Origin of the sequence: Sphingobacterium sp. UBA6320, from assembly GCF_002440335.1 — a bacterium.
GTDB lineage: Bacteria > Bacteroidota > Bacteroidia > Sphingobacteriales > Sphingobacteriaceae > Sphingobacterium.
Window position 1 is genome coordinate 20,024 of the sequence record NZ_DJTA01000013.1, and the last position, 57,671, is coordinate 77,694.

The 57,671-nt window shown below is 34.8% G+C and carries 46 protein-coding genes and 1 riboswitch (1 of these 47 cut by a window edge); of the genes, 24 read left to right on the forward strand and 22 right to left on the reverse strand.

All coding sequences use genetic code 11. From position 1 onward, the window contains the following. Positions 1 to 18: 18 nt before the first annotated feature. Positions 19 to 735 (reverse strand): pyridoxine 5'-phosphate synthase, encoded by a 717-nt coding sequence (locus B3P23_RS07800; RefSeq protein ID WP_045755792.1) that lies wholly within the window; start codon positions 733 to 735, stop codon positions 19 to 21. Between the two features lie 117 nt (positions 736 to 852). Between B3P23_RS07800 and cdaA the strand changes: the two genes are divergently transcribed. Then, entirely contained in the window at positions 853 to 1,647 is a 795-nt protein-coding gene (cdaA, locus tag B3P23_RS07805) for a diadenylate cyclase CdaA (protein ID WP_045755791.1), read from the forward strand. A gap of 40 nt (positions 1,648 to 1,687) precedes the next feature. Here the strand turns inward: cdaA and B3P23_RS07810 are convergent, their stop codons facing one another. From B3P23_RS07810 to B3P23_RS07835, 6 genes are all read right to left on the reverse strand, one after another. Further along, positions 1,688 to 2,536: a DUF2911 domain-containing protein gene (locus B3P23_RS07810; RefSeq protein WP_293925301.1), complete on the reverse strand. Its 849-nt coding sequence runs from the start codon at positions 2,534 to 2,536 to the stop codon at positions 1,688 to 1,690. Positions 2,537 to 2,648: 112 nt separating this feature from the next. Next, on the reverse strand, positions 2,649 to 4,376 hold the full coding sequence (locus tag B3P23_RS07815) for a DUF4091 domain-containing protein (RefSeq protein WP_293925302.1): 1,728 nt from the start codon (positions 4,374 to 4,376) through the stop codon (positions 2,649 to 2,651). A gap of 68 nt (positions 4,377 to 4,444) precedes the next feature. Beyond that, complete coding sequence (locus B3P23_RS07820; RefSeq protein ID WP_248755511.1) at positions 4,445 to 5,740, reverse strand: sugar MFS transporter; 1,296 nt, start codon at positions 5,738 to 5,740, stop codon at positions 4,445 to 4,447. Between the two features lie 329 nt (positions 5,741 to 6,069). Further along, on the reverse strand, positions 6,070 to 6,489 hold the full coding sequence (locus B3P23_RS07825) for a hotdog fold thioesterase (RefSeq protein ID WP_045752895.1): 420 nt from the start codon (positions 6,487 to 6,489) through the stop codon (positions 6,070 to 6,072). Continuing rightward, on the reverse strand, positions 6,461 to 7,009 hold the full coding sequence (locus B3P23_RS07830; RefSeq protein ID WP_045752896.1) for a DinB family protein: 549 nt from the start codon (positions 7,007 to 7,009) through the stop codon (positions 6,461 to 6,463). The genes B3P23_RS07825 and B3P23_RS07830 overlap by 29 nt, the downstream gene beginning before the upstream one ends. Continuing rightward, positions 6,990 to 8,219 (reverse strand): sensor histidine kinase, encoded by a 1,230-nt coding sequence (locus B3P23_RS07835; protein WP_045752897.1) that lies wholly within the window; start codon positions 8,217 to 8,219, stop codon positions 6,990 to 6,992. The genes B3P23_RS07830 and B3P23_RS07835 overlap by 20 nt, the downstream gene beginning before the upstream one ends. Positions 8,220 to 8,381: 162 nt before the next feature. Here B3P23_RS07835 and gltX point away from each other — a divergent pair, with 162 nt between their 5' ends. Then, positions 8,382 to 9,908 (forward strand): glutamate--tRNA ligase, encoded by a 1,527-nt coding sequence (gene gltX / locus B3P23_RS07840; protein ID WP_094773188.1) that lies wholly within the window; start codon positions 8,382 to 8,384, stop codon positions 9,906 to 9,908. 64 nt (positions 9,909 to 9,972) lie between these two features. Here the strand turns inward: gltX and B3P23_RS07845 are convergent, their stop codons facing one another. After that, the gene (locus B3P23_RS07845) at positions 9,973 to 12,858 is read right to left on the reverse strand and encodes a DEAD/DEAH box helicase (RefSeq protein WP_293925303.1); all 2,886 of its coding nucleotides are present in this window, start codon (positions 12,856 to 12,858) and stop codon (positions 9,973 to 9,975) included. 164 nt (positions 12,859 to 13,022) lie between these two features. Then, a complete protein-coding gene (gene dapF / locus B3P23_RS07850; RefSeq protein ID WP_094773320.1) occupies positions 13,023 to 13,805 on the reverse strand; it encodes a diaminopimelate epimerase in 783 nt (260 codons plus the stop codon). Positions 13,806 to 14,047: 242 nt separating this feature from the next. On the opposite strand from dapF, the gene B3P23_RS07855 reads away from it, so the two are divergent. The 5 genes from B3P23_RS07855 (at position 14,048) to B3P23_RS07875 (ending at position 18,214) form a co-directional block, all read left to right on the forward strand. After that, a complete protein-coding gene (locus B3P23_RS07855) occupies positions 14,048 to 15,595 on the forward strand; it encodes a Do family serine endopeptidase (protein WP_260948111.1) in 1,548 nt (515 codons plus the stop codon). Between the two features lie 98 nt (positions 15,596 to 15,693). Then, a complete protein-coding gene (locus B3P23_RS07860) occupies positions 15,694 to 16,128 on the forward strand; it encodes a low molecular weight protein-tyrosine-phosphatase (protein ID WP_094773190.1) in 435 nt (144 codons plus the stop codon). Between the two features lie 191 nt (positions 16,129 to 16,319). Then, positions 16,320 to 16,667 (forward strand): hypothetical protein, encoded by a 348-nt coding sequence (locus B3P23_RS07865; protein WP_045752903.1) that lies wholly within the window; start codon positions 16,320 to 16,322, stop codon positions 16,665 to 16,667. Positions 16,668 to 16,676: 9 nt separating this feature from the next. Then, the gene (locus B3P23_RS07870; RefSeq protein WP_293925304.1) at positions 16,677 to 17,429 is read left to right on the forward strand and encodes a peptidylprolyl isomerase; all 753 of its coding nucleotides are present in this window, start codon (positions 16,677 to 16,679) and stop codon (positions 17,427 to 17,429) included. 20 nt (positions 17,430 to 17,449) lie between these two features. Continuing rightward, complete coding sequence (locus B3P23_RS07875; protein WP_045752905.1) at positions 17,450 to 18,214, forward strand: exodeoxyribonuclease III; 765 nt, start codon at positions 17,450 to 17,452, stop codon at positions 18,212 to 18,214. Between the two features lie 108 nt (positions 18,215 to 18,322). Here B3P23_RS07875 and B3P23_RS07880 read toward each other — a convergent pair whose 3' ends face one another. After that, entirely contained in the window at positions 18,323 to 19,384 is a 1,062-nt protein-coding gene (locus B3P23_RS07880; RefSeq protein ID WP_293925305.1) for an Mrp/NBP35 family ATP-binding protein, read from the reverse strand. Positions 19,385 to 19,564: 180 nt separating this feature from the next. Here B3P23_RS07880 and B3P23_RS07885 point away from each other — a divergent pair, with 180 nt between their 5' ends. After that, the gene (locus tag B3P23_RS07885; protein ID WP_293925306.1) at positions 19,565 to 21,598 is read left to right on the forward strand and encodes a transglycosylase domain-containing protein; all 2,034 of its coding nucleotides are present in this window, start codon (positions 19,565 to 19,567) and stop codon (positions 21,596 to 21,598) included. Continuing rightward, positions 21,599 to 22,138 carry a hypoxanthine phosphoribosyltransferase gene (hpt, locus tag B3P23_RS07890; RefSeq protein WP_045752908.1) on the forward strand — a complete coding sequence of 180 codons (540 nt, stop codon included), beginning with the start codon at positions 21,599 to 21,601 and terminating at the stop codon, positions 22,136 to 22,138. Here the strand turns inward: hpt and B3P23_RS07895 are convergent. After that, positions 22,135 to 22,695, reverse strand: a complete 561-nt coding sequence (locus B3P23_RS07895; protein ID WP_260948120.1) for a DNA-3-methyladenine glycosylase I — start codon at positions 22,693 to 22,695, stop codon at positions 22,135 to 22,137. The two genes, hpt and B3P23_RS07895, sit on opposite strands and share 4 nt — an antisense overlap. Before the next feature lie 105 nt (positions 22,696 to 22,800). Between B3P23_RS07895 and B3P23_RS07900 the strand changes: the two genes are divergently transcribed. The 3 genes from B3P23_RS07900 (at position 22,801) to B3P23_RS07910 (ending at position 25,774) form a co-directional block, all read left to right on the forward strand. Continuing rightward, entirely contained in the window at positions 22,801 to 23,760 is a 960-nt protein-coding gene (locus B3P23_RS07900) for a DUF4271 domain-containing protein (RefSeq protein WP_084405282.1), read from the forward strand. A 12-nt stretch (positions 23,761 to 23,772) separates the two neighbouring features. Continuing rightward, positions 23,773 to 24,543, forward strand: a complete 771-nt coding sequence (locus B3P23_RS07905; RefSeq protein ID WP_045752911.1) for a uroporphyrinogen-III synthase — start codon at positions 23,773 to 23,775, stop codon at positions 24,541 to 24,543. A 364-nt stretch (positions 24,544 to 24,907) separates the two neighbouring features. Beyond that, positions 24,908 to 25,774, forward strand: a complete 867-nt coding sequence (locus B3P23_RS07910) for a cupin-like domain-containing protein (RefSeq protein WP_094773197.1) — start codon at positions 24,908 to 24,910, stop codon at positions 25,772 to 25,774. 61 nt (positions 25,775 to 25,835) lie between these two features. On the opposite strand, the gene B3P23_RS07915 is transcribed toward B3P23_RS07910, so the two are convergent. Both B3P23_RS07915 and B3P23_RS07920 read right to left on the reverse strand, forming a co-directional pair. Continuing rightward, positions 25,836 to 28,712, reverse strand: coding sequence for a PD-(D/E)XK nuclease family protein (locus tag B3P23_RS07915; RefSeq protein ID WP_052627497.1), 2,877 nt, complete (start codon positions 28,710 to 28,712; stop codon positions 25,836 to 25,838). 3 nt (positions 28,713 to 28,715) lie between these two features. After that, complete coding sequence (locus B3P23_RS07920) at positions 28,716 to 32,087, reverse strand: UvrD-helicase domain-containing protein (protein WP_293925307.1); 3,372 nt, start codon at positions 32,085 to 32,087, stop codon at positions 28,716 to 28,718. A gap of 338 nt (positions 32,088 to 32,425) precedes the next feature. Between B3P23_RS07920 and B3P23_RS07925 the strand changes: the two genes are divergently transcribed. From B3P23_RS07925 to B3P23_RS07940, 4 genes are all read left to right on the forward strand, one after another. Then, positions 32,426 to 32,947, forward strand: coding sequence for a 30S ribosomal protein S16 (locus B3P23_RS07925; RefSeq protein WP_094773200.1), 522 nt, complete (start codon positions 32,426 to 32,428; stop codon positions 32,945 to 32,947). Between the two features lie 137 nt (positions 32,948 to 33,084). Continuing rightward, a complete protein-coding gene (rimM, locus tag B3P23_RS07930) occupies positions 33,085 to 33,612 on the forward strand; it encodes a ribosome maturation factor RimM (protein WP_094773201.1) in 528 nt (175 codons plus the stop codon). Positions 33,613 to 33,777: 165 nt separating this feature from the next. Beyond that, positions 33,778 to 33,883, forward strand: a riboswitch (SAM riboswitch). 61 nt (positions 33,884 to 33,944) lie between these two features. Then, complete coding sequence (locus B3P23_RS07935) at positions 33,945 to 34,901, forward strand: methylenetetrahydrofolate reductase (protein WP_045752422.1); 957 nt, start codon at positions 33,945 to 33,947, stop codon at positions 34,899 to 34,901. A gap of 154 nt (positions 34,902 to 35,055) precedes the next feature. Then, complete coding sequence (locus B3P23_RS07940; RefSeq protein ID WP_293925308.1) at positions 35,056 to 38,070, forward strand: DUF2723 domain-containing protein; 3,015 nt, start codon at positions 35,056 to 35,058, stop codon at positions 38,068 to 38,070. Positions 38,071 to 38,170: 100 nt separating this feature from the next. On the opposite strand, the gene B3P23_RS07945 is transcribed toward B3P23_RS07940, so the two are convergent. The 5 genes from B3P23_RS07945 to B3P23_RS07965 form a co-directional block, all read right to left on the reverse strand. Next, complete coding sequence (locus tag B3P23_RS07945) at positions 38,171 to 38,842, reverse strand: OmpW/AlkL family protein (RefSeq protein WP_293925309.1); 672 nt, start codon at positions 38,840 to 38,842, stop codon at positions 38,171 to 38,173. Positions 38,843 to 39,038: 196 nt separating this feature from the next. Next, complete coding sequence (locus B3P23_RS07950) at positions 39,039 to 40,709, reverse strand: glutamine--tRNA ligase/YqeY domain fusion protein (RefSeq protein ID WP_045752420.1); 1,671 nt, start codon at positions 40,707 to 40,709, stop codon at positions 39,039 to 39,041. 172 nt (positions 40,710 to 40,881) lie between these two features. Continuing rightward, the gene (locus B3P23_RS07955) at positions 40,882 to 41,526 is read right to left on the reverse strand and encodes a carbonic anhydrase (RefSeq protein ID WP_045752419.1); all 645 of its coding nucleotides are present in this window, start codon (positions 41,524 to 41,526) and stop codon (positions 40,882 to 40,884) included. 94 nt (positions 41,527 to 41,620) lie between these two features. Continuing rightward, positions 41,621 to 43,159: a SulP family inorganic anion transporter gene (locus B3P23_RS07960; protein WP_045752418.1), complete on the reverse strand. Its 1,539-nt coding sequence runs from the start codon at positions 43,157 to 43,159 to the stop codon at positions 41,621 to 41,623. Between the two features lie 99 nt (positions 43,160 to 43,258). Next, a complete protein-coding gene (locus B3P23_RS07965; RefSeq protein ID WP_045755214.1) occupies positions 43,259 to 43,528 on the reverse strand; it encodes a hypothetical protein in 270 nt (89 codons plus the stop codon). A 282-nt stretch (positions 43,529 to 43,810) separates the two neighbouring features. Here B3P23_RS07965 and B3P23_RS07970 point away from each other — a divergent pair, with 282 nt between their 5' ends. The 3 genes from B3P23_RS07970 (at position 43,811) to B3P23_RS07980 (ending at position 47,106) form a co-directional block, all read left to right on the forward strand. Then, positions 43,811 to 45,352: a helicase HerA-like domain-containing protein gene (locus B3P23_RS07970; RefSeq protein ID WP_293925310.1), complete on the forward strand. Its 1,542-nt coding sequence runs from the start codon at positions 43,811 to 43,813 to the stop codon at positions 45,350 to 45,352. Positions 45,353 to 45,407: 55 nt separating this feature from the next. Continuing rightward, on the forward strand, positions 45,408 to 46,319 hold the full coding sequence (locus B3P23_RS07975; RefSeq protein ID WP_293925311.1) for a nucleotidyltransferase family protein: 912 nt from the start codon (positions 45,408 to 45,410) through the stop codon (positions 46,317 to 46,319). A 106-nt stretch (positions 46,320 to 46,425) separates the two neighbouring features. Further along, on the forward strand, positions 46,426 to 47,106 hold the full coding sequence (locus tag B3P23_RS07980) for a TIGR02117 family protein (RefSeq protein ID WP_045752416.1): 681 nt from the start codon (positions 46,426 to 46,428) through the stop codon (positions 47,104 to 47,106). A gap of 174 nt (positions 47,107 to 47,280) precedes the next feature. On the opposite strand, the gene dnaK is transcribed toward B3P23_RS07980, so the two are convergent. After that, positions 47,281 to 49,182 carry a molecular chaperone DnaK gene (gene dnaK, locus B3P23_RS07985; RefSeq protein ID WP_045752415.1) on the reverse strand — a complete coding sequence of 634 codons (1,902 nt, stop codon included), beginning with the start codon at positions 49,180 to 49,182 and terminating at the stop codon, positions 47,281 to 47,283. Positions 49,183 to 49,393: 211 nt separating this feature from the next. On the opposite strand from dnaK, the gene B3P23_RS07990 reads away from it, so the two are divergent. Beyond that, positions 49,394 to 49,945 carry a thioredoxin family protein gene (locus B3P23_RS07990; protein ID WP_293925312.1) on the forward strand — a complete coding sequence of 184 codons (552 nt, stop codon included), beginning with the start codon at positions 49,394 to 49,396 and terminating at the stop codon, positions 49,943 to 49,945. A 20-nt stretch (positions 49,946 to 49,965) separates the two neighbouring features. Here B3P23_RS07990 and B3P23_RS07995 read toward each other — a convergent pair whose 3' ends face one another. Further along, entirely contained in the window at positions 49,966 to 50,856 is an 891-nt protein-coding gene (locus B3P23_RS07995) for a GLPGLI family protein (protein WP_293925313.1), read from the reverse strand. Further along, positions 50,849 to 53,521 carry an outer membrane beta-barrel protein gene (locus B3P23_RS08000; RefSeq protein WP_293925314.1) on the reverse strand — a complete coding sequence of 891 codons (2,673 nt, stop codon included), beginning with the start codon at positions 53,519 to 53,521 and terminating at the stop codon, positions 50,849 to 50,851. Before B3P23_RS08000 ends, B3P23_RS07995 begins: the two co-directional genes overlap by 8 nt. Before the next feature lie 190 nt (positions 53,522 to 53,711). Here B3P23_RS08000 and B3P23_RS08005 point away from each other — a divergent pair, with 190 nt between their 5' ends. The 3 genes from B3P23_RS08005 to B3P23_RS08015 all read left to right on the forward strand — a co-directional run bounded on the left by B3P23_RS08005 (position 53,712) and on the right by B3P23_RS08015 (position 56,169). Next, entirely contained in the window at positions 53,712 to 54,065 is a 354-nt protein-coding gene (locus tag B3P23_RS08005) for an MmcQ/YjbR family DNA-binding protein (RefSeq protein WP_094773210.1), read from the forward strand. 155 nt (positions 54,066 to 54,220) lie between these two features. Then, positions 54,221 to 55,363, forward strand: coding sequence for a PCMD domain-containing protein (locus B3P23_RS08010; RefSeq protein ID WP_293925315.1), 1,143 nt, complete (start codon positions 54,221 to 54,223; stop codon positions 55,361 to 55,363). 29 nt (positions 55,364 to 55,392) lie between these two features. Continuing rightward, on the forward strand, positions 55,393 to 56,169 hold the full coding sequence (locus tag B3P23_RS08015; RefSeq protein WP_293925316.1) for a porin family protein: 777 nt from the start codon (positions 55,393 to 55,395) through the stop codon (positions 56,167 to 56,169). 162 nt (positions 56,170 to 56,331) lie between these two features. Here the strand turns inward: B3P23_RS08015 and B3P23_RS08020 are convergent, their stop codons facing one another. Beyond that, the gene (locus tag B3P23_RS08020) at positions 56,332 to 57,294 is read right to left on the reverse strand and encodes an isopenicillin N synthase family dioxygenase (RefSeq protein WP_293925317.1); all 963 of its coding nucleotides are present in this window, start codon (positions 57,292 to 57,294) and stop codon (positions 56,332 to 56,334) included. A gap of 288 nt (positions 57,295 to 57,582) precedes the next feature. On the opposite strand from B3P23_RS08020, the gene B3P23_RS08025 reads away from it, so the two are divergent. Next, positions 57,583 to 57,671: the beginning of a MarR family winged helix-turn-helix transcriptional regulator gene (locus B3P23_RS08025; protein ID WP_094773212.1), read on the forward strand. 361 nt of this gene lie beyond the right edge of the window; 89 of the gene's 450 nt are visible here — the first part of the coding sequence; the start codon lies at positions 57,583 to 57,585; the stop codon falls past the right edge of the window.

A 57,671-nucleotide genomic window follows, 5' to 3' on the forward strand; every position in this document is an offset into this window, starting at 1 on the left:
TGTAAAGCCCTTTCTTTTTTATTTCAATGCATTTAGGTATCTTTTTATAGTTTCCTCCAATCCAAGGTAAAGTGCGTCTGCGACAAGTGCATGCCCAATGCTAACTTCTAGTAATCCTGGAATATGCTGATTAAAATAGGTTAAATTGTTTAAATCAAGATCGTGTCCGGCGTTAATTCCTAATCCTACTTCTCTAGCTTTTAAAGCTGCATGAAAATAAGGTCTAATGGCTTCATCTCTTTCTTCTAAAAATGCTTGTGCGTACGATTCGGTATATAGTTCAATTCGATCTGTACCTGTTTCAGCAGCAGCCTCTACCATATCTTCATCTGGGTCAACAAATATGGATACTCGAATGCCCTGATCTTTAAAAAGTTTACACATATCACTTAAATAAGCCTTATGTTTAATCGTATCCCACCCATGATTTGAAGTAATCTGACCCTCTACATCTGGTACTAATGTCACTTGTGCGGGTTTGTTGGCTAGGACGAGGTCAATAAATTTCTGTTCTTGACAATTGCCTTCGATGTTTAATTCTGTTTGAATATTGGCTTTCAAATCAAAAACATCTGTATAACGAATATGACGTTCGTCCGGTCTTGGATGAACAGTGATTCCATTTGCACCAAAGCGTTCGCAGGCTAAAGCTGCAGCTAATACATTTGGGTTGTTTCCTCCCCGTGAATTACGGAGAGTAGCTATTTTATTGATGTTTACAGATAGTGCGGTCATGTTTATTCCAATCTTTTAAGTAAAAATACAAAACTATTTGAATGCATGCTTATATTAACACTAATTTGCTTGATAAAGAGCATATTCTTTATTTGATTTTTTTTAACTTGCATTAATATGGAAGGATTTGATTATAGTCTGTTTAGAGGTTTCCGTTTATTGGATGTCATCGATATTATTTTAGTAGCGATTATTATTTACTATGTGTACAGTTTAATCCGTGGCACCATCGCTGTTAACATTTTAATTGGTGTTGCTTTATTTTACGGTATCTATATTATTGTTAAGCAAATGCACATGCGTTTGTTGACCGAGATATTTGGTGGATTTATTTCTGTGGGATCAATCGCTTTGATTGTGGTCTTTCAACAAGAAATCCGGCGATTCTTATTGCATATCGGAAAGAATATCTCGATGAAACGAAAGAAAATTTTATGGTCATTTTTGGTAAGTAAACGCACTGTTGCGAAAGATAATTCTGAACATCTTAAACCTATTATTGAATCTTGTCGTAGTATGTCGAAGTCTCGTACAGGTGCTTTATTAGTCTTTTCAAAATACTTTGATGAGGAATATTACCAAAGCAGTGGTGAATATATTGATGCACATATCTCTAAGCGTTTAATAGAAAGTATTTTTAATAAAAATAGCCCTTTACATGATGGAGCTGTTGTTGTTGTAGATTTTAAAATTATGTCAGCTTCTTGTATTTTACCTTTATCAGATAGCGAAGATCTACCTTTGCAGTTTGGCTTGCGCCATCGCGCTGCTATTGGAGTAACAGAGGTTTCGGATGCTGTTGCTGTTATTGTATCGGAGGAAACAGGTGAAATATCATTTGCTAAAGATGGTAATGTCAATATGAATATTACGCATGAGGAATTGGCCGAATTACTTAAAGAAGAATTATAAATGCCCTTTTTCCAAAAAAAAGGGCATTTATAACTTAATCCTATTTACTGGCTTCTTGAATAACCTGTGTATTTAATTTAACGTATTCTGTGTTGTTTTCTTTTTGAGCAATTTCTAGTCCTTTTTTTGCAGTAGCAATAGCACCTTTTTTATCACCAGCTTTTAACTGGATCTTTGCCTTCCAATAACGAATGTAAGGAGCTTCAGGATTTCCCTTTTCAGCTTCATTAGCCCAAACCAATGCTTTATTGAGATCAAGATTGTTAGTTAGATAAAATTGTGCGGCTTGTAGATAAGGTTTTTTATCCCCTTTCATCGCTTCATCAATGTTTGCTAAGATTTCTTTAGTTTGATCTACTTTTATCGTAAACTTGGTATATGTATTTTCCCAAGCTAATGATAATGTCGCGGCATTAGTCGTTACATTCTCAAACTGCATGGTAAATGTTTCTACTTTGTTGGAAAGTTTTGTAGACTTAACATTAAAACGGAGAAAATCGTCTTTTTTATCGTATGTATAAGCTCCCCATTGATTACTATTTTTAGTGAGGATGATCGTCCATTCTCCTTGAGTAGGAATGGTTAAGATACCATATGTACCAGCAGGAACTTTATTTCCTTCTATTGTAACTTCTTCTTCGAATTTAATAACAGGAATGTTGTTTGCTCCAGTCCTCCAAACTTCATTATAAGGAACTAAACCACCAAATATAACACGTCCATTAATATTTGGTCTTTGATAAGAAAGTGATAGATTTTTAATTCCTAATCCTTGTGTGATGGAAGTGGTGCTACTAGCTTGTGGTAGTTTTACTTGAGCAAAAGAAGTCGAAGATAGACTAAATGTAAGTAACGTTGCTGCACACAGTGTTAAAATAGATTTTTTCATTCTGAAAATGTTTAATTTTCACTAAAATACTGGTAAATAATCAGAATAAAGAATTTTTGATTTTAAAAAACAAAGACCGATAAATCATTTCAACGGTCTTTGTTTCATCGTTCTATAAGCTGTTTAATACTGCTTTAGCTTCTTTAAGTTGCTTCGGAATTGCATTTTGAATAATATTTTTATTTGTAAATCCTGCAATTGCTTTATTTAACTTTTCTAATTGAGCAGGGGGCAATTGATCTCTTAAAATTCTTATTTTTTCAACGTCTTGAATACCTTCAATTAACTTTTCAAAACGAATAGATGTCATGTTGTTCGGATATACAAAATAAGTGTCGCCACCTAACCAGGTTCCATAACGAGTGTCTTGACTCGGATTTGTATTCCAACAATCAAATGCCCATCTTAGGTAGCCATCAAAGCCTCTTTGCAAACTGTGCCAAGCTAACCAAGTTGCTTCTTGATAACCAGAATTGGTAAATGTATTTGGGAAAATTTCAGAACAGCACGTATAGAAAGTTGTTTTGAATCCTTTTTCTTTGCGGGCTTTTAAGATTTGAGGAGACATATCTTCTCCTAAGGTAATACTATAATCTGCAAAATTATCTGAAATTTCAGGATGATATGCACCTGCAAGGGATGATTTGAACTGTGGATCAGCTTCTTTAATGATTGCTATTGCGCGTTTCATATCTTCAAGTGGTCTTTCATCCATTGCGATTGTAGTCCATTCAAAATATCCTTTTTGTTTTAGGTGCCTTGCAAAATCTTTTAATAAGGGTAACCAGTGTTCTCTATATTTTGGATCATCTGTTTTAACTTTGAGAATTTGGTATTTACCCGATGTTTCATCAAAATATTGAAAATTCATATTCCATGGAATCATACTATAACAATTGATATATTCTGAAATACCAATTTCACGCATGAAACTTACCCATTTATCAAAAATGCTATAATCGTATGACCAAGAGCCATCCCTCTTTTTTGTCCATTTGATCATAGCTTGGTATTTATCATAAGTTTGTCCATTCCAAGGGTCGTTGATGATACTTGCAGTGATGTTTTTTTGGCCAGCGTCCCGTAACCTTTCATAATATGGTTTCATAGCACTGAAGTGTGCTGAAGACCATAGCTCGACTTCATGTTGTCTCGCAATAGAGTAAGGGTTTTGCCAAAGATCTAAGTGATAAGCCCAATTTTTTGCTTCTGGCAGTACATGTGTCAATACTTCTACTGTGTAAGGAATAGTTGTATAATAATTTGTACCTTTTAGTGTAAGTGACCCTTTATAGATTCCCGCCTGCGCGTCACGGGGAACTTGTATACTTAACCAGAGGGGTCTGGTTGTATTTTTATCATATTCAAAAGTTGATTGATTAGTAATACGGTCTGCAACTAATGCCGAATCTAATACTTTACTGATACCACAACCATTTGTTAGATCTCCAGGGAGGTCTGTCATTACATAAGAAATATACCCAATGGCAATATCTTTTGTTCCGATTTCTTTTGCTTCACTATTTCTTAAAGATGAAGAACTCACTTCAATTTTATCATGATTTTGGTTGCTCCAAAATACCAATTGTGTATGTATTTTCTCGCCCTTCCAAGCTTTTGTATTCCATGATTTATTCCATGTTTCTGCTGTTGGCGGGTTTGTTTTAGAATAGCTGTAATCAGCTGTGCTAAAAGCGAAATTACTTTTCTCTTTTAAATTGTTCCACTTTTCAGTTGTTTGAGGAGCTTTAGGGTCTTTTAACTCATTTATTCTTTGGGAATAGCCCAGTTGGGCATAAATGAATAGACCAAATAGTAAACAATAAAACGATTTTTTCATATTTAGGGTATAAGAAAATAGCGATTATTTTCAAGAAATAATCGCTATTTGATTGTAATTAGTATTTTTTATTTCTGCCCGACTCTGTGACCTTTAGTTGCAAAGTATAAGATGTACAGATAAGCAGGAACCATGGCATAAAGAAATGCATGTTGAAAATCAACATGTAAATTGTCTTTTAAATAACCATATATTAAAGGCCAAATAGCTCCACCTGCAATACCCATAATCATAATCGCAGAACCTGTTTTAGTGAAACGACCTAGACCTTTAATACCAAGTGGAAAAATTGCTGGCCACATCAATGAATTGGCAATACCTAATAAGGCTACAAATATAAAGGATGTAATTCCTGTAGTAAATACGGAAATAACGGTAAATAAAATACCCACCATGGTACAGATACGTAGTGCTAATTGTTGGGAAACAAATTTTGGTATAGCAATAATACCAACAATATAACCTAACAGCATGCAGCCCAACGTAAATGTCGTCGCATAGGTAACTAATGCTCCATGAATATTCAATTCTCTCGCATAAACGCCAATAATATCACCCGCCATTACTTCTACTGCAACACAGAAAAATATAGCTAATGAACCTAGGAATAAATGTGGGAATTGGAATACGCTTGTTTTCTTCTCTTTGATAACAACAGCACCGTGTTCATCTGTATGTTCTTCTTCTGCGTTAACATCTACTTCTGGTAAATGTGTTATTTTAATAACGATAGCAAATAGAACAAATATGACTGCTAGTGTGATATAAGGGGTATGGACACGTTGTAGTAAAGAATCTAAGATGGCATTTTTTGCGTCCATATCAACCGCAGCTTCTAGTTTTGCTGTGACTGCAGAGGAATCTTTTAAGAATAGAGTTCCGAAAATTAAGGGAACAATGATACCTGCTGATTTGTTGAAGAAACCAGCAATTGATATTCTTTGCGCTGCACTATCAATTGGGCCAATGATACTTAAATAGGGGTTTACAGCAGTTTGAAGTAATGCCATTGCTGAACCTTGAACAAAAATACCTGTTAAGAATAGAATATAGCTTCTGCTATCAGCTGCTGGTATAAAAATTAGAGAGCCTACGCCAAGAAGAACTAAACTAAGAACAAGACCATTTTTGAAGCCAATTTTTTTCAAAATCCAAGAACTTGGGATTGCTAAAAAGAAGTAAGCGATGTAAGAAGCAAATGTTACAAAAAAGGCTTGTAAATCTGTTTCTAAATTACAGGCAATCTTTAAGAATGGGATAAGAGTTCCATTTGCCCAAGTGACAAATCCTAAAATGAAGAATAAGGCGCAACACATTGCCATGGGGCGAAATGCTGTTTTTCCTGAATTTGGTTGAGAATTCATTTTTTTAGTATCAATTAATTGTTTTTTTAGATTAAAAATTAGAAAATGTTGATTTTTTTTTGTCTCTATTCAAAATGTGCTTACACAATCGATTGATATTGGTTTATAATAAAAAATCAATTCTTTTCATTACAAGACTAATTAAATAAATTCAATATTGGAAATAAAAAAGGGGGATTTTGAGATTATTTAGTAATATTTTTAATAGAAAAAGGGAGTTTCATGCCTAGTACGAACCTCCCTTTTTTAAAACCATATTAGCAAACCAAATTCAGTTGGTTTTCTTTATACGAAGACAACTGAAGAAGCCATTTGTTTTTAAAATAAAATTATTTTGGTATAATGGCAACCGTTAATCTGGATATACAATTGAGATTTCCAGATTCATCTGAGATGCGAACATCCCAGATATGTGTTTGCTTTCCAATATGTACAGCAGTACAAACAGCTGTCACGAATCCTGTTGCTACAGGACGTAAATGATTGGCATTAATTTCGAGTCCAACTCCCTTTTGTACATTGGGGTCAAGAATTAGATTAGAAGCGATACTACCGATAGATTCTGCCAATACTACAGAAGCTCCTCCATGTAAAATTCCAAATGGTTGTCTTGTCTTATTATTGACAGGCATTGTTGCTGTAATTGAATTATCGTCAATCGCTACAGCCTTAATTTCAAGCAAGCCTGTCATATATTGATCAAGGATGCTATTTATTTGTTCAGTGCTGTAATTCTGAAACCAGATCATGGACATTGTTGGAATTAAAATAACGTTCTTGAATGATGATACGATGGTGATTCAAATGTCCTGCAATAACATATAATAAAGCTTTGACACTTGTTAGTCTTTCTGATGCCATTCCTTTTCTTTCCAATTCCGGTTCACTGAAATTTTCAAAAAGAAACATATTTGCTTTTCTGAGATGTACAAATTCTTTACTCAAGGAGGCTAATGTACGTTCGCCATATCTGGAGTTTTGGATAAAATACTCTTGATCATATCCTAAAAGTTCTTTCATATCATTTCGAGAAAACCTCAGAGCACGATAAGCCATGATCCGTTCGTTATCCAAAATATGTCCAATAACTTCTTTGATTGACCATTTATCTTCAGCATAACGATAATCGCCTTTTTCTTCGGGTATGGTATCGAGGAACGCTGGAAAAGATAAAATTTGCTCTTCCAGTACTTCCATGACATCGCCGACTACGGTCTCAATGTACGTGGAATACACCGCTGGGTATTCATCAGATTTCAGTGGGTTCATATGTTAGATTACTTTTTAATATTATTCTAAATGTTGTTCCTTTACCAATTTCAGAATCTTTTACAAAAATATGTCCTTGGTGATAATGTACCATTCTTTTGGTTAGACTCAGCCCCAATCCCCACCCACGTTTACGAGTAGTGAAACCTGGTTGAAATACCGTTTCAAAATTTGATCTTGGAATTCCTTTGCCGGTATCACTAATGTCAATAAAAATTTCCTCTTTCGCAATATTTTCGGATATTTTAACAGTTATTTTACCTTCTGATGCAATTGCATTAACTGCATTTTTTAATAAATTTTCAATAATCCAATCAAAAAGAGGAATATTGAGCTTTGCTTCGACATGTTTATCTCCTACAAGCTCGAAGATAATTTTGTCACTTGTTCTAACTTTAAAATACCGAATGTAGGATGCAATCACTTCATATACATTCGCATTGTGAAGAACAGGTGTTGACCCAATTTTAGAAAACCGATCTGCAACGATTTCGAGTCGCTTGATGTCATTTTCCATTTCGTTTAGGGTTTCATCGTTTTCCGCATCAAATTTTAATTTGATCAATTCTACCCAACCCATTAAGGAAGATATTGGAGTCCCTAATTGATGAGCGGCTTCTTTGGTTAATCCCACCCAAACGAGATTTTGTTCTGATTTTCGAATAGAATTGAATACAGTATAACCAATTATCAGAAAAATGGCTATTAACGATAGTTGAATATAAGGAAATACTCTGAGCTGTTGAAGAAACCACGAATCTTTGTAATACACCATCCATTTCGCTCCATTATCTAATTTTAAAATAATGGGAGCATGGCTTTTTTTCATAAAGTTCAATTGCTTCTCAAAATAGTGAGGATCATATTCCAAATGATGATTTGTACTGTCTTTGCTAGTGGTTTTAATGTTAGTTTTAGTGGAATCTAAATCTCTCCAGAAAACAATATTTTCTTTTTCATCTGTGATGATTGCTGGCACAGCCAGGCTATCTCTTACAGAATAGACAAACGTAATAAATTCATCGTCCACATCAGGCATTGTCATAATGCTTTTTGTACTCATAGCCCACACCTCTGCTTTTGTACGCTCTACTTTAGATAGATTTTTGACCAGATAATTGGTATACAAAAGAGAGGCTGCCGCAATAATTGCGGCGAATATAAGTAAGAAAAATTTCCAACGTTGTTGATTGTATTGATACGGATTCATATAAGCCAATGAGGAATCTTGTTTTTGCAAATTAAGGAATTAATTGAAATTAATCTTTGTCGACAACATATATCTAATGATAAACTGTTAGTTTTATTATTTTATTGTGGTTATCAATGTTATAGTTTCATTGAAATGAAAATTTTGTGGTAATTTTGTGTCATGAGTTCTGAAAGAAAAGTAAGGGTGCGCTTTGCACCAAGTCCTACAGGTGGGTTACACCTTGGAGGAGTTCGTACAGCTTTATTTAATTATTTGTACGCACGCAAACATCAAGGTGATTTTATTTTGCGTGTTGAAGATACAGACCAGACACGTTTTGTTGCTGGAGCAGAAGAATATATTAATGAGTGCTTAGCTTGGTGTGGTTTGACACCAGATGAGAGTCCATTAAAAGGAGGACCTTTTGGACCGTATCGTCAAAGTGAACGTAAACCTTCTTATCGTCAATTTGCTGAGCAATTAATCGAGAAAGGATATGCCTATTATGCCTTTGATACAGCAGCGGAGCTCGAGGAACAACGGAAAGATCAACCAAATTTTCGCTATAGCCAAGAGAATAGATTAAATTTAAGAAACTCATTAAGCCTATCGAACGAGGAAACTCAGGAGTTGCTATCAGCAGGTATTCCACATACTATTCGTATTAAAGTTCCTACGGATGAAACAGTTTCTTTTACAGATATGATTCGTGGTCAAGTGAGTTTTGATACAAATCTGATTGATGATAAGGTACTATTAAAAGCTGATGGTATGCCTACCTATCACTTAGCAGTTGTTGTTGATGATAAAGCAATGGAGATTTCCCATGTTTTTCGTGGCGAAGAATGGTTGCCTTCCGCTCCAATACATATTCTGCTTTGGGAATATTTAGGATGGAATGAATACATGCCCAAATGGGCACATTTACCCCTAATTTTAAAACCTGATGGAAATGGTAAATTGAGTAAACGCGATGGAGATCGATTAGGGTTCCCAGTGTATGCCATGAATTGGAAAGATGCTCAATCTGATACAGTGACAAAAGGATTTCGCGAAATGGGATTTTTACCAGAAGCTTTTGTCAATATGTTGGGAGTACTTGGATGGAACGATGGAACTGAGCAGGAACTTTTCTCATTAGAGGAATTGATTGAAAAGTTCTCGGTTGAGCGTATAAGCAAAGCTGGGGCTAAATTTGACTTTGAAAAAGCTAAATGGTTCAATCATGAATGGATTAAGAAAACATCAAATGAAGCTTTACTACCGCAGATTAAAGATGTATTGGCAACACATCAAGTTGAAAATGTTTCGGATCACTATATTTCCGAAGTTTTGAGCATCGTAAAAGAACGCTTAACCTTTATTTCTGATTTTTGGGAGCAAGCATCATTTTTCTTTGTACAGCCTGATAATTATGATTTAACAGCTGTCAAGCCGAAGTGGTCTGTGGAGAAAACGACTTTCTTTCAAGAAGTTAATGTCGAATTTTCTAAATTTGACTCTTGGGATGCTTCAGTTTTGGAGACATTCTTTAAAGGGGCAATTCAAGCTTCAGGGATGAAAATGGGGGAATTGATGATGCCTTTCCGGATTATGTTGGTAGGAGGTAAATTTGGACCAGATGTATTTCAAATTGTTTCATTGTTAGGAAAAGAAGAGGTTATTGCTCGTGTTGATAAAGCGCTAATAGCTTTTTCTGCAGAGTAATAGATCTTATATAAATTAAAAGCAGGGAGCCCTATGCATTGCATAGGGCTCCCTGCTTTAGATATTAGCCGAGAAGCTCTTGTATGTCTTCTGCGGATAGTGATTTGATAAAACTTTCTTCAGTCGTGATTAGACTTTGAGCAATAGAACGCTTTCTATTTTGCATCGCAAGTATTTTTTCTTCAACAGTATCTTTAGATATGAATTTATAGATAAAAACATTCTTGGTTTGTCCAATACGATGGGATCTATCTACAGCTTGTTGTTCAACAGCTGGGTTCCACCAAGGATCAAGAATAAATACATAATCGGCTTCAATAAGATTGAGACCAACACCACCTGCTTTGATTGATATTAAAAAGAGTTTGGTATCTTTATCTTCTCTAAATTGACTTACAGCTTCATCTCTATTTTTAGTACTTCCATCTAAATATGCGTAATTGATATTCTTTTTATCAAAATAGCTTTTGAAAATATTCAATTGTTTTACAAACTGAGAAAATATTAACACTTTATTGCCATTTTGCAACACTTTTTCCAGTGTTTCAATGACCGTGTCAAATTTTCCTGAATTGCCGGTATAATCTTGATCGACCATCTTAGGATGGTTGGCCAGTTGTCGTAATTTGATTAAACCTTGTAATAGCGCAATTTGATTAGATTTTGCTTTTCCTGTAAGTTGATTATCTAAAATTGCATTGCGATACTCGGATTTTATTTTTTCATAAAGTTCATGCTGTTTTTCAGACATTTCACAGTAGAGTACTTGCTCCGTTTTCGGCGGTAATTCTGTTGCAACCTGATCTTTAGTTCGACGTAAGATAAATGGTTTGACGATCGTTTGGAGTCTTTTTGCCTTCTCTTCATCTTTCTTTTTTTCGATAGGCTGAACAAATTCTTTTTGAAAATAATTGTAACTACCCAAAAGACCTGGATTTGTAAAATGCATCTGTGTCCATAGATCAGAAACGGAGTTTTCTACAGGAGTTCCGCTTAACGCGAGTTTATGTTGACTTTTTAAGCTTTTAATTGCCTTAAAAGATTTTGATGTTGGGTTTTTTATATTTTGACTTTCATCTAGAATGATGTAGTTAAAATAAAATTGACTTAAGAATTCCTCATCAATACGGGTAATGCCATAGGTGGTAATGACCAAATCATAAGAGGTGAGTAATTCTGGGTTTTTTATTCTATTATTACCAGTATGTAGATATATCTGTAAATCTGGAGCAAATTTGTTTGCCTCATTTTGCCAGTTATAAATAAGTGAGGTCGGTAAAATTAATAGTGAAGTTTTAACAGCATGTTCTGTTGTCAGGATTTCTTTTTGACGCTGTAATAGGGCTAATGTCTGAACAGTTTTCCCTAGACCCATATCATCTGCAAGACATCCCCCAAATTTATATTGTTGCAGAAAATTAAACCAATTGTATCCCGCTTGTTGATAAGGACGCAATTGCCCTAAGAAATTTTTGGGTAGAGGTGCATTCGCAATTTCTTCAAATTCAGCTAACTTTTTTAATTTGCGACTGAAGGTAAGTTCGGTATGCTCATTAATTTCCAATAAAAGACCAAGATGAATTTTATTTAATTTTAATTCATTTTTATCTTTAGAAAATTGAAACAAGTGATTGTATTGTGCAAACCACTCTTCGGGGATCATCGCTATTTCTCCGTTTGGTAAAGTAAATTCTTTAATATTATGAAGAATATGATGTCTCAATTGAATAAAAGGAATTTCAAAAGGACCAAATTTTGCAATTGCTTTAATATCAAACCAGTCGTTGTCTTCATTGATTGAAATATCAATAGAGGTCTGACCAATGAAAAACCTCTTTTCAGCTAGATCTTGTATAATTTCAAACCCTTTCTCTTTCAAAACCGTATCATTTTGACTTATCCAGTCAAAAATAGACGATCGCTTTCCCAGTATTTCTTTTGGTATTAAATCATTCGAATATTGGTGGGTTCTCTCTAGCCCAAGATCAGTTATAATCTGCGCTTGTTTTTCTTCCCAGACAACAGATCGCTTGATACGGTGAAAGGTATAAAGATCTTGTTCTTCATTGTACTCCATTCGTACATTGACTTTATTATCTTTACCTGAAGAAAATATATACGGACCATATTGAAATTGTAACTGTACATGATAATCACCTTCTTCATGATAATTTAACTTCAATATTGGATTGGCATTATGTTGATGGTTTTTTATTTCAAAACCCTCCGCGTAGACGTGATACTTTTCTATCAAGCTACAGACAAATGTTTCAAAATATTTTTTCTCTGTACTGCGTGATACGGATATGAATCTTTTGTTTAAAAATGGACTCAGTTTCTTTCCCTCTAATTGTTGATCGAAGTGGAATAGTGTATTGTTCAGTAGCATCCAAGCTTGTTCATTGACGATTACTTGGGCATTCTTGAACATGAACTCCATGCGATGGTCTTCATACTTAATGGTTGGAAAGTATCGTGTTTCTTCTTCAGTTCTTCTAAAATGAAAAAGAACTGAAGCAGGCTGCGAAGCAATCTGAACTTTTTGATCAGCAGGATAACCATCTTTACTCATTAAGAAGATCGGTTTTTCTCCTACAATTTCAAAAAATTGAATAAGTACCTGATCAATTTTTGTTCTCAAGACTTCATACAGATTTTTGTCAAATACCTTTGAGAAGAAATCAACGGGTCTAATAACTTTGTTATGATGCTTTTTGATGAGGCTAGTTTGCTCGATCTGGTCAAGTAAACGAATTAATTTATAGTCCAATTCCTCAACAGCTTGAGCATATTCATTTACCGTATTGCTAAATACGCGTTTATATCGAAGTGAATAAGATCCATTGGGATTTAACTTGACCGCATGCGGCTCAATTAAATAACCCAAATAGGGATGTTCACAGATGGAATAAACAATTCGGTATGATGAAGATAACTTTGTTTGTTGCATTAAATATATTCGTACCCTCTAAAAAGGTTTCTAATATACAGATTAATCTATATGATGTGGCTAATATTTGTTAATAATTTATACTGAATGGGCATAAACAGCGATTTTGTTTATGCCCATTCAGTGATATTGATTTTGATGCAGGTACAATTATAATCCTCGAATTAAATTGTTCCCTCAAAAACAAATGTTGCAGGGCCTTTTAAGTAAACTTCGGTAAAAGTGAAATCTTCTTTAAAAAATGAGATGTATAATTGTCCTCCTAACACGCGAATGGGTATGGTTATCTGTCCATTTCTATTTTCATGTAATGCTATTGTCATTGCTGCAGCTGTTGCTCCAGTACCACAAGCAAAAGTTTCATCTTCTACACCTCGTTCAAATGTACGTAAGAAATAACCCGATTCACCTTCTTTTTCAATAAAGTTCACATTAATGCCTTCATCTTTATAGGTGGTATTGTTCCGAATTTTATAACCAGCACTGAAAACATCTAAATCAGAAAGGTTATTTTCAAATATAATATAGTGAGGTGAGCCTGTATTGATGACATAAGCATCTCCATCACGATTTATCTCATGAACATCAATCATTTGAAGGTCAATTAATTTATCGTCTAAGTTCGCTTTGTGAATGCCGTCAACTGCCAAAAAGGCAGTGTTGTCACGAATGATTCCTAAATCTCTTGCATAAGCTACAATACAACGTCCTCCATTACCACACATTGTGCCTTGTCTTCCGTCGGCGTTATAATAAATCATCTCAAAATCAAAATTTTCTTTTTCTTGCAATAACATGAGACCATCTGCGCCAATACCAAATCTTCGGTCGCAAAGCTTATGGATTAAATCTTCATTTTTGCTATCGAAATGCAGATTTCTATTGTCGATTAGAATGAAGTCATTGCCAGCGCCTTGATATTTTGAAAATTTAATTTTTGATTCCATTTGAGTGATTCTATCTAGCAAAATTAACTTTTCTGTTACATATAACATAACGAAAGTTAAGTTTTGTTAAAACGATGTTTTAAAGACTCCAATTAACATTTTTTAACGTGCCTAATTAGCAGAGAAATTTGAAATGGTATTACATTTGAAAAGGAACTACTATATTTATGTAGAATAGTTTTTCGGGGTAAATATTGAGTTTAGAATATCATATTTAATAAAAATTTTAGAAGCTATAGTTTATGAACAAAGTAGGTTTAACTTTATTAACAGCAGTCTTCGGAGGAGCCGTAGCCCTTGGGGGGTATAAGCTTTTTGAAAGTAAAAAGTTTGAAGGAATGTCTATCGAAGACAAACAAAAGGTATATTTTGCGAACAACCCAACTGGAGTGATTTCTTCAACAGGAAATCCAGATTTTACACAAGCAGCTGCAATTGTGTCTCCAGGCGTTGTTCATATCAAGACAACATATACAAGACAAGCATCTCAAGGAGGAGGATCAGGTTCGCCGTTTGATATGTTTGAAGAGTTTTTTGGAACACCACAAGGACGTGGTCGTCAACAAAGACAAGCACAACCTGTACAGGCCTCAGGCTCTGGGGTAATCATAACGGAAGATGGATATATCGTAACCAATAACCACGTTGTGGAAGATGCAGATAAAATTGAGGTTGTTCTTACGGATAAACGTTCCTTTGAAGCTAAAGTAATTGGTCGTGATCCAAATACCGATTTAGCACTTTTAAAAGTAACCGCTAAGGGATTGCCTGTCGTAAAATTGGGTAATTCAGATAACGTCAATATTGGAGAATGGGTATTGGCAGTTGGATATCCTCTGGGCTTACAATCTACAGTAACTGCAGGTATTGTGAGTGCTAAAGGCCGTCAGATCGGTATATTAGGAGAAAGCCAACAACAACCTCGTGGTTATGGAGGTCAAGAACAGCCGGTCGCTAATTCTTCAATTGAATCATTTATTCAAACAGATGCCGTTATCAACAGAGGAAATAGTGGTGGTGCACTTGTAAACGCTCAAGGCGAATTAATAGGTATTAATTCTGCAATAGCTTCCCCAACGGGAGTGTATGCTGGATACGGGTTTGCAATACCAGTAAATCTAGTTAAAAAAATCGTTGACGATTTTAAAGAATTCGGAAATGTGAAACGTGGATATATTGGTATTACTTTTACAGAAATTAATCCTGAATTAGCAAAAGAAAAAGGCTTTACAGATGTCAATGGATTATATGTTCAGGATGTCGTTAAAGGCGGCGCAGCAGAATCTGCAGGAATTCAGAAGGCCGATCTAATTACAAAGATCAATGGTAGAGTAATCACTTCTTCTCCAGTTTTACAAGAAACTATTGGTCGATTACGTCCAGGAGATAAAGTAAAATTGACTTTCAAGCGTGATGGTAAAGAGCGAGAAGTAACGGTGACCTTAAAGGGAGAAGAGGTAAACAAAGCTGCAGAAGCAGGAAAGTCAAGTAAAAGTGCTACAGAAATCTATAATAAATTAGGAGCAAGTTTCCTACCTGCTTCTTCTGAAAAGAAAAAAGAACTGGGTGTTAATTCAGGCGTTGTCGTGACACAAGTTAATAAAGGTGGAGTTTTTGAATATTTTGGAGTAGAGAGAGGACTAGTAATTACTGAAGTGAATGGTGTACCTGTTAATAATGTTGACGAGATTGAGGCAGCATTAGCTAAAACAAAGCGTAATATTGTTAGCTTAAAAGGTGTTCCAGAACGAGGAAGTACAGTAGTGATCAATGTTCCTATCGAATATTAAAAATATTTAGGTTGGTTATGAAGGTGATTTCGATTTCGAAATCACCTTTTTTACTTTAATATGGGTGTGTACTCTCAATATTATCACTATTTTTAGGCATGAAAATTTTAATGGTTTGTTTAGGTAATATTTGTCGTTCGCCATTGGCACATGGTATTTTAAATCATTTAGCAGAAGAGGAAGGATTGGATTGGACAATTGAGTCTGCTGGTACCGGAGATTGGCATGTTGGTCAAAGTCCAGATCATAGATCTATTGCTGTTGCTCAAAAATACAAAGTAGATATTTCACAACAAAAAGCGATGCACTTTAAGCCTAGTCTATTTGAAATATATGATCATATCCTAGTAATGGATCATCAAAACTATAAAGATGTAGTGGCACAAGCATCGTCAAAAGAAGAAAAGGAGAAAGTATCCTTATTTTTAGTTGATGATATTGTACCAGATCCGTATTTTGACGAACGTTTATTTGAACCTGTCTACCAGATGATCGAAACCCGATGTAAAGAATTAATTCAAGAATGGAGGTAGTTTTTCAGATCTTTTAAAATCTCTCAGTACTATTTTCAAGTTAGTAGATAGATTACACACTTGAGAAGTGTCAGGTGTTGTACATGAAATTTAATAATCTGAATGTACTATGTTTCATATTCACTCTGGATATATTAGTATATAAAATACAATTTATCTAAGTTTGTGTCTATATCTATAGTTGTATTTATATGAATGCGTCAGAAGTAAATAAAAAATGGGTGATTTTGCAACATGAGATTGCTCAATCATTTGATATGGATTTACCCGATTTAAAAGTATTTTTATTTTTGATTGGTGTCCAGGAATTAGGGAAAGGTCCGCAGACTTTTTCGAAGAGAGAAAAAGAGGAATTGATGCATATCGCAAATTGCCGTCTTTTTAGCGCGATGGGCTTTTATGAACTTAAAGGATTGGATGAACAAGGTTGGCCACATTGGGAGCTAGTTAAACCAATTCCTAATTATACTTTATTAGAACAGGAGTTGATCATCAAGTCTTTGATCATAGATTATTTCCAAGAGCTAAACGTCATTTAATAGATTATAATGAAAAGGATTATTTTAAGTGTATTTTTTTGTGCTTTATCGATCGCACTATTTGCAGCGAAGCCTGCTTATAAATATGTGCGTATCCAAACGGGTAAAGGGACAGTTGTTTTGAAGCTTTATAATGAGACACCTAAACACCGGGACAATTTTATCAAATTGGTGAAGGAAAATTATTTTGATAGCTTGCTTTTTCATCGGGTGATACATAATTTTATGATTCAGGGGGGGGATCCTGATTCTAAAAATGCAAAGCCAGGTCAACAACTGGGAGAAGGTGGGCCAAGTTATACCATTCCTTCTGAAATTCAATCAGGATTATTTCATAAAAAAGGAACTCTAGGAGCTGCACGTGATGATAATCCTGCAAAAGCTTCTTCAGCATCACAATTCTATATTGTCCAAGGGAAAAAGTTTACAAATGCAGGTTTGGATAGTTTAGAAACTTTGCGAATGAAAGGTGTCAAATTTACGGAAGCACAACGTGCTGCCTATACAACAGTAGGGGGAACACCACACTTAGATGGCAATTATACTGTATTTGGCGAGTTGATCAATGGAATAGAAGTGATTGATGCGATTGCTGATGTGAAGACGGACAAAAATGATCGCCCTATAACGGACGAACGAATGTATGTTAAGTTATTGACGAAGAGAGAAGCAATTAATTTGGAACGTGAATTAAAAGGATTAAAACCTAAAAATGGTTTATTCACTAAGATTGCTGATATGTTTTCTTCTTCTGATTATTAATTTCCAAATAGATTTTTGCTTTGAAAATAGTTACATATAATGTGAATGGTCTGCGTGCAGCGATTAAAAAAGATTGGCTAGGTTGGTTAAAAGAAGTCAATGCAGATGTTGTCTGCTTGCAAGAAATAAAAGCTACTCCAGATCAGATCCCTGAAATAGCGTTATTAGAGCAGTTAGGATATGAACATTACTGGTATCCTGCTCAGAAAAAAGGATATAGTGGAACGGCTATATTTACTCGAATAACACCTAAACATGTTGAATACGGTTGTGGACATGAAGATTATGATTTTGAGGGACGAATCATTCGTGCCGATTTTGATGATTTATCTATTATGAGTACCTATTTTCCATCTGGCACTACTGGTGATACTCGTCAAGATTTTAAATATCGATTTTTAGCTGATTTTCAGAATTACTCCAATCAGCTTTTATTAGAGAGACCAAATTTGATTGTGTGCGGAGATTATAATATCTGTCACCGTCCTATTGATATTCACAATCCGAAGTCAAATGCTAACTCTTCAGGTTTTTTACCAGAAGAAAGAGAATGGATGGAAAATTTTATAAACTCAGGTTATATTGACTCTTTCCGTCACTTAAATCCAGATCCGCATCACTACAGCTGGTGGAGTTATCGCGCAGGAGCACGTGCTAGAAATTTGGGTTGGCGTATTGATTATAATATGGTATCAACTGCTTTAGCAGATAGAATTGAATCCGCTACAATATTAAATCAGGCGGTACATTCTGATCACTGTCCAGTTGTCCTTAACTTAAAATAATATCTAAGTTGAAGTGAAGTATTCGATTTTAACGATCGAATAAAGATCAAAAATAAAGGGTCTCATTATAGAATGAGACCCTTTATTTTTGATATGATGTCAACACAGCTATCTTACGGCTTGTATGATAGACAATTGTTGCGCTACTTTTTCAGCGATTGTAATAAATGCCCTTGTTGTTGGATCTGCTGCATCTATGGCAGTTGGAAAGCCATTATCACCCGCATCAGATATTCCTTTTAATAATGGAATTTCACCCAAGAAAGGTATTTTGTATTCTTCGGCCAATCGCATTCCACCACCTTTGCCAAAAATATAATATTTGTTTTCAGGTAATTCGGCAGGAGTAAAATATGCCATATTTTCAACAATACCTAATAATGGTATATTTATGGAATCCATCAAGAACATACCCATGCCCTTAATAGCATCTGCTAAAGCAACCTGTTGTGGTGTAGTTACAATAACCGCACCTGCTATAGGATAGTTTTGAGCAACAGTTATATGGATGTCCCCTGTGCCTGGGGGCATATCGATTACTAAATAGTCTAGATCTCCCCAGTCTGTATCATTTAACAATTGTTTGATAGCAGATGTCGCCATAGGCCCTCTCCATGGAATAGGTTGATTTGGATCCGTAAAAAATCCAATAGATAATAACTTGATTCCAAATTTTTCTATTGGCTGTATTTTGACAGTGCCATCTTCATGTTGCACTGACTGAGGTTTTTCACCCTCAAGCCCAAACATAATAGGAAGTGATGGCCCATAGATGTCTGCATCTAAAAGTCCAGTCTTTGCCCCTTTAGCATGTAATGATAAAGCAAGATTTGCTGCAACAGTAGATTTGCCCACACCACCCTTTCCAGAAGAAACGAGTATGATGTTTTTGATTCCTAAAAGTTGATTTCCCTCTTTACCCAGCACGCGTGATGTCATATGAACATCTACTGCAATGTTCTTGTCAATAAAATGTGCGATTGCATTTCGACAGGCATGTTCAATATGATCTTTAAGCGGGCATGCCGGTGTCGTTAAAACAACTTCAAAAGATACTTTTTGATCTTCAATTACAATATTTTGAATCATATTGAGTGTAACCAAATCTTTTTTCAAATCTGGTTCCTCTACATATGATAATGCTTCTAGTACTTGTTCTTTGGTTATCATCTGATATATGGATGCATGTATATTAAACCACAAATTTACTGAATGATAAATTAAAACTTGTCATAAAGATGTTTTTAATGATATTAAGATTTAATTTTTACATTTGGATATTCAAACCCGAGTGTCATACGTTTTTATAATATGTCCAATAATCTTAAGACTCTTCTTCGCTCCAAAAAAATGCGAATCTTGTACATCGTACTGGGAGTTATTTCTATATTTATAGTTGCAGGAGGTGTTTTTGCATACCAAAAAAGGGATGGCCTGTTGCTGTCTGCTATTAACAAGGCAAAGGAAAAGCTTGCAACTAAATATGATTTAGATCTCAAAATTCAATATTATTCTTTTAAGGGGCTATCTTCTGTACAATTCCAAAATATCATCTTACAACCTAAGGGAAAAGAACAATTAGCCCATATACAAGATCTGACGGTCTCTGTTCGTATATTTCCTTTATTATTTGGAGATGTTAAGTTAGGTCAAATAATAATGAATAATAGTGCTGTTACATTAATCAAAAAGGACTCTACGAGTAATTATGATTTTCTGTTTAAGAAAAAAAATAGGGATAGCACGACAAATGATAAAATCGAAACTAATTTTGCAGATTTGGCAGATCGTATGTTGAAAAGTATATTCTTTAAGATTCCAAAGAATATGGATATGCAAAATTTTGAACTTTCATATCAGGATGATAGCACTTCGCAACGGATTTCAATTCCTGAAGCTGAAATTTCTGGTGGAGATCTGAAAACAAAATTTTTACTAAATGAGCATGAAGCCGTGTGGAATTTAGAGGGTACTGTAGATCCCGATGGTAAAGAATTGTATGTCCGTTTATTCTCAGATGCTAAAGATGTCGAACTACCTTTACTAAGGCGTAAGTTTGGGTTAAAAGCAAGTTTTGATGCCATTTCCTTTCGTCTGAATAAGGTCAATCGTAAAAATAAAGAACTTTTATCCTTATCAGGTGAGTGGGGTTTTGAAAATTTAAAACTGAATCATTGGAGAATTTCTGATAAAGATGTTTTATTCCCTGAGGGGTTGATGAGTGGTACATTAAATATTGGGAAGAATTATCTGGAGGTAGATAAGGAAAGTAAAGTTAAAGTAAAAGAATTTGAGTTCAATCCATATGTAAAATATGTCCATAAACCCAGTAAACAATTGGCACTTGCTATACATACTGATCGTATTGAAGCTCAGAAATTTTTTGATGCGATTCCACAGGGTTTGTTTCATTCATTAGAAGGAATACACGTTTCTGGACACATGCAATACGATCTAAATTTTGCGTTGGATTTCAAAAAACCAAATGAAGTTGTCTTTACTTCAAAAATGGATGACAAAGATCTAAAAGTAGAAAAATGGGGTAATGCTAATATCCAAGAATTAAATACAGCTTTTACTTATACTGCTTATGAAAAGGGAGAACCCATGCGTACAATTATATTGGGGCCTCAAAACAAAGATTTTACACCGTTGGGACAGATTTCAAAGTATATGCAAATATCATTAATCAATACGGAGGATCCTTTCTTTTTTTCGCACAATGGTTTTCAAGAAGAAGCATTTCGTCTATCTATAGCAACAAATTTGAAAGAAAAAAAATTTAAGCGAGGAGCAAGCACAATCTCGATGCAACTGGTGAAGAATGTTTTTTTAAATCGTAATAAAACCGTTGTACGTAAAGTAGAAGAAATTATATTAGTCTGGTTGATGGAATCATCCAAACAAGTGAGCAAAAAGAGACTTTATGAAGTGTATCTGAATGTAATTGAGTGGGGTAATAATGTTTATGGTATTACGGAGGCTGCGCGCTATTACTTTGGTAAGAAACCCGCAGATTTAAATTTAGGAGAAAGTATCTTTTTATCAAGTATTGTTCCTAGACCTAAGACCGGGATATATTCCTTTGATTGGACAGGACATCTGAAGTCAAATATTCTTCGCTATTTTAATACCTATGGTCATATCATGGTCAAGACGAAGCAGATTAGCGTAGATTCCACAATGTCAAATTATGGTTTTTATCAAGTACAGTTAGTGCCACATCTGCGTTCTGCAAGACCTGCTTTTGTAGACTCATTGCAAGCTGACTCGTTAGATATAGGAGTAGGGGAAGACAGTTTTTTAGACTTGGACGAGACAACTGATGCGCACAAACGCTCTATTTTTGATAAATTGATAGGGCGAAATAAAGAAGAAAAATAAATGAAGCAGATAAAGATAGATCAGTTACATTTTGAATTGATGATTGATGACAATCAAATTCAGAAACGGATACGTTTGATCGGCGTTGATATTAATCATCGTTATGAGAATAAAAATCCGGTATTTATTGGAGTATTAAATGGTTGTTTCATGTTTATGAGCGATTTACTAAAGCAGGTTGTAATTCCATGTGAAATGTCTTTTGTAAAGCTGTCGTCTTACCATGGAACCAATCAGGGTGATATGCATGAACTCATCGGATTAGGTATAGATCTTAAAGGAAGAGATGTTATTATTGTCGAAGATATTGTTGACTCGGGGAACTCTTTAAAATATACAATCGCAGCTATTGAGAAAATGTTGCCCGCTAGCGTTGTTGTGTGCACTTTATTATTAAAACCTGAATGTTTACAATACGATTTTGAAAACATTCAGTATGTAGGTTTTGAAATTGAGAAGGAATTTGTCGTCGGTTACGGTATGGATTATAACGGCCTCGGACGTAATATTCCAGATATTTATAAAAACGTTCCTGCTTAATTCCTAAATGAACAAGAATTAAGGTGATCATTGACCATTCCTACAGCTTGCATATAGGCGTAACAAATGGTTGATCCGAAAAATTTGATACCTCTTTTTTTTAGATCTTTAGAAATTAAATCAGATTCTGCAGATGTAATCGCTACATCTTTTTGTGTGGCAATACTATGCTCTATAGGCTCCTGATTAGGCATAAAACTATAAAGATATTGGTAAAAGCTACCAAATTCCTCCTGTATCTTGATAAAAATCTGAGCATTCGTTATAGAAGTTTCAATTTTTCTTCTATGGCGAATGACTCCAGAATTTGTCAAGATATCTTCCACTTTTTCTGATGTGAATTTTGAAACTGCTTGTACATCAAAGTCGGCAAATGCTTCTTTGTATTGCTCTCTTCTTTTTAAAATAGTAATCCAGCTAAGTCCAGCCTGAGCAGATTCTAGAATCAAGAATTCAAAAAGAGTTTTATCATCTTTGACTTGTTTACCCCATTCTAAATCATGGTATTCCATATAAAGCGGATCATTCCCGCACCATAAACATCTCGTTGTTGACATTGGCTATCGTTTAATTTTTTGATGAAGTTAAGAAAAGCATTTGTAATGTTTTTTTTCTAAGCCAAATTTTATCCTAACTTTACAACTCTTAAGAATTTCAAATCAATGCAGGTGAGGTTAAGCTACGTTATTCAGTTTATTTTTTTCTTTTTTATGTTGTTTGTTCAACAGGCAAAAGGACAGGAGCTGACCGATTCAATGGCTGTGCTTTCGACTGATTCAACGGCAGTACAAGATACATTAGCTCAAGTTATGGTTCCAAAAGGGCAAGAATTGCTTCATCTTTCTGTTGCTAAACCTTATCGCATATTGGACATTGTTGGAGATGAGATTGTGCTTCATAATTTGAATTCTTATGCTGTAACACAGTATTTTATAACAAGTGACCTTCAGGGTAAGGATAAAGTGCATGTTGGAGTTTTAAAATATGAGCGTAAAAGATGGGTGCTATTTACCAGTTTATTTCTCTTCTTGGCATTTGCTATTGTTCGTTTTTTCTTTTCTTCAGATGTCAAATTAATAGTTTCCGCCTATTTTAACGAACGTATAATTGTACAGGTCAGTAAGGAAGATACCATTCTCACATCTTGGCCTTTTATTTTTTTATATCTTCTTTTCTCTTTAGCCCTTAGTCTTTTTGTCTGTATATTTTATGCTTATATCTTACAGCGGTTTGATTTCCTGTCATTTACCAATTATTTAAAAGTTTCAGCGATAATTGCAATTATATTTGCTTTGAAAATAGGGTTTATTCGATTTATCGCATTTGTTTTTGAAATACAGCGTTTGGTGAAAGAATATGTTACAATCTTATATTTAATTTACTTTAATTCATTGTTATTTTTACTGCCGATTGTACTTGTCGTAAGTCTTGTCCCACTCAGTTATCTGTCTTATATCTTTAGTTTCACTGTAATTGTAGGTATTTTATTGTTTTCATATCGCTTTTTACGGACAGCTCTGAATGTGGTATCTCAACAGCAGTTTTCAGTTTTTTATTTAATTTTGTATCTTTGCTGCCTAGAAATAGCACCTATTTTAATATTGGTACGACTACTAAGCTAATTAAATGATAATATGCAAACTTCCGACGTAGAAAGAGCAAAAAAGGTAAAAAGTATATTGGTAACCTTGCCAAAGCCTGAAAATGATAAGTCACCATATGCTGCATTAGCACTGAAGTATAATTTAAAACTTGATTTTAGAGGTTTCATCCACGTAGAGGGTGTTCCAGCTCGTGATGTTCGAAAAGATAAAGTAAATCTTGCTGATTTTACGGCTGTTATTTTTACAAGCAGAAATGCTGTAGATCATTTCTTTAGAGTCTGCGAAGAAATGCGATTTGAAGTATCCTCAGAATTGAAATATTTCTGTATTTCTGAGACGATAGCATTGTATCTTCAAAAGTATATTCAATATCGCAAGCGTAAAATTTTCTTTGGTAAACAAACGGCTAAAGATCTGGAAGATGTACTGAAGAAACATAAAGATGAAAACTTTTTATTCCCTTGTTCGGATGTTGCTAATGAAGAAACAAGTAATTGGTTAAAGATTAATGGTTATAAGTTTACACCTGCAGTTTTATTTAAAACAGTAGTGAGTGACTTATCTGATTTGAAAGATGTATTCTATGATATCATCGTTTTCTTTAGCCCTTCTAGTGTACAATCTCTTTATGAGAATTTTCCCGATTTTAAGCAAAACAAGACGAGAATTGCTGCATTTGGAGCAAGTACGCAACAAGCATTATTAGAACATGGATTAGTTTTAGATATTCCTGCACCGACACCCAAAGCCCCAAGTATGACAATGGCTGTCGAGGAGTATGTAAAGATGGTAAATAAGTAAAAATCTCTACATCTGAATTATTCCTTACGCGATTGATCGTCAGAATAATTCTCTGGTCTGTTTCATCTAGATGGATGTAAAACGCTGTAGGAAAGAAGGATTTTTAGATACGGTAAGATAGGTTAATAAATAGGCTTAAAAGGGACTGAACAGTCGTTGCTGTAGCATAAATATTATTTTGGATCACCATAAATAAAATATAAAATACGATATAATGACATGTGTCATTTAGTTATTTAGAATATTTCTACTAACTTATGTGCTAAATTAGTACTTTAGCGATAGTGATTGTTTTTAATCGCGGCATAAGTTTAAGTAGAAATATTTTTTTTAAGTTTGTAGTAGTTGTAAAAACAGATAGCTTGTGAAATTAAAACCAGTTGATAGTATCTCAGGAATAACTCCAAAAGAATTTGTGAAAGATTACTTAAAAAAAGGTCAGCCTGTAATTATTAAAGACTTTATAAGTAAGGAGAGTGCATGTTGGAATAAATGGAGTTACGATTATTTCAAGAAAATTGCGGGTCAAGAGCAAGTAGATGTATATGGACGTGAAGAAGATTCTCAAAATCATGCAGCGAGTCCTCCCGTTGGAAAAATGACTTTAGCAGAATACCTTGATAAAATAAGTGCAGAGCCGACTGAGTTGCGTTTATTCCTTTTTAATCTTCTTAAAATAAGGCCAGAACTTAAAAAGGATGTTACCTACAATGACGTTACCGGTGGTAAAGTGATACAATGGCTTCCCTACTTGTTTTTTGGAGGTGAGGGGTCATCAACTCGTAATCACTTTGATATTGACATGTCCCATGTATTTATATCACAATTTCAAGGCTCTAAGCGAATTTGGTTATTCCCAAATGATCAATCTGACTTATTATATAAATTGCCCTATAACTTTCATAGTATTGCCAATCCTAAAAAAAGTACTGAAGAAGAATATCCAGGATTGAAATATATTGAAGGTTATGAAGCTGTAATTAATCCAGGTGATACACTTTATATGCCAGCTGGATGGTGGCATTATATTCAATATGATACAGAAGGATACTCCATTTCTGTTCGAGCGCTGGCAAATACGTTCTCTGAAAAATTGAAAGGTGCACGTAATTTATTTATAACTCGTTACTTTGATGATGCGATGCGTAAAATATTTAAAAAGAAATGGCTAGATTATAAGATTGAGATGGCTAAAAAAAGAGCACAGCGAGCCATTAGAAAAATAAAATAATATCAATTTTAGTAGATATAGAAAAGCTCCGTCTGTTTTAACAGATGGAGCTTTTCATATGTTATTCTTCATTTTCTTCGTTGATCGCATTTTTGTAAAATAGGATGTAGGGATCAGAGTCGTATATTTTTGCATTCGGGTCATGTTTGAAAGGAATTTCTGGATTGAATATTTCCTCTAAAATGGTTTTCAAAAATGCTATAAATTCTTTTTTTACTTCATCTAAATATATGGACTCTAAGATTTCGGATTTCGCATAAAATAAAGTTCCTTCTTCTCTCATCTTTCGCGCAACATATAGATTTGGTTCAATACCGACTCGACCAGTAACCTGTTCATAGACATAGGTGTAAAATAAGGTTTGAACAAGTGCCTTGTTTTCTGTATTCTTGATGAATACTTTATCCAATCCTTTAAAATTTACTTCATCAGCTCCTGTTTTATAATCAACGATTCGAACTTTGACCGTTTTATCTTTTAAAAGAACCTCATCTACACGGTCAATTATGCCATATATGCAGACCTGTTCTTCTTTTCCCTGTACTTCAATTGGAAAATTCATCACATAATCTTTATCGTTCTCTAATTCTATAATTTTGATACCGATAAAATGATCGACATCATGTTGAATAAGTAGCCTCACATATTCGGAAGCAATTTTATGCATAATACGCTGAAGGCTGTTTAATGAGTTTAAACCTGTTCCTTCCAGTTGATACAATTCGATAATTTCAGAAACTATCAAATCATCAATTGTGATTAATGATTTCTCTAATTCCTGTATGGGTACAAACTGCTCAGCACCTTTAAATGGCAGGTAGACTTTTTCCATCACATTGTGTATAACAGTACCCAAATTATTCATTTCAAATTCTTGTGTAATACTGGGAGGTTCTTTGATTTCTGCTACGTATTTCAAAAAGAACTGTAATGGAGATTGTAAGTAAGTTGTGAGTGCTGTTGCAGAAATCTTCTTTTTCTTTTCGATAAAATCAACGTATAATTTATCCCATATTGCACCTCTCTTTTCCACTGTCAACTCTTCTAGATCTGGTAAAAACGTAATATTCTGCTGTTGATTATGTTTTAAAAATTTGAAATTACTTTCAAACTCCAACTGCTTGATAAAACGACTTTCTTCACCAGAGGAGCTTTCACTAACAATGCCGTTATAAAGAAGATGAATGCCTTCACTGTATTGAAAGTGACGATAAAATAAGTAAGCAGACAGAGCATCCTGATTTTCTAGAATTGGCAATCCGTAAGCTTGTCTTAATGAATTAGGAATAAATGTTGGGGAGCTTGAGGTTTTGGGTAATATGCCCTCATTGGCACCTAAGACATATACATGGTCAAAATTAAGACAGCGGCTCTCTAATAGACCCATGATCTGTAACCCTTCGAGCGGGTTTCCTTCAATAGCCGAATTGATATTGGCAATTGCTTTACTGATCAGTCCCAATTGAAAAGGTAAGCTCAGCGGTTGAAGCGATTCTAAGCCAAGATTGAGCTGGTTTAATGTCTTTCTTACCTCGATCAACAAGTTGCTGTCAATTTGTTTTATACGGTCTTCTTGAGCAAGATTAGCAAGTAAATTGTCAACGATATGAATGAGTATAGCAATAGTTTCTTCGATTCGGATAATCGGGTGGAAAAAATGTACCAAACTTGAACTTTTGAATACAAGTTCTTTAACTTCCACTTCAAAGAGCTGTTTATCAGAAATTAATTTTTGAATGGATTGTTTTTCCTCTTTTGAAATGTTAGTCAATGGATGATTAACGAATGTTTCAATAAGTGTATAAGGTATCTTTGTTTTTTTCTGATGGGTGATCAAGTGTTGGACTTCCATCCACAATTCAATAATGCCATAGATGGGCGATTGCGTTAAGGGAAAACCTGTTGTAATGTTTGGTTTTACATCAGGCAGACTTTGTAATAAAGAAACCAATAATGATTCGTCAGCAAGAAGAATGGCCGAAGATTTACCATCCTTTTCATTATTTTCTAAGATATCATGTAGTAGTTTTGTCTGGGATACATTACCCGTTGCTGAATATAGATGAACTTCGGATTGACGAGTACCAATTACATTGGAGCTATCGCCTAAGGCATTTATCAAACCGGTTTGATAAATATTCCGACGGATGAATAGACCCGCTTCCTGTTGTTGATCATCTAGATAATAGGCATCTGCATCAAAGTAGAAGAGCGCTAATCCCTCATCTTGCCATTTTTTAAATAGAGTAGCTTCTGTTTTGCTCAGAGCATTGAATCCAACAAATATGATCGTTTTATAATTTTTATGGAATTCTTGATTTTTTGCTTTCCCATCCACAATATCCCGATAGATTGTTGGCATATTTGTCATTCTCTTCGCTTTTAATTGTTCTTTAAAAGCGCGATATAAGACCGGAAGGCGTCGCCATAGTTTTAAAAACCTTTCTTGTACTGCAGAGTGTCCTGCGATGGAGAAAGATTGCCAAAATTGACGTATAAAGTCCTGTTGTTCTGAAGTAAAATGTTGAAATTGCAAATCAATCTGTGTATTGTCAAACAATTCCATAAAGATTTCATCAATATCAACTAAATCATAGTCAATTTGTGAGAAGTCACCTAATATAGTTTCTGCGATCGGATAAAATTCTTCTAAAGTCTCGGCTTCATGACCTTCCTTGGATAATAGGTCGTTATGCAAATGATAAAGAATGAAAAACTGTGCAATAGGAGTTGCTTCTGCCAAATGGGTTGACAAACGGAAAAATTCTTGTATTGTGAAAAATTGTGGTGACCAAATTGCTTGTCCATACACTTCAGCTAGATGTTGTTTAAGATAAGTGATCGGCCTTTTGTTGTTAAATATAATAGCAGTTTCGTGTAGATCCGCTCCGAAACGATTCTTTAAATCGATAGCGACGTCTTTTAAAAATGGATTCATTTTCTAATTTTTTGCATGTAATAAAACCTCTACTAAATCATTTGACTTGGCATAAAATAAGAATCCTTTTACATTCTTATAGCCTAATTCCTCCAGTGTTCTGACATATTGCTTCACCTGCTTTTGATGGGACATCGCTTCACTTTGGGTAAATTTAAAGTCGAGTACAATCGTCTCTTTTTCGCTAGTAAATACTTTGTCGGGGCGTAAGGTTTCACCTTTAGCAGTGATGATGGCCGATTCATTCCAAATTTTAAAATCACCAGTCAGCCACATATTGATTTGTTGGTGTTGCCATATTTGATTGACCTCATGAAGAATTGCAGATTTCTCAGCCGGTGTAAATATGCCTTCTGAAATATATTGATTAATGATGGTTTCAATTTCCTCTTGTGTAGTTACAATGGACATGATTTCATGCGCCATGACACCGTATTGCGAGGCTTTGTCAAGTAATAAGATGCTGTTAATGGTACGTTGTGAGGATTTATCAAAAGCCTTATCCAATTCTTTTGAAACGGGATAGTGTTCCAGAGCGATTTTTCCTATTTCAACCTGATCACTTTTTTGTCGAGCTATGATATGATCGATGTTTATTTCATTATTTACTAAAGTAAAGTCTCCTCTATGATTATCCAATACTTGATAGACGATATCACTGATTAAATCATTCTTTACGTCCACGCCTATAATTTCTCCTGTTTTTTTGTCGATGAGCTGTTTAAAAGCAGGTGCGGATATATAAAGATGTTCTATTGCTCGAGTGGTTGCAACATAGAACGTATTGAGTGCATCCATATAATTAAAAACCATCTCTTCATAGTACTTCTGATATAGGGTAGATTGTCCTAGAGAAGAAGTATACTTAATCGGTGCTTTCCCTATGGCTTCAAGAGCTGTTCCTTCGGTATCTATCCAGAAGTTGCCATTGACCATGCCATCTAAAGTCCAATTGCAAAATGGAATCATAACCACATCATAAGCTAATCCCTTTGATTTGTGTACTGTGGTCACTTCAATAGCATCTACTTTACCAGAAGAGGGTAATACCGATTTTATACCATCTTCTTCCCAAAAGATCAAAAATTGATTAATCCCGCGCTCTCCATTTGCCGAAAAATTAGCAATCATATCTTTAAAGGCCAATATATAAGGCAGATGGGCATTATGTAAAGAAGTCAATCCGTAAGCTTCTATCAACTTTTCAACCAGATGGACCAAAGGAAGTTTCTGCCAGTGCTCCCAGTTTTCCAGCAGTTCTTTTGGTAGCTCTCCTTGCAAACTATGAACATCATTTTCTTTAAATTTTAACCAGACATCTGCACTAAAACTTTTCCCTTTTTGAATAATATGATAAAGATGTGTGAGTTTTGCTTTATATAATACATGTTTATCACTATTGAATACAAAAGCCTTAAGTGTTTCAATCAGTAATTGTATCCCCTCATTTGCCTCTAATGCAAGTGCATCTCCAGATATAACTTCAAATTGTAGCTGTTTTTCATTTCTATAATTCATCAGTTCGTGGATGATCAATCTTGCCTGCTTATTTGATCGTACAAGAATTCCAATCTGATTTGCGCGATATCTGCCCGATGTAATCCACTCTTCAATTTGTTGACATAAGGAGCTCACAGCAAGTTCCTCCACCTGTGAGCTTCTTCTTACATTGTTTTCTACTTCCAGATATTTGACAGTAATAGAACCTTGTTGTAACTTATCTTGGAGTTTGGACTTTGGTACTTGTTGTGAAGCGCCTTCGTAAGCTTTTATAATCATATGGTTATAACCCATTTCATTCCACCAAGATTGTCCTTCATCGCTAAGATCAGCTGCAATATGCTCGTTTAATAGTTTTTGAATATGACTTGGGATAGTCTCAAATAAATAGTTGTTAAAATGGATAATATTGGGCAGACTTCTATAGTTGACATCCAAGGAGCCATTTTCTATCAATTCTTTTAGGTCTTCTTCATTTGAAATATGAAAGGCTTGGGCGACTTGTTTTTCTGCTTGTTCCAGTAAGATGCGCCAATCACCATTTCTCCAACGGTAGATACTTTGTTTGACATCTCCAACAATTAAATGCTCTGAAATATTTCCAGAAGCATTTCCAAGTGCGTTGATTAATAATGGGCTATAATTTTTCCACTGGATACGTGAAGTATCTTGAAACTCATCAAAAAGAAAATATTGGTAACGGTTTCCGATTTTTTCCCAAATAAAAGTAGGATCTCCATGTTGATCTAATCCCAGTTTATTCAATTGAATTTGAGCATCTGAAATTAATTGAGCATTGTTTTCCTTACGCCATTGTGCCAATAAGTCACTCATCTCTTTCATAAGACGGAGATAGTAAAAATTTTTTTGGAATGCTTCGTAAGTGATATAAGTACTGAATTTATCTTGTAATATTTTAAAGTTTTTTAGAAGTGGGAATAAGGCTTGCTTCAAAGCGTAATTGATTTCTTTCTTACCGTTTAAAAAAGCATCCTCCTTATCCATTAAATCAACATATTTAGTAATAATCTCCTGGAGTTTAGACGTACTTTGTTTGAACACATTGATCGTTGCATTGGATAACGAATAAATAGGATTTCTGCTTTTTCCCTTTAACTCCGCAGGATCAATGTTTAAGGATTTAAATGTGGTTGTAAAACTTTTGATCTCTTCGTTTAGGGCTTCTAAGAATACTTGAGTAAAATTTTCTATTTCCTTATTTAAGGTATTAAATACTTTATCCGAATTTTGTGATAAAAGATGTTTGTCAAATTCTTTGAAGTTTTCTGAAAAGATTTCATTTGCCAAGTTAGTTAATTCTCTACGGTAGTTCCAATTTTCATTATTTGATATCTTTTTTTCGGCAAATTCAATGATCCATTCCAGTAGATCCGGACGCTTATCCAAAAGTTGGTTTAACATGACAGTAAGCTCTTGTCGCACCCTACTGGTATTCATTTCTATTTTATATGCTGCATCCAAATTGAGCTCATATGTAAAACTTCGAATAACTTTTTGAGAAAATCCATCAATAGTACTAATGGTAAAGTGACTATAATCATGTAAAATCTTGCGATAGACCCGGTACGCCTTTTCTTGAATGAAGCTTGTATTCCATTGTGAAAATTGTGTCAACAATAAACTTCTATAATCCTGTATTTTTCTACTTTGATCACCCAAAGCCAAACCCTTCAATACGGATAAAATTCTTTCTTTCATCTCAGCCGTTGCTTTATTTGTAAAAGTGACAGCTAATATTTCTCGATAACTGTTTTCTTTTGAAAGTAATAGCGTTAGGTAATGTACAGTTAAGCTGAACGTTTTACCAGAACCTGCAGAGGCTTTTAATATTTTTAATGGAGCTATTAATGACATGAATTCAATTTGATTTGGAAGGATGAAAATACGCTTATTAATTTGAATAGACAAAACTGTATGTATGTCTATTATTTAACAATAGACGTAAAATTACAAATAAATTTCTCGAATTAAATTCCATTATTTTTCTGTTATGAAGCCAGATTATATTCTTTAAAACGGATGATTTTTAAATCATTCTACGGTTCAGAATGGATGCTAAGGTAGCATCTTTCTTATTACTTGGAAGTTGACTCTTATATTTAGCTTTTTACTTTCATAAATCCTTTGTATCTTTGCGTCCCCTCTTACATGAAGTACGGGGGATATGTTGAATACATAAATAACAAGAAAACATGGCAACTAAAATCAGATTGCAAAGACATGGTAAAAAAGGACGTCCTTTTTACCACTTAGTAGTAGCAGATGCACGTGCTCCACGTGATGGTAAATTCATCGACCGTATTGGTTCTTACAACCCGAACACAAATCCAGCGACTATCGTTTTGGATTTTGAAAAAGCTTTGGATTGGATGAATAAAGGTGCTCAACCTACTGACACAGCTCGTACTATCCTTTCGGATAAAGGTGTTTTATACAAAAAACACTTATTAGGCGGTGTTAAAAAAGGTGCATTTGATGAGGCTGCTGCTGATGCTAAATTTGTTGCTTGGACTGAAGCTAATGATGCAAGAATCGCTGGTAAGAAAGACGGTTTAGCTAATACAAAAGCTGAAACTAAGAAAATTGCATTAGCTGCTGAAGCTAAGAAAAAAGAAGAAAAAGCTGCTGCTATTGCTGCTAAAAATGCTCCAGTTGCAGAGGAAACTCCTGCAGAAGAAACTGAAGCTCCTGCTGCAGAAGAAACTGAAGGATAATTTTTCTTTCATACAGTATCAAGAAAGCCGGTTCGACATGATCCGGCTTTTTTTTTAAAAAGAAAATAACTCCTATTTCCAAAGTAGTACTGCAATTTTGTATTTATATTTTTAAATTTGCCCTTTCAAATTAGAACATGACCATAGAAGAAAGTTTTTACATCGGTTATATTAGTAAAACACGAGGATTAAAAGGAGAGCTGCAGCTTTTTTTCGAATTTGAAGATTATCAAGATCTAGATTTTGATGTCTTATTTGTTGAAGTCAATAAAAAATTAGTTCCTTATTTTGTTGCTAATATTAAATACCAAACCAATAGTACCGCTTATTTGAATTTGGAAGATGTAGATCATATCGATAAAGCACAGCCCTTAGTCCGTAAGAAGGTATATCTGCCTAATGATAAAATGCCTGAACGTGATCCTGATGATTTCAGATATACGGATTTAATTGGGTATCTAGTGATTGATGAGGTACATGGAGAACTTGGAGAAATTACACATGTGCAAGAAATGCCACAACAATTTATAGCCACCGTTGATTTCAATGGCAAGGAGCTTATGTTCCCATTAAATGATGATTTAATGCTCGGTATTGATTCAGAAGATCAAGTATTGGAGGTTGATTTGCCCGAAGGCTTAGTTGAGTTGTATAAAGAAATTTAACATCTTCACTATCGAACATGAAGAAATATAAGCCACTACACAAAGATGTGTAGTGGCTTATTTATTTTATCTGATCTTGTTTTTATAGCGCTATAAGCGTATAATTTTTTGAGCAAGTTTCTAATATTATTTTGATTATAAATTTCTATTACCGATATTAGCCGATGCTTATAGAGAAAGGCAGAGGGACTAGACCCAATGAAGCCTTAGCAACCTGTTATTTTATAAGGTGCTACATTCTACCCCAACTCAGAGATGGGAAAGATAAGTTGAAACAAGTTTACTTGTGCATTTCGATGTAAGCCAACCAAAATCATATTTAAAAAAAATTAATGAAAATCGTTGATCATATCAGTAATGCCAAAGGAAAAACTTTGTTTTCTTTTGAATTGTTGCCTCCAGCCAAGGGGCAAGGTATCCAGAGTATTTTTAAAACAATGGATGCACTAATGGAATTCAAGCCTCCCTTTATCGATGTGACTTATCATAGAGAAGACTATATGTATAAGAAACACGAAAGCGGTTTATTAGAGCGTGTGGCTTATCGTAAACGTCCAGGAACAGTTGCTATCTGTGCCGCTATTATGAATAAGTATAAAGTGGATGCTGTTCCTCATCTTATATGTGGAGGATTTACGAAAGAAGAAACGGAGAATGCATTAATTGATCTAAATTTCTTAGGTATTGATAATGTGCTGGTACTAAGGGGAGATGCACGAAAAGGTGATTCTGATTTTATTCCAACAGATGGTGGACATGCATTTGCAACGGATTTATTGCAACAGGTGGTTGATATGAATCAGGGACAATATCTCCATGAAGATATTGCTATATCTGAAAAAACAAACTTTTGTATTGGTGTAGCGGGTTATCCAGAGAAACATTTTGAAGCGCCAAACTTCAATACAGATTTCAAATGGTTAAAAAAGAAAGTAGAAATGGGAGCAGAATTTATCGTGACCCAAATGTTTTTTAATGTAGAAAAATACAAAGAGTTTGTTACAAAATGTAGAGAAAATGGTATTCATGTTCCTATAATACCCGGATTGAAACCGTTGACAACTAAAAAGCAATTGATTACCCTACCTAAGATTTTCCATTTGGATATTCCCGAAGAATTGAGTGAAGCGGTCTCCGCATGTAAAAGTAATGCTGATGTAAGACAAGTGGGAGAAGAATGGCTAGTACAGCAGTGTAAAGAATTAATCGATTTCGGGGCTCCCGTTTTACATTTTTACACCATGAGTAATCCCGGACCGACAAAAAGTATTGTAGAAAAGTTATTCTAAATCAACCTATTTAACGATCAGCCTGCCACGTAAATGTAGCGGGCTTTTTTTATAGGCTGTATTTTTTTGTTAAAAAAAGTTAATCTAGTTCAATTGAAATCTTCTTTCATTATATTTAATTGATTATATATCATCAATTAAACCTGGATCATTCATGAGCTATCAGAAAGTGAACAATATGTTAGGCTGGCTATGTGCCATCATAGCAACAGTAGTTTTTATTATTACGGCTGAGCGGACAACAAGCTGGTGGGACACCGGTGAGTTTATTGCTTCAGCTTATAAACTCCAGATTGTTCATCAGCCAGGAGCACCATTGTTTCTGATGGTACAGAATATCTTTTCAAATTTTGCATTAGGTAATGTGGCTCAGATTGCCTTTTGGATGAATATCGGATCTGCTGTATGCAGTGGTTTGACAGTATTATTTTTATTTTGGACCATTACAGCGTTAGGAAAAAAGATCAGTCATTCTGATGATAAACCAATTCATAAAAATCAAGTTATTAAAATTATGGGAGCAGGTCTTGTCGGTGCCTTAGCCTATAGTTTCTCCGATACATTTTGGTATTCAGCAGTAGAATCAGAGGTCTACGCGATGTCCTCCTTGTGTACTGCAGTAGTATTTTGGGCGATATTAAAGTGGGAAGCTCGCGCAAATAAACCACAAGCAGATCGATGGCTTATCGTTATCGCTTATATCATCGGACTATCAATTGGGGTTCATTTATTGAACTTATTGGTGATTCCAGCTATAGCTCTTATCATCTATTTCAAGAAAACAGACCGGACAACTTTATGGGGAATCAGTAAAGCAATGATAATTGGACTCGGAGTACTGGCATTAATTCTTTGGGGCGTGATTCAGTATCTCATTAAGTATGCCGCCAAATTTGATTTATTTTTTGTCAACACCCTCGGGCTGGCATTTGGGTCAGGGATATTGGTTTTTGTAGCGTTGATTCTATCAACATTAATTTATGGTATCTATTACTCCATAAGAAAGGGGAAAGTTGTGTTAAATACGGCATTACTAGCAACCTGCTTTATTCTTTTGGGATACAGTTCCTTTACCATGGTTCTGATTCGAGCGAATGCCAATCCTTCCCTAAACAATAATGACCCTAAAAATGTTTTTTCTTTCTTAGGTTATTTAAGTCGAGAACAGTACGAATCAGAACCATTGATAAAAGGTCCATATTTTGATGCAAATCCAACTGGAGTCAATGAACGTGTTGATTATAGAAAAGACAGTCATCAATATGCCGCAATAAAAAGGTCGTCCAGTTATCAATTTGATCGAGAAACCATATTTCCAAGGATTTATAGTCAGAAACCCTATCATCAATATTTTTATAAAGGCTATTTAGGAATTGAAGAAGGCCGAAAAGCCAATTTTGCTGATAATTTAAAATTCTTTTTTAATTATCAGATTGGACATATGTATGCGCGATATTTTCTATGGAATTTTGTTGGTCGGCAAAATGACCAACAAGGAAATGGTTCATTAACAGAAGGAAATTGGTTATCAGGTATTAGAGCTATTGACAATCTACATCTTGGAGGGCAATCCAAATTGTCTGATGAAATGATTCATAATCCAACTAGAAATACTTACTTTTTTCTTCCTTTATTGATAGGACTCGCTGGTGCATTTTGGCATTTTAAGAGGAATAAGAAGGATGCGATTGTCGTGGGACTATTATTTGTTTTTACAGGTTTGGCTATTGTTATATATTTAAATCAATCTCCATTACAACCACGTGAACGGGATTATGCTTATGCAGGATCATTTTATGCCTTTGCCATTTGGATTGGTTTAGGGGTATTTGCTATTTCAGAACTATTAAAAAAATATGCAAACGAAAGAAATACAGCCCTGTTTGCAACATCACTGTGTCTATTTGCTGCGCCATTAATACTTATTAATCAAAATTGGGATGATCATAATCGATCTGAAAAATCCTTAGCAAGGGATGTTGCAAAAAATTATTTAGAAACTTGTGCTCCCAATGCAATTTTATTTACTTATGGTGATCATGATACTTTTCCATTATGGTATTTGCAAGAAGTAGAGGGTGTACGTCGAGATGTCAGGATAGTGGTCATTAGTTATTTGACTTCTGATTGGTACTTTCGGCAGGTGAAAAATGCAACTTATCAAGCTGCCGGATTACCGATAACCATTCCAAATGAAAAGGTGGCAAAAGGTATTCGAGAATCTTTGCCTTATCATGACCTGAATTTAGTAGGATCTACAGATATTAAATTATTGTTAGATTTCTTACTATCCGACAGTAATGATCATAAACTACAAATGAGAGATGGACAATATGAAAACTTCTTGCCCACAAAACAACTTAGACTTGCTGTCAATAAATCTGAGGTAATCAAAAATCGAGTAGTGCCGCAGGAATGGGAAAATGAAATATCAAATCAATTGGAGTGGACTTTTGGAAATGATTATGTAACACGGGCAGACCTAGGGCTGATGTCAGTTCTTGCCAATAACAATTGGCAAAGACCAATTTATTTTTCAAGCATGGTGCCTAGTGAAAACCTCATGGGATTGGACAAATACATGGTCGATGAGGGATTTGCCAAACGTCTGATGCCTATTGATGCAAAACTTTCAGAAGGGGAATCCCTAATAAATATAGATAAATTATACAAAAATATTGTTGAAAAATATGCTTGGGGCAATATAAACCAAGCAACTTATATTGATACAGATTCCTTCAGATTTGCAGGTATGTATGCAGAAGAAATCTTTGGAAAAGCAGCAAGAACTTTGTTTGCACAGGGTAAAACAGAACAAGCAAGACAAGTTGCTGTAAAAGCATTTAATGAACTACCACAGCGTCTATACAGTATGGCTGATGTGACAAGTTATGTAGATGTTATTGATACTCTTTATAAAACTGGAGAAAGTAAATTTGCTAATCAACTTGTTGATCGTAATCTCAAATTTTTAACAGAACATATGGATTATTATCAACAATTGGCTACAGATAAACCCGAAACAGGACTAGAAGTTCAAAATATAAAAATTGCTCTTGACTCTGTTGATCGGTATGAACGGATACTCGCAAATACGAAAGAAAAAGATCGGTATGCTTATGTTGCTGATCTGAGCAGAAAATATAAAATGATCTATCTAAGAGATTGATTCATACAATGAATGAGACCAGTAATTATATCAAAGTACTGGTCTCTTTTCGTTTTAAAATATAAGGTAAACATTTCTTTACAAGGTCTGTCGACTCTTTCTAAAATCTTACCCCTAGACCAAAACCTAGAAGAAAGGGATTTATGCTCACCTTTGCAGGAATATTTAATCCAGTTGCAAGGTTACTTGCATCCACATTGACATCTGTTTTCAGAAAGATGTGTTTCACATCAAGATTTACAAAGAAATTTTTCGAAATGTTAATGTCAACACCCAACTGAGTTGCTAACCCAAAGGCATTATCATATTTTACGTTTTTAACTATATTTCCAGCATCTTCATTGTAAAATATAGTATAGTTAGCCCCAACACCGACATATGGTTTAATAGATGGACTAGGATAGAAATGATATTGAACAGTTAAAGTTGGTGGCAACAACCAAACACTCCCCAAGTCAATATTATTATTCGTGCTACCACCAATAGCCGATAAATCCGAATTTGTAGTGGATACTTTGTGTTTCGTGGTTCCTAGAATCAATTCTGCCGCGATGTTTTTGTTAAAAAAGTAAGTGAAATCCAGTTCAGGAATAAACTGACTTGAAATAGAAACATTTCCGTCGATCGTGGATACATCAGCATTTTCGATAGGGACAACTCCTACACCTCTAAGACGTATCTGCCATCTATCAAAGTCTTTAGTTTCTTGTGCCTGACTTATTCCTAATCCGAATAATAAACATACAGCAGTTGCAAATAATAACTTTTTCATATTTGAATGTGTTAATTGTGATTATTCAAATATAAAGAGGTCGCAGCTTTAAATATGTGACAAAAATCAAGAGTAGTTATGAAGGTAATTACTTTCTAGATCGAGTAAACTATCGATATTTATCATCAGTGATTCTATTTTTTTTGAAGAGGATGACGTAAAAAAAGGGAAGCTATTGCCTCCCTTTTTATTGTTATTATTGACCTTTTTTCACTTCTTTGGCCCAAGAATCTTTTAGCCCAACTGTACGGTTGAAGACCAAATGATCTGGTGACGAAGAGGTATCTAAAGTGAAATATCCCAATCGGATGAATTGATATCCTTTTCCCGGTATCGCATTTAACAAATCAGGTTCTATATATGCTTTGCTAATTTTTAAACTATCGGGATTAATCGATTCTTTAAAATTTTCAGATGCAGCAGGGTTTTCATCGTTAAATAAACGATCATATAATCTAATTTCAGTTTCCTTAGCATGTGGAACAGAAACCCAGTGAATGGTACCTTTTACCTTCATCCCGGAAGTATCTTCTCCAGATTTTGAATTAGGGACATAGGTACAATGAACCTCAATTACTTGACCATTTGCGTCTTTGACGAAGTCATGGCAGGTTACGATATAGGCATTTTTTAAACGTACAGATAGACCAGGGCCTAAACGGAAAAATTTCTTTGGAGCATCTTCCATAAAGTCATCACGTTCGATCCATAATTCATTTGAAAAAGGGATCATACGTGAACCTTCGCCACCTTCAACCTCAGGGTTATTTTCACCATGTAACTCTTCTATATGGTCGGTCGGGAGATTAGTAATCACTAATTTAATAGGATCCAAGACAGCCATTCTTCTCCATGCTGTTTTATTCAAATCCTCACGAATACAGAATTCTAACAAACTTACATCAATCATGTTTTCGCGTTTAGCGACACCGATTTTATCACAGAATGCACGAATACTCGCCGGTGTATAACCTCTTCTACGCAGACCAGAAATTGTCGGCATACGCGGATCGTCCCAACTTTCGACAAATTTATCATTGACCAATTGCAGTAGCTTACGCTTACTCATCACAGTATAAGTCATGTTAAGGCGAGCAAATTCATATTGTTTAGAAGGGTAAATCTCTAGTTTTTCAATACACCAATCATATAGCGCACGGTGTGGAATAAATTCCAGTGTACAAATGGAATGTGTGATTTTTTCAATGGAATCTGATTGTCCGTGAGCAAAATCATACATAGGATAGATGCACCATTTGTTACCAGTGCGGTGGTGATGTGCATGCTTGATGCGGTATAATAAAGGATCACGTAAGTGCATATTTGGATTTGCAAGATCTATTTTAGCACGCAATACTTTTTCACCATCTTGGTATTTACCATCTTTCATTTCTTGAAAAAGAACCAAGTTCTCTTCAATACTACGACTACGATTCGGGGTAGGAACTCCAGGCTCAGTTGGTGTACCTTTTGCTGCCGCAATTTCTTCGGCAGTACTATCATCTACATACGCCAGATCTTTTTTGATTAAGTCTACAGCATATTGATATAAAGTATCAAAATAATCCGAAGTATATAATTCCTGTGCCCAGCTAAAGCCAAGCCATTGAATGTCGTTTTTAATGCTTTCAACGTATTCTGTATCCTCTGTAACAGGGTTAGTGTCGTCAAAACGTAAGTTAGTCTTGCCATTGTATTTCTGACCTAAACCAAAGTTTAAGCAAATAGATTTAGCATGACCGATGTGAAGATAGCCGTTTGGCTCGGGAGGGAAACGTGTTAATACACGTCCATCATGTGCCCCATTACGAAGATCCTCTTCGATAATTTCTTCAATAAAATTTAATGATTTCTCCTCGTTTATCATAATACAAAGTTAAGTATTACTTCGAATTATCCGTAGTAGTTCTTACATTTTAAAGTAAGTTGTTTTAAGAGAAAAAATACTGTAATAAAGAGTGTAATAGTACTAACAGTATAAGGAAGGAAAATGAATTCTTTAAATAGTAAAAGGGTCGGTTGCCCGACCCTTTTATATCCTATCTATAAGAAAATACATCTCCAAGATCTTCATTACTAGTAAAAGTACAATTAAGATCTGTCAATGCTCCGGTACCGATATTAATGACCATTCCATGTACAGCCAGATCATTTCTATCTTTCCAAGCATTTTGGATAATGGAAGTTGTACACAAATTGAATACCTGCTCTTGTACATTTAGCTCAATTAATCTGTCTACTTTTTTCTCATGGTCCTCTATAGCGTCTATTTCAGCCGCATGTAAACGATATACATCTTTGATATGGCACAACCAGTTATCAATAATACCAAATTGATTACGACTCAATGATGCAGCAACACCACCACATCCATAGTGACCAGCGATTATGATTTGTTTTACTTTTAAAACATTGACCGCATAATCCAGTACAGATAGCATACTCATGTCTGAATGCACACACATGTTTGCAATATTACGGTGTACAAATACTTCTCCAGGTTTAGTACCTGTGATTTCATTTGCTGGCACACGACTATCTGCACAACCAATCCATAAAATTTCTGGATTTTGACCTTTTGCTAATTGTTGAAAACGACCTGATGTATCATTCTTAACAAAGTCCATCCATTCACGATTTCCGTCTAAAATTTTTTTAAATCCTAATTCTAAATCTTTTTCCATTTTATATATATATTAATACAGTTCATATGTAATTGAGCTGCATGTTTTATCCCTGATAGGATACAAATCTCGTTAATTAATTGTTTTTATTTTATTATTTTTTCTTGTATTCAACATCTGTCAGTTCAATACGCTTTCCTTTGGTCAATGCATTTTGTTGAAAATCTTTAATGACCTCAATGACATCCTTATCAATGAATTTACTTGCTGTACCATTGATAACAATCAAACCAACAGATTTAGGTAAGCTATAAAGCTTTTGCTGTATAGGTGCTTTATTTAAAAAAGATACCTCCTCTGCCAACGTGATGACAGCTTTATCGTAGTCATCTTGTTTTACAATATCAAATTTAAAAGCATTTTGCATATTCGCTTTTAAAATATAAAAAGTAGCTACCACAAGTCCAATACCCACACCCATGAGTAAGTCTGTCAATACAATGGCTACAATTGTTGCAAAGAAAGGAATGAATTGATCAAGTCCTTTTTTATACATGGAAGTAAATAAAGCGGGTTTGGCTAATTTAAATCCAGTTTGCAATAAAATAGCCGCTAGACAGGATAATGGAATAAAGTTTAAAACATTAGGGATGATTAGAATTGCTAATAGTAACCAAATACCATGAAGTAATGCCGATTGTCTAGTTCTTCCGCCAGCGTTCACATTGGCTGATGAGCGTACAATAACTGACGTCATTGGTAAACCTCCCAATAAACCACTTGTTATATTGCCGACACCCTGAGCGATAAGTTCACGATTAGTGGGTGTATTTCTTTTGAATGGATCAATTTTATCAACCGCCTCGATACTTAATAGAGTCTCTAAACTGGCAATAATTGCAATGGTGAAAGCGACTATCCAGACCTCTTTATTGATGATTTGCGTGAAATCTGGAAGTGTAAATAGCCCTGTGAATTCAGCAAAGGAATTGACAATAGGTACAAGTACAAATTGTGACTCTGCTAATTGAAAACGTGTACCATTAAAAGCAAACGATAAGCCTATTCCAAGAGCAACTACAATTAATGGAGCTGGGATCTTGTTTAGCTTTGGAATTTTAGACCAATAGATTAAGACAATCAATGAAAGTATACAAATTATCAAAGCACCGGGGCCAATTGAAGACATCAATGTGTCTGTAAATGCGCCGATTCCATGGCCATTATCAAGCTCAAAAGCATGAGTTTCCATCATACCAAGTGCCAACGGAATTTGCTTCAATATGATGGTGATCCCAATTGCAGCAAGCATTCCGACGATAACAGAAGAAGGGAAATAATTTCCTATCATGCCGGCTTTAACGACTCCAAGAATCAATTGGATAACACCTGCAATAACTACAGCTAATAAAAAAGTTTCATAGGCACCTAGGCTCTGAATAGCGCCCAAAACAATGACCGTAAGACCAGCTGCAGGGCCACTGACGCTCAAAGGTGATTTACTGATAGAAGAGACGACGACACCGCCAATCACTCCTGTTAACAATCCTGCAAACAATGGCGCACCAGAGGCCATTGCAATGCCCAAACATAGTGGGAGTGCTACTAAAAACACCACAACACTAGCGGGTACATCATATTTTAAGTCTCTTTTCGATAGTTTTAGAAAAGCAGACATACGAGTTCCAAACATTAGTTTTTGTCTAAAATTTTACCTGATATTTTACAATATTTTGCTCTAATCAGACGTGATTAAAGTTTATTTCATGCACGAAGGCACAGAAAGGGAAAATTAACAGTTAGGAGGCGGCGTAGGAACAGAAGGGTGGAATGCGCGAATACTTTTTTCATTTTTCAAGTAATGCTTTTGATTCCCATGATTATCAGTAATGATGGCTAAGAAATAGGATTCTTCCGTTTTAGCATTAAAAAACTTTGAACCAGATTCATTACTATCACTGTGTGCACCATTGTTGTTTTCAATTTCTAATTGGAGCACAATTTGAAGAATTGTGTTTTGATCTAATAAAGAAGAAAATATAGGCGTTATCGATATGCTCATCTTTACGAAAAAGATTAAAGCACATAATAGAGCTGCGATATTTCTAATTTTTTTATTAAACATTTTTTTTCAAAGCTGTATCTGTTCCTTTTTTAGAGTACGTAAAAATACATTTTTCATGTTAAAAAATTATTAATTTTTTGAAAAAAAGTCCTTGCTGACAAAAAAATTACAAAGACTCAATATTTCGTTCTATATTTAATCTAAGAAATATAATTTGTAAAAGGTGGAGGTATTTTTAAGATAAGGACTGGTTCCTTTATAAAACTAGTATATTAAAGAATGGAAGATCAAGCATTATTTATTGAAAAAGTAAAAGCATCCTATAATCCTAAAGGTGCCTACATTTATTTAGGAGCCGGTATTTTAGAGGGAAATATCCTTGCTGATGCTCAAGTTAATTTAGCTTTAAAAATGATGAACCGCCATGGTTTGATTGCTGGGGCAACGGGTACAGGTAAAACGCGAACCTTACAATTGATTGCTGAACAGTTGTCCGACAGTGGTGTTCCTGTTTTCATGTTGGATGTCAAAGGTGACTTGTCAGGTCTAGCTCTAGAGGGCCAAACCAATCAAGCACTTATCGATAGAGGTAATGCCGTTGGTGTTCCATTTCAGCCCGCTAGTTTTCCTGTTGAATTGTTTTCATTGACTGGGAATAAGGGAACCACTATGCGGATTAAAGTATCCGATGTTGGTCCGATTCTATTAGCACGAATTTTGGAATTGAATGATACGCAAACTGGAGTTTTAGCCGCAATATTTAAATATGCGCAAGATCACAATATGCCTTTAGTCGATTTTAATGATGTTAAAAAATTATTAAGTTATCTGGCCGATGGTCCAGGCAGTGAAGAGATTAAAGATGATTATGGTAAAATAAGTACATCAAGTTCTGGAACTATTTTACGTAAAATAGTGGCTATAGAGCAACAAGGAGTCGCGCATATATTTGGCGAGAAGGAATTTGATATCCGAGATTTGTTTCAAAAAGTAGATGGTAAGGGAGTTATAAGTTTATTGAATATTTCGGATGTTCAAGACCAACCAGTGCTATTTTCAACTTTTTTATTAAGTATTTTAGCACAATTATTTAAAAATTTACCTGAGGTAGGAGACTTAGATAAACCAAAATTGGTTTTCTTTTTTGATGAAGCTCACTTGCTGTTTAAAGATGCTTCAAAGACATTCATGAAACAAGTCGAGCAAATTGTGAGATTGATTCGTTCCAAAGGGGTTGGTATTTTCTTCTGTACTCAATCTCCAACAGATGTTCCAGAATCTGTTTTAGCCCAATTGGGCAATCGTATTCAGCACGCGTTACGTGCTTTTACGCCAAATGACGCCGAGAACTTAAGAAAGACCGTCAAGACTTATCCAAAATCGGATTTTTATGCAATTGATCAAATTTTGACATCATTGGGCACCGGGCAAGCATTGATTACGGTGTTAAATGATAAAGGAATTCCTACAGAAGTCGTGGCTACACATCTTGTACCCGCTCGAGCTGTAATGGGACCAGCAGATACGACGACCTATGATGACCTCATAACGCGTTCAGATCTGTATACCAAATATCAGCAGCGCGAAGAGAATCGTTCCGCAGCAGAGATCATCGATGAGAAAATGGAAATTGCTGCACATCAACAAGAGCAATTGACCCGTGCCAAAGAAGAAGAAAAGCGTTCAAAAAGCACTTCAAGAAGACAGACCCCATTAGAAGCTGCACAGAAAACGGCAACAACAACCTTAGCTAGGGAAGGGGTCAAGCTGTTAGGAAAATTAGCAAGTGGTTTGTTAACAGCATTCTTTAAGAAAAAGTAATCTAATATGTATATATTTGCAAAAATTTAAACTAGAAACGACCTAGAAATTGGATATGAGTAAACCAACTTTATTAATTTTGGCAGCAGGTATGGCTAGCCGTTACGGATCATTGAAACAGATCGATGCTTTTGGGCCTCACGGCGAAACTATTATTGATTATTCTATCTATGATGCTATCAATGCTGGGTTTGGCAAAGTAGTATTTATAATTCGTGAAGAATTTTTAGATAAAATGAAAGAGGTCTTTGACGAAAAATTGAAAGGAAAGATCGAAGTAGATTATGCTTTCCAAGATTTTGATTTGAAGAAATATGGCATTGACCGTGAAATAGAGCGTGCTAAACCTTGGGGTACTGCACATGCGGTATTGAGTGCTAAAAATAATGTCAATGAACCTTTTTGTGTAATCAATGCTGATGATTTTTATGGAACAGACTCCTACCAAAAAATGGCGAAATTCTTAACAACAGAAGTATCAGATGAGCAAATGGCGTTAATGGGATTTCAAGTAGGCAATACGCTATCCGATTATGGTTATGTATCTAGAGGTGTTTGTGAAGTAAGTCCTTCTGGACATATGGAAAGTGTAACAGAACGCACTAAAATTTATTATAAAGAACTTGACGGTGAGAAAAAGATTGTCTTTGAAGAAGGCGATGTCATTACTGAATTGGATCCAAAAAGCCGTGTATCAATGAATTTTTGGGGTTTCACTCCTAAGGTTTTTGAAGTTGCTGAAGGTATGTTCAAAGATTTTGTTGAAAAAAATTCAGAAGACCCTAAATCCGAGTTTTTTATACCTTCTGTAGCAGATTATTTGGTGCAAACTAAGCAAGCCGATTTTAAAGTTATCCCGACATCATCAAAATGGTTCGGTGTTACTTATAAAGAAGATAAGGAAATTGTACAGACATCTATTTTAAAATTAATCGCCGATGGAGCTTATCCAGAAAAATTATTTTAAGATATAATCATAGTATTTTCTTAAACCCGTCACATTTGTTACGGGTTTTTTTTATGTTTGAATATTAGGAAGTATTTTCATCCTAGTATTCAAGTCCATTATAAACATGAAAAAAATATTGAAAGTGTTATTATATATCCTAATCAGCATAATCGTGATCGTTTTTGTGTACTGGTTGTCAGAGCGCATTCTTTCACGCATGAGTGCACATAGGGAGCCCTCTATACTGCCGAAAGAGGTTGCCGTGTATATTATGTCCAATGGTGTTCATACTGATCTGGTAGTACCTGTTAAAACCAGTCAGATGGAGTGGTCCACGTTATTTCCCTTTCAAAATAACAAGGGAAAAGAAACAGATTATAGTTATGTGGGAGTAGGCTGGGGTGATAAGGGTTTTTATTTAAATACTCCAGAATGGAAAGATTTAAAAGCTTCTACTGCATTTGTTGCTGCAACTGGTATTGGCGAGACAGCACTTCACGTAACTTATCATAAAGAAATAACCGAAAGCGAGCTATGTTTTAAGTACATGATTGATACGGTACAATATCAGTCCCTCATTGATTTTGTGAAGTCATCGTTGGAATATGATACTGAAAATAAACCCATTGTAATTAATACCAGTGCACAGTATGGAGATTCAGATGCTTTTTATGAAGCAAAGGGATCATATAGTATGTTTTACTCATGTAATACTTGGACAAATGAAGCCTTAAAAAAAGCAAATATGCCAGCAGGTATTTGGGCAACATTAGACAAAGGGATATTGAGTCATTACAAAAAGTAATCGTATCGATCTAAAGACCATTTGGCAGTTGGCTGAAACCTCTATGGTCGTGCTGTAATATCAGATATTGATAGATGTATATTCCAGTAGAACAAAAGTATGGTTTTGATAAAATAAGTGAAAAAAAAGCCCGAAGACAAATCTTCGAGCTTTTTTATTTGAGGAGGAGTTAGATTACTTAACTTCTTCGTATTCTACGTCAGTTACATCATCACCACCTTGGTTACCTTTGTTAGCTTGACCAGCATCACCTTGAGGTTGTGAACCGCCTTGTGAAGCAGCATACATCTCTTCAGAAGCAGCATTCCAAGCATTGTTTACTTCTGCAGAAGCAGAATCGATATCAGCAAAACTTCTAGCTTCAAAAGCAGCTTTTAATTTTACTAAGCCAGCTTCGATAGCAGCTTTTTTATCTGCTGAAATTTTATCTCCGTATTCTTTTAATTGTTTTTCTGTTGAGAAAATCAAAGCATCAGCACCATTGATTTTGTCTGCTTCTTCTTTCATTTTTTGATCTGCTTCAGCATTTGCTTCAGCTTCCTCTTTCATTTTTTTGATTTCTTCGTCAGATAAACCAGATGAAGCTTCGATACGAATATTTTGCTCTTTTCCAGTTGCTTTATCTTTAGCAGAAACTTTGATGATACCATTTGCATCGATGTCAAATGTTACTTCAATTTGAGGAACACCACGAGGAGCTGAAGGGATATCATTTAAGTGGAAACGGCCAATCGTACGGTTTTGAGCTGCCATTGGACGCTCACCTTGTAAGATGTGGATTTCAACAGATGGTTGATTATCAGAAGCAGTTGAAAACGTTTCCGACTTTTTAGTAGGAATAGTTGTATTTGCTTCAATTAACTTAGTCATTACACCACCCATAGTTTCGATACCCAATGATAAAGGAGTAACGTCTAATAATAATACGTCTTTCACTTCACCAGTTAATACACCACCTTGGATAGCAGCACCTAATGCAACAACTTCATCAGGGTTAACACCTTTAGAAGGCTCTTTTCCGAAGAATGCTTTTACTGCATCAACGATTGCAGGGATACGTGTAGAACCACCAACTAAGATGATCTCATCGATATCACCTGTACTGAATCCAGCATTTTTCAATGCAGAACGACAAGGATCGATTGTGCGTTTGATCAAGTCAGCAGCTAAGCTCTCAAATTTAGCACGTGATAAAGGACGAACTAAGTGTTTCGGTCCTGTTGCATCAGCAGTGATGTATGGCAAATTGATTTCAGTCGAAGTTGTGCTTGATAACTCAATTTTAGCTTTCTCAGCAGCTTCTTTCAAACGTTGCAACGCCATTGGATCTTTTTTCAAGTCAAAGCCATTGTTTTCGTTTTTAAACTCATCATTCAACCAGTTGATGATTACGTTATCAAAGTCATCACCACCTAAGTGAGTATCACCGTCAGTAGATTTTACTTCAAATACACCATCACCTAATTCTAATACAGAAACGTCATGTGTACCACCACCACAGTCAAAAACAACAATTTTCATGTCTTTGTGTGCTTTATCTAGACCGTAAGCTAAAGCTGCAGCTGTTGGCTCGTTGATGATACGTTTAACTGTTAGACCAGCGATTTCACCAGCTTCTTTAGTTGCTTGGCGTTGTGCATCATTAAAGTATGCAGGTACTGTAATAACAGCTTCAGTTACTTCTTGACCTAAGAAATCTTCTGCAGTTTTCTTCATTTTTTGAAGAATCATAGCCGAAATTTCTTGAGGCGTATATTTACGGTCGTCAATTTCTACACGAGGTGTATTATTGTCGCCTTTTACTACATTGTAAGGTACATGTTGCGCTTCTTTTACAGACTCATCATATGATAAACCCATAAAGCGTTTAATAGAATAAATAGTTTTAGTTGGGTTTGTGATCGCTTGACGTTTTGCTGGATCACCAACCTTACGTTCTCCACCTTCAACAAAAGCAACGATAGAAGGAGTTGTACGTTTACCTTCATTGTTAGCAATAACTACCGGCTCGTTACCTTCCATTACAGCAACACATGAATTGGTCGTACCTAAGTCGATTCCTATTATTTTAGACATATTATATATATTTATTTTTTACTAATCTGTTTGTATATCTACCCTAATCAACCCTTGTGCCAATCATTTTGTTTGCATGAAATTGGATGAAATTAGTAATGTAACGTCAGTATTGGTGACAAACTGTCATTTCTGTGTTTATTTATTATGTCTGAATTGTACAAATGGCAAAATTTTGTCATATTGTGTCCCTAAATAAAAAAGCTATTTTATGCAGTTCGACGAATACATATCTTATTTTCAAACCATATTAGATGATCCACAGCAATATGAAGTTTATCAAGATGAAGAAATTTTAAGCTATACGAAGCTAAATTGGTCACGTATGAACCGTTGGTTGAAAAAATTCCAGCCAAATGCTGAAACCACTTCTTTTATAAATGGAATATCAATAAAGCAACATTGGATTTTGATTACAGAACCTTGGTGTGGAGATGCAGCACATTCTGTACCCATGATTTACCAGTTGGTCAAAAACAATCCAGCTATTGTATTGGATATTCAACTCCGTGATTCGGAACCTTATCTAATTGAACAATACTTGACCAATGGTGGCAAATCTATTCCTAAATTAATCATTCGCAACGAACAAGGTGAAGATATTGCCGTTTGGGGGCCACGCCCTCAAGGTTGTACAGATTTATTTGTTATGATGAAGGAGAAGGGAGCTGAATTTCATGAGATAAAAGAAGAAATTCAAAAATGGTATAATCATGATAAAGGAGTTGCTATACAACAAGAAATAGTAAGGCTACTATCCTGATAAATATTAGAACAGATGATTTAGTAGATAATCTGTTCTAATATTTGTCTTCTTTGCTCAGATTCATTTCCTCCTCTACCTCTAAATATACTGCTAGAAAGCAATTTGAAAAAATCATTAGCCGTCATTTCTTTCGCTTTTTTATCTCTCCACGAATTTGAAATTTCATCATTCGTAAACTTGACTTCTGTAGCCCAGTAATTAATATGCATTTCAGGAATTACAAGTCCTAATATCATACCAGGCAATCCATTAGTTAAAACAGGACCTGCAGAAATTGGAATCTCTTCCGAATAAAATGCAATAAGATACAATGAATCTTTTGTTGCTCCGTTGACACGTCTACACTCGTAACCAGCAATGGTTCTAAACTCATCCGTAAATCGCCAAGTAACTTGTTGAAGACTGTCCTTGATCAGGATTTTTTCATCTATTTGTAATTGTATCTCCGAAGTTCTGGATCTGAGATTTTGAACATATATTTTCTCACCCATCTTATTATTTCCTCTCATCATTCCCCCCATACGATTTCCTCCATTATTATTTCTTTGCGAGCCACCTGCACCTCCGCGAGAACCTCCCCCTGAGGAACGACTACCTTTTGTAATACCAGGAGCTGTCATTGTTGATTTTACTGGTGTACTCGTATCGCTAGGAGACATGACAGTTTGATTCTCATCAAATTGTAATACGAAGTTTGAGGTCGAACTTTCAGGCATCTCATCGATATTTCCCATATACATCATACCCCTATTATTACCTCCATATTTTGCCATTATATCTCGCATTCGTGCTTTTGTATACACGACTTTCTCATATTGGATGCTACCTTTCGTTGTAAAATATGCATGCTGGGCAAATGAGTTCATCCCGCTTAATAAAAGCATAAAACCTATTAATAATCTAGTCATTTTTCTTTCCTAAGTTTTTGTTAAAATCCCATTTCAATCCGACCATGAAGTATTGCGTTAAGAGCTGTTGCTGTGATTCAGAAAAATTACTGCTATCAAATGATCGATTAATAGTATTAAATGTTTTAAAAATATCAAAAGCTTTTAAACTCAATTGAAGATTATTGCTCATCAATTTTTTATTTAATTCGAGGTTCATATAAAATTGGTGAATAGCCTTTGTGAACACTTTATTTTTACCTGTATAACCATAGTTAACCACCTGCACTAAATCAAATTTGTAAGGGAGGAAATATTTAATATCAGCATTAAGATTAGTTCTTAAGCTGTTGTTATTTAATTCAGGTTTTAAAAGAGTTTCTTGTCGGTCGATGCCGATATTACTAAAAAAGTTGAAATCAATCACTTTAGAATTTTGTTTATTTAATCCAAAGCCTATACTCGCATTGTAATTTTTAGAATTGTTTAATTCACCATTGATAAAATCGTAACTATTACCATAACTTAGATTTGCATTGGGATTGAACTGAAGTAAATTATTGAATATTGGCTTGCTATACCCTGAATAAACTCGCGCAGACCAATTGACTTTATCACTAATATTTACATAATTACTAGTCGTAACACCAAGTGTATCGAGCACCCTTTTGTTTGCAATCGGGTTATGAGTAGTACTAATTCCTGCATTAATATTGAAACTAGAACTTCTTAAAATACTAAAACTGTTGAAATTGAAGTTATAAGAATTTTCGGTCGATTTTTTTAAATCAGGATTCCCCAATTGTATAAATAATGGATTCGTTAATGGTTGTAAAGATTGCAATTGTCCAAACGTTGGTATCTTATTAGATGTACTGTAACTGACCATCAAATTTTTATTTAATGTTAATTTATAATTGATGTTCATATTTAGGTTATTATCCCAAAAGTTACGCTTTAGGTCAATATCGCGATATGTATCGATTAATTTTTGATTTTTATAGCTTATCGTATTTGAAATAGTGACGTTTATTTTGTCTTTAAGATTATAGTTTATTTGAATATTAACCCCTTGATTGAAATTTCTATTTTCTTCATTTTTTGAATATAGAGAATCCAATTTGGTGTATTTTCCCAATTCATCTATATTAGACGAATTATTAAGACTTTTGGAAATATTGGTATTCATCGTATACCCTAAGGTCAAATATAGATCCTGGAACACTTTTTCATTAAGATTTAAAGAAGCACCGATTCGATTGCTGGTGCTGGAGTTAACACGCTGCTGATCCAGCACCACGCTATCAACTACGTTTTCTTTATAATAATTTGTCGTAGAGTTTACCTGTGCAATAGATTTGTTTTGCGATATCTGGGTATTGAACTGTGCATTTAACGATCTACCATTGTTATTTAATCTTCTTCTATAATTAATGCGAAAATCCGCGTTATCGTTATTGCCATTAGAATTATTTCTTTCTTTAAAAGTATTTGTTAGCGTAGTATCGTTATTCGTTATAGTGCGATTTGAGGTACTTTTACTTTGAGAATTTGATTTACCCGCATTGAATTGAACATCCAAATTCTGGATAGAATCAATTTTGAATCGAACTTGTGTTCGGAAATTATTATTTTTAGTATCATCATCTGAAGTGCTGTAGCCCGTAGTTTCTCGCATTTTATCTGGAAAAATCTCTTTACTGTAGGATTGCCTCTCATTAGAAGCGCTATTATTATTAAAATTGTAACTAGAGTTTAAGGACAATCTTTTCTTTAAAAACACGTTATCATAATTAATACCAATATTTTTGTATTCTGGTTTGCCTTGTATGCTCGAATTGGATCTGATTCGAGAATCATTTCCGCCACCCATGTTATTCCAATTGCCAGTCAATCCGATACGTTCCGTCCTGTTGAATTTAGCAGCAAATAGTGCTGCGTCAAATAAACCTTTTGTTCCTAGAGCAGCATTTGCATTTCCAAAAATTCCCTTTCGCGCTTCCTCTTTCAGTACTACATTGACGGTTTTGATACGTACTCCATCATCAACTCCAGTTAATTCAGCCTCATCAGATTTTTTCTCGTATACCTGTACTTTGTCAATAGCATCTGCTCTAACATTGCGAATCGCAATTTTAGGGTCATAACCAAAAAATTCTTCACCATCTATCAATACCTTTGATACGGTTTTCCCTTGAGCAGTAATAGTTCCGTCCGAAGACACAGTCATTCCCGGTAATCTTCTTAATAAATCTTCAAGCTTGGCATTTTTTTCAGTTTCAAAACTACCCGCATTATACTCTATCGTATCACCCTTTATTTTTATAGGTAGTTTTTGTGTGATTACAACTTCCTCAAGAACATGAGCTCTAGAACTGATTTTAATATCATGTAAATCTATCTTTGTATCTTCTACAGTGATGAGGTCACTAAATAGTTCAAATTTTGGATAAGTTACAAGTACGCGATAATTACCTTTTTCTAGAGGTTGAATAGAAAAGTTGCCTTCCTCATTTGTACGAGTAAATACTTTTAATATAGAATCCTGTGCAGATAGTAAAATCACAGAAGCATTCATGAGGGGTTTGTTTTCACCTTTATCTAAGACCTTACCTTTTATAGAGGATTGACCATAGCTCAATGTTGTACAAAAAAATAAAACCAGAAAAAGGATCCTGTTCATCATAGTATTTAGGTGAAGTTATGTCGCAAATATAGAATATTAAGTGGGTCCGAATATTTCTGTAATCACAATGTTATAAAAACAAACAACTATTAACAATAATTAACAATAGACGTTGTTTTTACAACTAGAATAGACAACAGTATAGTTTGCAAATAATAAATATTTCTTAGCTTTAAAAAAAATAGCCTGTATGAATATCGAAGAGCTACGTGAATATTGTATAGCTAAGCCTGCAGTTACAGAAGAGCTTCCTTTTGGACCAGATACTTTGGTTTTTAAAGTTGCCGCTAAGGTTTTCCTGTTAGTTGGTTTAGATCAATTGGATAGTTTATCTTTTAATGTCAAATGTGATCCAGAGTATGCCATTACACTGAGACAAGAGTATGGACAGACCGTATTTCCTGGTTATCATATGAATAAGAAGCACTGGAACACTGTGCATGCAAATCGCGAATTGACAGATCAGAAGTTATTGGAATTAATTGATCATAGTTATGATCTTGTGTTTGCATCATTGCCTAAAAAGATAAAAGAAAATCTTTAATAACAGTTGAATTTCCTTTAATTGTCAAGTTTTAGAGACAAGGGGCTTTTTTCTCCGCTAAATTTAAGTTGTTACCCCAACAATCTTAACTTTGCGCCACGTTAATAATTCTCAATATACATTAACGATATTTTACACTAAAATATTAATTTATTATGGAACAAAAACGAATTCTCTCGTTTATGATTTGTATGATACTGCTTTTTGGATTGAATAGCTGTATTAAAGAAGAAGCACTGAATACAGAGGCTGATATAGAGCAAGCAAGCATTCCTAACGATGATTTAATGCTGAGTACAGCACCTTCTATTGGTAATAATACGATTATTTTCAAATTAAAACGTTTTTCAGGTACTTATCTTCATGCACCAGAATTTGTGGTAACGTCAGGGGCGAGCATCTTACCTGAAAGCGGTACAGAACTTGATTTTTCAGTACCACAGCAATATACTGTTACTTCTCAAGATGGTGCCTGGTCAAAAACTTATACAGTCTCATTTGTCGTCGACGAAGGAGCAGATTTTTATGCTGCATTTGAAAATGCACAAGTTGTTAACACGGACAATCCTGTTGGTCATTATCATCAGTTTTTTGAATTGACAGCACAAGGTCAGAAAAAGTTCATATGGGAAACCGCAAATGAAGGCTATAATATTCTTGCTGGGACACTTGTTGGAGATGAAAAGGATCTTGTGCCATCTTTTTATCCAACTTCGCAGGTTACAGATGGTTATTTAGGTAAGGCCGCTAAATTAATGACGAAAGATACCGGTCCATTGGGTGGGATGTTCGGTTCACCATTGGCTGCTGGTAATTTGTTCGTTGGAGAGTTTAGGTTGACTTTTCCTACGGTAAATTCTACTCGATTTGGTATTCCTTACAATAGCGATACTAATCCCATAGCATTAAAGGGCTTTTTTAAATACAAAGCTGGAGAAAAATTCCTAAATAACTCCAAAACATCACAGCTTACTCAAGACACCTGGGATGGATATGCAATTTTGTTTGAGAAGACAGCTGATTTAAATAAAAATTTCTTAACAGGTACACATGGTTTTAAAGATGCCCGTATTGTCAGCGTGGCTAGAATTGGTTCCAAAGAACAAATTGAAACGGATAAATGGACCGCATTTAATGTGCCTTTTTCTTTTGTGGATGGCAAAACTTTTGACCCAGCTAAAGAATATATGTATACTATAGTATTTAGTTCAAGTATAGAAGGAGATATTTTTAATGGTGCTGTAGGAAGTACTTTATTTATTGATGAGGTAGAGCTTGTTACAGGTCAAAAAAAATAATGATGAATATAAATAATAAAACTATTGTAATGAACAGAATACTCTATGTTGTAGCTATTTGTTTAATGGTTACCCAATATGCCCAGGCGCAAGACAGTACAGCTAACCGTGGTGCAAATTTTTTTAATACAAATATTGATTACGCAGTACAGGCTCAATTTAGTGTAGGCGGTAGTAGTCCATTGGGTATGCCTCGTGAAATAAGAAAGATTGAAAGTTTTAATCCCGGGTTTAGTTTTGGTTTAGAAGCAAACGCTACTAAATGGATACATAAAAATGGAAAATGGGGAGTGCGATTAGGACTTCGCTTTGAAGAAAAAGGAATGAAGACCAATGCCCGTGTTAAGAATTATCTAACAGAAGTGGTTAAGGATAATTCAAAAGTAAGAGGTTACTATACTGGAAAAGTACAGACAAATGTGAGTAATACATATTTTACTATACCTGTTTTGGCTGTTTATAAACTTTCGGATAAATGGAATTTATTTGGAGGTCTCTATTTTTCAAGATTGATTGACAATACATTTGATGGATATGTATCGGATGGCTATTTAAGACAAAATACGCCAACAGGAACAAAAATATCGTTTGAAGACGGAAGTCAGGCCACATATGATTTCTCGGACAATATTCGGAAATTTCAATGGGGTACCCAACTTGGGACAGAATGGAAAATGAATAAACATTTTAAATTATTGACAGACCTTACATATAGCTTCAATAATATTTTAGAAAAAGATTTCAACTCGATCGATTTCAGTATGCATAATATTTACCTTAACGTAGGTTTTGGTTATTCTTTTTAAACAGATTGAGATGGATTTCCTGATCGATTATTGTCAAAATGGAAATCAAGATTTTAATGATGTTAAAAATTAAAAATGGCCTGTTAAATTGTTAACAGGCCATTTTTAATTTCGGATAAACAGTTTGTTTGAAAGATTGGTCTTCCTTTTGGAAAAGATAACTTACATCTTCAAACCGATCTCTCGCAAACGTTCATCTAAATATTCACCTGCAGTATAATCAGGATAAGCCTTTGGATAGGTTTCGCTGATGCAAGAATCTAAACAAGCTAAGCTCATTGATGCTTTAGGATGTAAGAAGAAAGGAATAGAAAAACGCGAATTACCCATTAATTCACGCGGTGGATTAACGACACGGTGTGTAGTCGACTTTAACTTGTTATTTGTTAAGCGCTGCAACATGTCACCAACATTGATAACGATATCTTCGCCTTTGGCTTTAATAGGAAACCATTCACCATCCTTTGTCATAACCTCAAGTCCGTCAGCACTCGCGCCAATTAATAAAGTAATTAAATTGATATCTTCGTGTGCTCCGGCACGAACAGCATCAGGTGCTAATTCATCTGGATTTTGGATCGGAAAGTAATGGATTGCCCGTAAAATAGAGTTACCGTTTATAACGAATTTTTCGAAATAATCTTCTTCTAGTTCCAAATAAGTTGCAATTGCTTTTAATAGCTCGCGACCAGTATCTTCTAGTTTTTTATATACTTCGGCGGTGATCTCACTGAATCGAGGTAATTCGGCAACTTCCGGATTATCAGGGAAATCAGTTTTACTATATTCTTCTCCAATGATTGTTTGTCCTCTTTGCCAAAATTCTTTCAAATCTGGAGTCGTCGAATCTTTTGCTTTTTCACGACCTTTTGTTGTATACCCTCTTTGTCCGGCAAGTTCAGGAAACTCATATTTCAATTTTGTTTCTGTCGGTAATGAGAAGAATGCAGGTACGATTTGATACAATTCGTCTATTAATTCTTTTGATAGACCATGATTAGCAATAGTAACGAAACCAGTTTCGTTAAAAGCTTTTCCAATGTCTTGGATAAATTGACCGCGTTGTTCTGAATTCCCCTCAGTAAAGTTTAACAAGTCAAGTCTCGGTATATTAACTAAAGCCATACGTTTATGTTTGTTTGTACAAAGGTAACCGATTTAATTTCGAATATAAAAACACAAATGTGAATAACTGTAAGGGTGTTTTGTTTAAGTTGTTGGTTTATAGTTGTTAAAAGTTTTCCACATTTTGATAATGTGGCATATTGTTAATTATAATTGGTATTTTAATAACTTGGTAAGGCACTATTCATTTCCGTCAAATATTTATTAAAAATTTAATATTAACTATTTGAAATCCAAAAAAAATAAATTAGATTTGTTATGCTTGCATAGTAAATAACAAAGCGGATTATGAGTCAAAATAAAACTATCGATTATTTTTTAAAAACAGGTTGGCAGACGATTGCTAATAAGTATAATCAAATTGCTACGCAATATGG

Coding starts and splice junctions, on each gene's coding strand:
- B3P23_RS07825 (WP_045752895.1), bottom strand. CDS start 6,489: ATGATCTGGTTTCAGAATTACAGCACTGAACAAATAAATAGCATCCTT.
- B3P23_RS07900 (WP_084405282.1), top strand. CDS start 22,801: ATGCAGGTGAGGTTAAGCTACGTTATTCAGTTTATTTTTTTCTTTTTT.
- hpt (WP_045752908.1), top strand. CDS start 21,599: ATGAAGCAGATAAAGATAGATCAGTTACATTTTGAATTGATGATTGAT.
- B3P23_RS07895 (WP_260948120.1), bottom strand. CDS start 22,695: ATGTCAACAACGAGATGTTTATGGTGCGGGAATGATCCGCTTTATATG.
- B3P23_RS07845 (WP_293925303.1), bottom strand. CDS start 12,858: ATGCAACAAACAAAGTTATCTTCATCATACCGAATTGTTTATTCCATC.
- B3P23_RS07990 (WP_293925312.1), top strand. CDS start 49,394: ATGCAGTTCGACGAATACATATCTTATTTTCAAACCATATTAGATGAT.
- B3P23_RS07815 (WP_293925302.1), bottom strand. CDS start 4,376: ATGAAAAAATCGTTTTATTGTTTACTATTTGGTCTATTCATTTATGCC.
- B3P23_RS08000 (WP_293925314.1), bottom strand. CDS start 53,521: ATGATGAACAGGATCCTTTTTCTGGTTTTATTTTTTTGTACAACATTG.
- B3P23_RS07830 (WP_045752896.1), bottom strand. CDS start 7,009: ATGAACCCACTGAAATCTGATGAATACCCAGCGGTGTATTCCACGTAC.
- B3P23_RS07885 (WP_293925306.1), top strand. CDS start 19,565: ATGCGAATCTTGTACATCGTACTGGGAGTTATTTCTATATTTATAGTT.
- B3P23_RS07935 (WP_045752422.1), top strand. CDS start 33,945: ATGAAAATCGTTGATCATATCAGTAATGCCAAAGGAAAAACTTTGTTT.
- B3P23_RS07945 (WP_293925309.1), bottom strand. CDS start 38,842: ATGAAAAAGTTATTATTTGCAACTGCTGTATGTTTATTATTCGGATTA.
- B3P23_RS07920 (WP_293925307.1), bottom strand. CDS start 32,087: ATGTCATTAATAGCTCCATTAAAAATATTAAAAGCCTCTGCAGGTTCT.
- B3P23_RS07835 (WP_045752897.1), bottom strand. CDS start 8,219: ATGAATCCGTATCAATACAATCAACAACGTTGGAAATTTTTCTTACTT.
- B3P23_RS07975 (WP_293925311.1), top strand. CDS start 45,408: ATGAGTAAACCAACTTTATTAATTTTGGCAGCAGGTATGGCTAGCCGT.
- B3P23_RS08005 (WP_094773210.1), top strand. CDS start 53,712: ATGAATATCGAAGAGCTACGTGAATATTGTATAGCTAAGCCTGCAGTT.
- B3P23_RS07905 (WP_045752911.1), top strand. CDS start 23,773: ATGCAAACTTCCGACGTAGAAAGAGCAAAAAAGGTAAAAAGTATATTG.
- B3P23_RS07865 (WP_045752903.1), top strand. CDS start 16,320: ATGAATGCGTCAGAAGTAAATAAAAAATGGGTGATTTTGCAACATGAG.
- B3P23_RS07940 (WP_293925308.1), top strand. CDS start 35,056: ATGAGCTATCAGAAAGTGAACAATATGTTAGGCTGGCTATGTGCCATC.
- B3P23_RS07950 (WP_045752420.1), bottom strand. CDS start 40,709: ATGATAAACGAGGAGAAATCATTAAATTTTATTGAAGAAATTATCGAA.
- B3P23_RS08015 (WP_293925316.1), top strand. CDS start 55,393: ATGAACAGAATACTCTATGTTGTAGCTATTTGTTTAATGGTTACCCAA.
- B3P23_RS08020 (WP_293925317.1), bottom strand. CDS start 57,294: ATGGCTTTAGTTAATATACCGAGACTTGACTTGTTAAACTTTACTGAG.
- B3P23_RS07980 (WP_045752416.1), top strand. CDS start 46,426: ATGAAAAAAATATTGAAAGTGTTATTATATATCCTAATCAGCATAATC.
- rimM (WP_094773201.1), top strand. CDS start 33,085: ATGACCATAGAAGAAAGTTTTTACATCGGTTATATTAGTAAAACACGA.
- B3P23_RS07800 (WP_045755792.1), bottom strand. CDS start 735: ATGACCGCACTATCTGTAAACATCAATAAAATAGCTACTCTCCGTAAT.
- dnaK (WP_045752415.1), bottom strand. CDS start 49,182: ATGTCTAAAATAATAGGAATCGACTTAGGTACGACCAATTCATGTGTT.
- B3P23_RS07880 (WP_293925305.1), bottom strand. CDS start 19,384: ATGATAACCAAAGAACAAGTACTAGAAGCATTATCATATGTAGAGGAA.
- B3P23_RS07870 (WP_293925304.1), top strand. CDS start 16,677: ATGAAAAGGATTATTTTAAGTGTATTTTTTTGTGCTTTATCGATCGCA.
- B3P23_RS07970 (WP_293925310.1), top strand. CDS start 43,811: ATGGAAGATCAAGCATTATTTATTGAAAAAGTAAAAGCATCCTATAAT.
- B3P23_RS07860 (WP_094773190.1), top strand. CDS start 15,694: ATGAAAATTTTAATGGTTTGTTTAGGTAATATTTGTCGTTCGCCATTG.
- dapF (WP_094773320.1), bottom strand. CDS start 13,805: ATGGAATCAAAAATTAAATTTTCAAAATATCAAGGCGCTGGCAATGAC.
- B3P23_RS07995 (WP_293925313.1), bottom strand. CDS start 50,856: ATGACTAGATTATTAATAGGTTTTATGCTTTTATTAAGCGGGATGAAC.
- gltX (WP_094773188.1), top strand. CDS start 8,382: ATGAGTTCTGAAAGAAAAGTAAGGGTGCGCTTTGCACCAAGTCCTACA.
- cdaA (WP_045755791.1), top strand. CDS start 853: ATGGAAGGATTTGATTATAGTCTGTTTAGAGGTTTCCGTTTATTGGAT.
- B3P23_RS07855 (WP_260948111.1), top strand. CDS start 14,048: ATGAACAAAGTAGGTTTAACTTTATTAACAGCAGTCTTCGGAGGAGCC.
- B3P23_RS07960 (WP_045752418.1), bottom strand. CDS start 43,159: ATGTTTGGAACTCGTATGTCTGCTTTTCTAAAACTATCGAAAAGAGAC.
- B3P23_RS07965 (WP_045755214.1), bottom strand. CDS start 43,528: ATGAGCATATCGATAACGCCTATATTTTCTTCTTTATTAGATCAAAAC.
- B3P23_RS07955 (WP_045752419.1), bottom strand. CDS start 41,526: ATGGAAAAAGATTTAGAATTAGGATTTAAAAAAATTTTAGACGGAAAT.
- B3P23_RS07820 (WP_248755511.1), bottom strand. CDS start 5,740: ATGAATTCTCAACCAAATTCAGGAAAAACAGCATTTCGCCCCATGGCA.
- B3P23_RS08010 (WP_293925315.1), top strand. CDS start 54,221: ATGGAACAAAAACGAATTCTCTCGTTTATGATTTGTATGATACTGCTT.
- B3P23_RS07925 (WP_094773200.1), top strand. CDS start 32,426: ATGGCAACTAAAATCAGATTGCAAAGACATGGTAAAAAAGGACGTCCT.
- B3P23_RS07915 (WP_052627497.1), bottom strand. CDS start 28,712: ATGAATCCATTTTTAAAAGACGTCGCTATCGATTTAAAGAATCGTTTC.
- B3P23_RS07810 (WP_293925301.1), bottom strand. CDS start 2,536: ATGAAAAAATCTATTTTAACACTGTGTGCAGCAACGTTACTTACATTT.